Below are 55,659 nucleotides of genomic sequence, written 5' to 3' on the forward strand. Positions count from 1 at the left end.
GTAAAGCGTCAGCAGTCCACACAACCGGCCCCGGAGGCCCGTCACCGCACCCGAAACACCACCCGCCCGCCGCAGGCGCAACGGCGAGACGCCCCGTGGCGGGACGGCCAACTACGTGCGGGGCGCCGCAAAGCGCTACGGCGACCAAGCCCCGCGGCGGGCAAGACGGGTACGTGGGAGGCGCCGCAAAGCGCAACGGTGAGCAACCCCGACGGCGGGACAGCCAGGTACGTGGGAATCAAACAGCCCGCAGCGCCGCCGCGAGGGCTTCCGCTCCTTCCTCGGCCTCGGCCACCGTCAAAGACATCGGCGGGGCGATCCGGAGCGCCGCGCCGCCCTGGCCGCCCTTGCCGATGAGGAGGCCGCGCTCGCGGGCGGCCTCCAGGACCTGGGTGGCGGCTTCCGGGGACGGGATGTCCGTGCCGGGGCGGACCAGCTCGATGCCGATCATGAGGCCCCGGCCTCGTACCTCGCGTACCACGTCGAGGCCGGCCGCGACCGCCCGTAGGCGCTCGATGAGCAGGCCGCCGACCCGTCGGGCGTTGCCCTGGAGGTCGTGTTCGAGGAGGTAGGTGAGGTTGGCCAGGCCGGCGGCCATCGTGACGGGGCTGCCGCCGAAGGTGGAGATGGAGTTGGCGGGCAGCGCGTTCATCACCTCGGCGCGGGCCACCACTCCGCCGATGGACATGCCGTTGCCGATGCCCTTGGCGAACGTGAGCAGGTCCGGCGGGCCGTTGTCCGCGTGGGCCTGCCAGCCCCAGAAGTGGTCGCCGGTGCGGCCCCAGCCGGTCTGCACCTCGTCGCTGATCCAGAGGATGCCGTGCCGGTCCAGGACCTCGCGGAAGGCGGCGTAGAGGCCGTCCGGCGGCAGGGTGAAGCCGCCGACGCCCTGGACCGGTTCGGCGATCAGCGCGGCGACGCCGCCGGCCGTCTGCTGGAGCATGTCCTCCAGGTCGGCGACGCAGGCCGCGATGTACGCCCGGTCGTCCAGGCCGGCGTACGGGCCGCGGCTGCGCACCCCGCCGTGGACGTAGAGCGTCTGGAGGGGCGAGAGGCTGGTCGGTGACCAGCTGGTGTTCCCGGTGACGCCGACGGTCGAGAAGGACCGGCCGTGGTAGCTGTTGCGCATCGCCAGGACCTGGTTGGAGCGGCGGTGGTTGGTGGCCAGCAGGAGGGCGGCGTCGTTGGCCTCGGTTCCCGAGGTGGTGAAGAAGACCCGGGCGTCGGGGATGCCGGAGAGCGCCGCGATCCGCTCCGCCAGCTCGATCATGGGCCGGGAGAGGTAGAGCGTCGAGGTGTGGATGATGCGGCCGGCCTGCTCGCTGACGGCCTTGGTGACCTCGGGCAGCGCATGGGCCGTCATGGTGGTGAGGATGCCGCCGAAGAAGTCGAGGTAGCGGTTGCCCTCGGCGTCCCAGACGTACCGGCCCTCGCCGTGGGTGAGCTCAAGGGGCCGCTCGTAGTAGAGGCTGAGCCAGGAGGGCAGCACGGACCGGTGGCGGGCGTGCAGGTCAGCCGCGTCATGGGGGTGATGGGTCACGGCTGCACCAGCCCGTCGTACGCGTCGGGGCGGCGGTCGCGGTAGAACGCCCACTGCTGGCGGACCTCGTCGATCAGGGCGAAGTCCAGGTCGCGGACGACCAGTTCCTCCTTGGAGTCGCTGGCGACCTCGCCGACGAACCGGCCGCGGGGGTCGACGAAGTAGCTGGTGCCGTAGAAGTCGTTGTCGCCGTACTCCTCGACGCCGACCCGGTTGATCGCCGCGACGAAGTACTCGTTGGCGACGGCCGCGGCGGGCTGCTCCAGCTTCCACAGGTAGGCGGACAGGCCGCGGGAGGTGGCGGAGGGGTTGTAGACCAGCTGGGCGCCGTTGAGGCCCAACTGCCGCCAGCCTTCCGGGAAGTGGCGGTCGTAGCAGATGTAGACCCCGACCTTGCCGACGGCGGTGTCGAAGACCGGCCAGCCGGCGTTGCCCGGTTTGAAGTAGTACTTCTCCCAGAAGCCCTTGACCTGGGGGATGTGGTGCTTGCGGTAGCTGCCCAGGAACGTGCCGTCGGCGTCGATGACGGCCGCGGTGTTGTAGTAGAAGCCGGACTGTTCGACCTCGAAGACCGGGACGACGATGACCATGCCGGTTTCGCGGGCGAGTTCTTGCATGCGCCGTACGGTCGGGCCGTCGGGTACCGGCTCGGCCCAGCGGTAGTGCTCCGGTTCCTGGACCTGGCAGAAGTACGGCGCGTTGAAGACTTCCTGGAAGCCGATCACCTTCGCGCCCTGCGCGGCCGCCGCCCTGGCGTGTTCCTCGTGCTTCGCGATCATCGATTCGGTGTCGCCGGTCCAGGTCGCCTGGACCAGTGCGGCACGCACAACATCGGCCATGAGCTGCTCCCTTGTCCTAAGTCAGCCTGCAGCCCACGCGGGATCTACGCGTGTGGAGGTGACCGTAGGCCCCGCCATGGGCGCTGGCAAGACCATCTCCAGCGTGGCGCGTCCGCGGCGGATCGTCGATTTCAACAGGCAATCTTGCAAGTTTGCCTGTCGATCTCTTACGGTGGAGGCATGCCGGACAAGGAACAGGAACGGCTCGCGACGGATCTGCGGGCGACTCTCTCCCAGCTGATGCGACATCTGCGGATCGCGTCGTCGGACGGCGAGTTCACCCCGTCCCAGCGCGCGGTGCTCTCCCGGATCGAGACCGACGGTCCGGCCACGATCGCGGCGCTGGCCCGCGCCGAGCTGGTCCGGCCGCAGTCGATGCGGCTGACCGTCGGAGCGCTGGAGGAGCGGGGGATCCTCGCCCGCAGCCCGCATCCGACGGACGGCCGCCAGGTGGTCTTCTCGCTCACCGAGGAGGGCCGCCGGCTGATCGACGCGGTGCGCCGGGCCAAGCACAACTGGCTCGCCGTGGCCATCGCCGACCGGCTGACCCCCGAGGAACAGCAGACCCTGACCGAGGCGACCGGGCTGATACGCCGGCTGACGCAGGAATGAGCGACTCCACCGCCGGGGAAGGGGCCGGCGCCCGCTCGGCGGCCGCGCCGGACCGCTCCGCCGGGCCCGCGCGCCCCGACGACCGGGCCTTCGGCGCCCGGCTGATGACGCCGCTGCTGCTCGGCTCGCTGCTCAACCCCGTCAATTCGACGATGATCGCCACGTCGTTGGTGGCCATCGGCCAGGACTTCCACGTCGGTGCCGCGGACACCGCCTGGCTGGTCTCCGCGCTCTATCTCTCCAGCGCGGTCGGCCAGCCCTGTATGGGGCGGCTGGCCGACCGGATCGGCCCGCGCCGGGTCTTCCTCGGCGGGACGATGGCCGTCTGCGCGGCGGGGCTCATCGGGGCGCTGGCGACCGGCTTCACCCTGCTGGTCGTCTCCCGGGCCGTGCTCGGCATCGGTACCGCGGCGGCCTATCCCGCCGCGATGGCCCTGCTGCGCGCCGAGTCCCGCCGGCTGGGCCGGCCCACGCCCCGGTACGTCCTGGGCCGGCTGTCGCTGGCCGCGCTGGGCAGTGCGGCGGTCGGGCCCACGCTCGGCGGGCTGCTGGTCGCCACGGCGGGCTGGCGCGCGGTGTTCGCGGTCAACGTCCCGCTGGCGCTGCTGGCCGGGGCGGGCGCGCTGGCCTGGCTGCCGGCGGACGGCCGGCGGGGTGGTGCACGGGGCGGTGCACGGGACGACCACGGCAATCGGAGCGCCGCCGTGGGGAGCGCCGGGCCAGGCGCCGGTTCGCTCGACCCGCTGGGCATCGGACTGTTCGCCGCCGCGCTGACCTGCGCGATGTTCTTCCTGTTGCGGCTGCAGGACCCGCAGTGGCTGCTGCTGGCGCCGACCGCAGTGCTGGGCGCCGTCCTGGTGTGGTGGCAGCTGCGCCATCCGGAGCCGTTCATCGATCTGCGGATGCTGGCCCGCAACCGCGCGCTGGTGCTGACGTATCTGCGGCAGGGCCTGACGTACCTGGTCGTCTACTGCGTGCTCTACGGCTTCAGCCAGTGGCTGGAGGAGGCGCACGGCTACTCGTCCTTCCACGCCGGGCTGGTCCTGCTGCCGATGTCCGGCGCGGCCGCGGTCTGCGCGGTCGTGGGTGCCCGGACGAAGGGCATCCGCGCGCCGCTGACCGTCGCCGCGGGCTGTCTCACCGCCGGCAGTGCGGTCTTCCTGCTGCTCCACGGGAGAAGCCCGCTGCCGGTGCTGCTGTGCGCGGGGGCGCTGTTCGGCATCCCGCAGGGTCTGGCCTCGACCGGCAATCAGGCGGCGGTCTACGCCCAGGCCCCGGCCGACGGCGTGGGCGCGGCGGCCGGGTTGCAGCGCACCGCCCAGTACCTCGGCGCGCTCACCGCCGCCGGTCTGATCGGGTTGCTCTACGGGCAGCGGGCCGCGGATCCCGGGCTGCACCGGATCGCGCTGATCGGCGTGGTCCTGGGTCTGTTGCTGATCGTTCTGACCGTCGCCGACCGGACGCTGCGCCGCGACGCCTCCCCGGCCGGCGGCTGAATCCGGCCACCGGTCACGCGCCTCACCGGCGCCACATCAACCTCATCGATGTCCTCAACCCCTCCCCACACAAGGAGCGTCATGCCCGTCACCACTCTCGACCCGAAGACCGCCCTGGTGCTGATCGACCTGCAGAAGGGGATCACCGGGCTGCCCACCGTGCCGGTGCCGGCCGCCGATGTCGTCGGGCGGGCCGCCCGGCTGGCCGCCGCGTTCCGCGCCCGGGACCTGCCGGTCGTCCTGGTGAACGTCACCGGCGGCGCGCCCGGCCGTACGGAGTTCCCCTCAGGTGGCGGCACGCCGCCGGCCGACTGGGCGGAGCTGGTGCCCGAGCTCGACCGGCAGCCCGGCGACCTCACCGTCAGCAAGCAGCGGTGGGGCGCCTTCCACGGCACCGGGCTGGACCGGGAGCTGCGCGCGGGCGGGGTGACCCAGATCGTGCTGGCCGGCATCGCCACCAGCATCGGCGTGGAGTCCACCGCCCGCGCCGCGCACGAGCACGGCTACCACGTCACCCTCGTCACCGACGCCATGGCGGACCTGGACGAGGCGGCGCACCGCAACAGTCTGGAGAAGGTCTTCCCGCGGCTGGGCGAGACCGGCACCACCGAGGCGGTCCTCACGCTCCTCGGCTGATCACCGCGCCGTCGATCCGGCCCGTGCGGTCCGGCGGCCGGTGCTCGTACCAGCGCAGTTCGGCTTCGAGCTGGGCGGCCAGCGAGATCAGGCGCGGCTCGCCGTGGGCCGGGCCGAGGAGCTGGGCGCCCAGCGGCAGGCCGTCCGCGCTGAACCCGGCCGGGACGCTCACGCCCGGCCAGCCGAGGACGTTCCACGGCCAGGCGTACGGGCAGGCCGCGATCATGGCCTGATCCGTGCGCCAGCCGCTCATCTTGGCGAGGGTGCCGATGCGTGGCGGCGGGGTGGCCGTGGTGGGTGTCAGCAGCACGTCGTAGGGGCCGAACAGGGCGCCGATGCGCTGCTGTTGGCGTCGCTCGGCGGCCCGGGCGCGGCGCAGTACGGGGCCGCTCAGCAGCCGGCCCAGCCGCGCCGACCCGCGCGTGCGGCGGTCCAGCAGGGAGCGGTCGGGGACCCGGGCGGCCCACTCCCCCACCCCGACCGTGGCCCGCGGGACGAAGGCCAGGCCCACCAGCCCGTAGTCCGGGTCGGCCTCCTCGACGAAGTGGCCGAGCCGGGCCAGGGCGCGGGCCACGTCGGTGACCGCCGCCCGGACGTCGGGATGCAGCGGCTTGCGGGTGAAGGTGGTGGCCGCCTTCCAGGACAGCGCGATCCGCAGCCGGCCCGGGTCGCGGCGGACCGCTTCGTGGGCCGCGATGGCGGGCGGGCGGTGCAGGTCGCCGGCGTGGTTGCCGGCGGCCACGTCCAGCAGCAGCGCCGCGTCCTCGACCGTGCGGGCGAGCGGGCCGATGCCGGTGATCCCCTGGAACGCCTCGGGGTCCGGCCAGGTGGAGATGCGGCCGCGCTGGGGTTTGATGCCGACGAGGTGGGACCAGGCGGCGGGGATCCGTACCGAGCCGGCGCCGTCGGTGCCGAGGGCGGCCGCCACCAGGCCGGCGGCGACCGCGGCGGCCGAGCCGCCGGAGGAACCGCCCGGGGTGTGCGCGAGGTTCCAGGGGTTGCAGGTGTTGCCGAAGGCCGGCCCCTCGGTGAACGGCCACTGCCCCAGTTCGCAGGCGTTGGTCTTGCCGACGATGACCGCGCCGGCCGCGCGCAGCCGCCGGACCACCTCCGAGTCGCGTTCCTTGGGCGGGAATTCACCGGCGCAGCCGAAGGCGGTGGGCTCGCCCGCCACGTCGGTGTCGTCCTTGACGGCGACCGGCACGCCGAGCAGCGGCAGCCGCTCGCCGGCGGCGAGTCTGCGGTCGGCCTCGGCGGCCTCCGTGAGCGCCGCCTCGGCGCGTACCCGCCGGAAGGCGTTGACGGTGCCCTGGGTGGCCTCGATGCGCTCCAGCGAGCGCCGGACCAGCGCGGTGGAGGTCACGCTGCCGTCGGCCAGCGCCCGGGACTGCTCGGCGAGTCCCTCCAGTTCCCCGGCCGCGGCCCCGGTGTGCCGGGCCGTGGCTCCGGTCGCACTGTCCTGGCTCTCGTCAACGCTCACGCTGCGTGCCCTCCCTGGGACCGCTCATTCGAACGAACGGTCCCAGGAGGCTAATCGGCGTCGCCGCGCCCATCAACGACGCCGCGCGGGACGGTACATCGACGACACACGGACGGCACACAACGGCCGCGGGACCGCGGTGACGTGATGTTCCGGACATCCGGCGGACATCGCGGGCGGCGGCGCGCGACGGGCCGGCGGCGGGGCGGCGAGGCCGTTTCCGCGGCCGTCCGGCGCCCCGCCCTCGAACGCACAGCCGGGCAGCCGCTACGCTCCCCGGCCATGGATGACACCCTGCTGCTCCTGACCGTGGCGGCCGCGGCCCTCGTCGTGGGGCTGGTGGCGGGCTGGGCCGGCCAAACGGCCGCGGCCCGCCGGAAGCTGGCCCGCGAACAGAGCTTCTTCGGGCTGCCGGGCGGTTCGGAGTGCGTACTGGTCACGCACCGCGACAGCTCCTCGCCGCACTGGTCCATCCCGCGCCATGACGCGCTGGCGCTGCTGGGGCTGGCCGCGGTGATCGAGAACTGCGGTGCGCACCCGGAGGTGGCGCCGCACGACACCGGGCTCCAGGGGTTCGGGGCGCGCACCGAGTTCTGCGTCGGCGATCCCACCGCGCACCGCCGGCTGGCGGCCCATGTGGCCAGTCTGCTGCCGGGGGTCGCGGTGCATCCGGGCGACGAGTCCGGGGCCGGCCGGGGCACCTTCACCATCGGCGGTACGGCGTACCGGGTGGAGCCGGGGGTGGTGGAGTACGTGCTGCTGGCCCGGCTGACGGCGGGTGAGGGCGGCCGTCCGGTGTTCCTGGCGGCCGGGCAGCGTCCGGTCACGCACCGGGCCGCGGTGCGCCATCTCGTCCGCAACCGGGCCCGGCTGGCGCGCCGGCACGGTGCCGACGGTCAGTTCTGCCTGCTGCTGAAGGTGGTCAACTCGCAGGCGTACGGGCCGGACGTGGTCGAGCTGGTCGCGGACGTCACCAAGGCCGCGACCGCGCCGGCGGAGCCGAAGGGGCATCGGGCGGCGGTCTGAGCAGGGTGCGGCGGTCGGCCGGAGCGCGGTGCTTTGCCGGGAATCGTCCGGCCGGTCTGCGAAGCTCGTCGGCATGATCGCACTTCTCCGTTCGCCCTTCCTGCACTGGTCGACGGTGGTGCCGGTGCTGGCGGTGGTGCTGCTCGGCCTGACGTGGGGGCGGTCGCTGCCGTCCCCGCTGGTCGGTCTGGTGTCGTACTTCCTGGCCGCGGCGGTGCTCTCCGCGGTGCACCATGCGGAGGTGATCGCGCACCGGGTGGGCGAGCCGTTCGGGTCGCTGGTGCTGGCGGTCGCGGTGACCGTCATCGAGGTGGCGCTGATCGTCACGTTGATGGTGGACGGTGGGGAGAAGAGCGCCGCGCTGGCCCGGGACACGGTCTTCGCGGCGGTGATGATCACCTGCAACGGGATCGTCGGGCTGTGCCTGCTGGTCGGTTCGCTCCGGCGCAGGGTGGCGGTCTTCAACGCCGAGGGGACCGGGGCCGCGCTGGCGACGGTCGCGACGGTGGCCGGGCTGAGCCTGGTGCTGCCGACGTTCACCACGACCACGCCGGGCCCGCGGTTCTCCACCCCGCAGCTGGTCTTCGCGGCGCTGGCCGCGCTGGTCCTCTACGGGTTGTTCGTGGCCACCCAGACGGTCCGGCACCGGGACTACTTCCTGCCGGTGACCCCGTCCGGCGAGGTGATCGACACCGAGGACCACGCCGACCCGCCGACCGCGCGGGCCGCGCTGGTCAGTCTGGGCCTGCTGGCGCTGGCGCTGATCGCGGTGGTCGGGCTGGCCAAGGGCGTCTCGCCGGCCATCGAGTCCGGGGTGGCCGCGGCCGGTCTGCCCTCGTCGGTCGTGGGCATCGTCATCGCGCTGCTGGTGCTGCTGCCGGAGACCATCGCGGCGGTCCGCGCGGCCCACCGCGACCGGGTGCAGACGAGTCTGAACCTCGGTCTCGGCTCGGCGATGGCCAGCATCGGCCTGACCATCCCCGTGGTCGCACTGGCCACGGTCTGGCTGCCGGTGCCGCTGGTCCTGGGCCTGGGCGCCAGCCACATGGTGCTGCTAGCGCTGACCGTGATCGTGGGCACCCTGACGGTCATCCCGGGCCGGGCCACCCCGCTGCAGGGCGGCGTCCACCTCACCCTGCTGGCCGCGTACATCGTGCTGGCGGTCAGCCCGTAGAACGGTCCGGGCGCCCCTGCTTCCAGGTTCCCGCGGAGCCCCTGGGCAAGCAGCCCCGCGCCCGTGGGCCCGTGGGACGAACGCCCCGCCCCGGCCGGCCGATCGGGTACGGAACCCGCCGCCCCCGGTGTCGCTCCCGCCCGCGTGGAAACCCGCGTGAGAGCACCTGGAGGATGCCATCGGACGATCACACCAATACGAGGCGGAGGTTGCTGCAGGCCGCGCTCGCGGTGGGCGCGCTCTCCGCCGGCCGTTTCTTCTTCCCGCCCGCGGACGGCACGCCGGGGGCGGCCGGGGGCCGGCCGGACCGGCGCCGGCCGCCGCCCCACGACGCCGCCCGCCGCCCCGACCCGGCGAGCACCTCGGAGGCGTACCGGCTCCGCCCCATGGCCGGCGAGACGTCGCGCTCCGGGCCGGGGGCGTCCCCGCCGCACCCGGATGTCGCCTACACGCTGGGCACCGACCGCCGGGAGGTCTTCCTGACCTTCGACGACGGCCCGCACCCCCACTACACCCCGGAGATCCTGCGGATCCTGCGCCGCAACGGCGCCCGGGCGACCTTCTTCGTCATCGGGGAGAACGCCGGCGCCTTCCCGGAGCTGCTGCAGGACATCGCCGACGACGGCCACGCCGTCGGCAACCACACCTGGACCCATCCGCAGCTCACCCAGCTGCCGCCGGGCGCGGTGCGCAGCGAACTCGGCCGCACCAGCAGGCTGATCGACGACGTCCTGGGCACCGCCCCGAGCCTGGCCCGGGCCCCGTACGGCGCGTGGGACGATCCGTCGCTGAGCATCTGCAACGAGCTGGGCATGTCGCCGGTCGGCTGGGCGATCGACTCGCGGGACTGGACGACCCCGGGGGTGGGCAGCATCGTCGACGCGGTCATGGAGGAGATGCGCCCGGGCGCGATCGTGCTCTCGCACGACGGCGGCGGCGAGCGCGGCCAGACCGTCGATGCACTGGACCGGTATCTGCCGCGTCTGATGGACGACGGCTACCGGCCGGCCCGCATCGAACCGTGAGCCGCGCGGACGCAGGCGCGGACCGCAGCCGGTGGGGGCGGCGAGCAGCGGCCGGCATCGACCTCGTCACCGAACAATCACAAACGGGTACCAAGGGGTGAGAACGGTCACTCCCCAGCGCATTGCTCACCCCTATGGTTTATCGTTCAATTGGAAGCGGCGCCGAGCGCCCTCCCCCAAGCTGCCCCGGCCGAATTCCCCCGTTCGGCCGGGGCTTCCCCTTTCCCGGGCTTCCCGGGGTCTTGTGCCTCCCGGGGTCCTGAGCTTCCCGGGCTCACCTCAGGTGCGAGGCGCCGTTCACGTCCAGTACGGCCCCCGAGGACCAGACCGCCTCCGGTGAGGCGAGGTAGTGGACGGCCGACGCCACGTCCAGCGGCGCGGCCACCCGTCCGAACGGGCTCTGCTGCCGCACCTCCTCCGTCAGCCGGTCCGCGACCCGCTCGGTGGTCACGAACCCCGGCGCCACCGACGCCACCGCGATCCCGTACGGCGCGAGGTGCACCGCCAGCGACTGGCCCATCGCATGCAGCGCCGCCTTCGTCGCGCCGTACGCCGGATGGTCCGGCTCGCCGCGGTACGCGCCGCGCGAACCGATGTTGACGATCCGGCCCTCCACCTCGCGCTCGATCATGTTCCGCGCCGCGCAGTAGCTCAGATGCGCCGCGCCGAGCAGATTGACGTCCACGATCCGCCGCCAGGCCCGCTGCCAGTCCTCGAACGAGGTGCGGTCCAGCGGATGCGCCTCGTTCGCCGCGGCGTTGTTGACCAGGACGTCGACGCCGCCCAGCCCCTCCACGGCGGCCACGACCACCGCCTCGGCCCCCTCCGGCGTGCTCACGTCCCCGTGCACCAGCACATGCCCGCTCCCCGCGAGCCCGGCGAAGGCCTCCTCGGCCGCCTCCCGCCGGGACGCGTAATGCAGCGCGACCCGGTCCCCGCCCGCGGCGAACCGCTCGGCAACCGCCCGCCCGATCCCCCGCGAGGCCCCCGTGACCAGCACTCCCCGGCTCATCGACACCCCTCCGTCGCTTCCGTCGCCCGCTCGGCCCGCGCCTCTCGGCCTACCGCAAACGATCTTAGGGAACGACGCGGATGCCGGCAGTGGCCAGGGTCGTCCCCGCCTCGGGGCAGCACCCGCGCCCCGGGACACCCATACAGTCACCCCATGCCGTTCGATCACAACGACCACTACCACCGCCTGCTGCTCCGGCAGCTGCCCCCGCACTGCCGTACGGCCCTCGACGTGGGGTGCGGCACCGGGCGGTTCGCGCGGCGGCTGGCCGCGCGGGGCATCGACGTCCATGCGGTCGACCCGTCGGCCGAGACGCTCGCCCGGGCCCGCGCCGCGACCACGCGAACGCCCGGCGGACCGCCGGTGCGCTACCAGCAGGCGGACGCCGCCCGGCTCCAACTCCCGCCCGGCCACTACGACTTCATCTCCTGCCTCGCCAGCCTGCACCACATGCCCTTCGAGACGGTGAGCACCCTGCGGGCGGCGCTCGCGCCCGGCGGTGTGCTGGCCGTCCTCGGCTGCTATCCGGAGCGGTCGCCGGCCGACTACGCCTGGAGCCTGGCCGCCGCTCCGGTCAACGCCGCCGCCCGGCTCGCCGTGGGCGCGGCGGAGGCGCTCCGGCCGTCCGGTGCCGCGGATCCGGTACGGGCGCCGACCGCCCCACCGACCGTGCCGCTCCCCCGCATCCGTCAGCAGGCCGCGGAGCTGCTCCCCGGGGCCCGCATCCGACGGCTGCTCTTCTGGCGCTATCTGCTGGTCTTCCGCCGGCCCGACAGCTGATCCGACCGGCGGCCGCCGGGCCCCGCTCAGCCCGCCCGGCGTCGATCTGCGAACCCCCGCCCGGCGGCCGATGATCGAACCATGGCCCCCACCACCGGGCGCGGCCCGGCCCCGTACCCCGTGATCGAGCCGATGCTGGCCTCGGTCGGGCCGCTGCCCGCCCCGCACGAGGAGGCGGCCTGGGCGTTCGAGGCCAAATGGGACGGCGCGCGGTGCATCATCAACACCCCGGGCGACGGCACGATCCGACTGGTCACCCGGGCGGGCAACGACGCCACGACGACCTACCCGGAGCTGGCGCCGCTCGGGGAGCAGCTGCGGGGCCGGATTGCGGTGCTCGACGGTGAGGTCGTGGTCCTCGATGCGCGCGGCCGGCCGGACTTCGGGCTGCTGCAGCGCCGGATGGGCGTGATCAATCCGCGCCGCACCGCCCGGCTGGCCATGGAGCACCCGGTCCACCTGGTCCTCTTCGACCTCATGTATCTGGAGGGGTCGCTGCTGGGCGCGCCGTACTTCGAGCGCCGCACCGCACTGGCCGGGCTGGGACTGCGCGGCCCCAACTGGTCGGTGCCCGGCTTCGTGGAGGGCCACGGTCAGCAGGCCTGGGAGGCCTCGCTGCAGGGCGGCCTCGAAGGCGTGGTGGCCAAGCGACTCACCTCGGCATACCTGCCCGGGGTCCGGTCACCCGAGTGGCGCAAGACCAAGCATCTGGAGACCCTCGACGTGGTCATCGGCGGCTGGCTGGAGGGCCACGGCACGCTGGCCGGACTGCCCGGGTCGGTACTCGCGGGGGTGGCGGAACCGTCCGGACTGCGGTACGTCGGTTCGGTCGGCTCGGGGCTGTCCGACCGGGAGCGCCACGAACTGGCGCGGTACCTGGGGGTGATCCCGCTCGACCGCTCCCCGTTCGTTAACCCGGTGGACGCGTCGGGCGCCCACTGGGCCGAGCCCCGGCTCGTCGCCGAGATCGCCTTCAGCGGCTGGACCTCGGCCGGCCGGCTACGCCACCCGATCTGGCACCGACTGCGGCCGGACTTGACGCACTTGGGGTGAGGTGGGGCAGAGGGCGTGGAGCGATGGAGGGGGGAGGTGGGGGTGGGAAGAGTAAGGGGCAGGGACGGCTGCCCCATGGTGCCGTTACGGGCGGCAAACGGAGCCCGCGTGGCGGAAGGAACTTGTCAGGGGTGGAAGGAAATCGTCACGGTGGAAGGAGCTCGTCACGGGTGGCAGGAGCTCGTCGCGGGTGGCAGGAACTCGTCACGGGTGGCAGAAGGTCGCCTCGGTGATCGAGCCGCCGGCGTTCTCGTCGTCCGAGCCGAGGACGCCCATGTGGGACTTCGGCAGACAGGCCAGCGCCTCAATCTTGTGCCCGGAGAAGGTGGCGAGCCGCTTCGGTGCGTCGGACACCTTCAGCCGGACGGCGCCGTGCTTGCCTACGGAGAGGTGCCCGGCGGCGTAGAGCGCGGAGTCGAACGGCCCGTCATCACCCGGGTCCGAGGTGGACGACACGGTGAGCGCACCATCGGCGGAGAGCTTCACATCGGAGATCTGCCGGACGTCCTTCTTCGGATACGGTGCCTGGAATTTCGCGGAATCCCGGGAGCCGAATGCATTGGTGGCCGGGTTCCATTCCGCCGCGGTGAGCTTTCCGGGGCGATCACTACTTCCCCGGTCCGCCCAGACCGCGGCTATTTTCCCGTGTCCGACGGCGGCCAGCGCGAATCCTTCGTAGTTCCCGTCCGGCGAAACACCGGGCAGCCGGAACGTGCGCAGTACCCGGACGGTGGTGTTCTCGCGGCGGATGCGGTACGCCGTTCCGTCGCTCGCCAGGGCCACGTACTCATGGGCCCGGCCCGGTACGGCATCGATCGCCTCCAGGTCGACGGGCAGGGCGCCGCGCCAGGTCACGGGGGTCACCCGGGGTGCGGCGCCGGGGCGGTAGGCGACCGCTACCAGACGGTTCTCACCGGGCTTCTTGTTGTCGCGGACGGCGAGGGTGTCGACCGTGTCGCCGTGCCGGCCGTCGACCACGATGCCGCTGAGACCGGCCGTGATGCCGTCCCCGACGCGCTGCCAGCCCTGCGCCGCGCCGGCGGTCGCGGACGGTGCCAGGAATGCGGCACCCACCAGGGCGACGCTGAACGCTTTCTTGATCATCGGGCGATGGTAGGCAGTGCTCCGGCGTGCTGAACAGGTCCCGTAGGACACCTCTCTTACATTCCATCCCGCATTCCGGAGGAATTCCACCGCAAGACACCCGAGCTGCCATAAGACGCACGATCTGTCTGCCGTAGGGGGCGCGGCCTGCTATAAGGCACACGTCCTGCCGTTAGCCGCCCGCCCTGCTGTGAGGCGCATGTCCCGCCGTTAGCCGCCCGACCTGCCGTAAGTCACGCGGCTCTCCGTAAAGCGCATGGCATGCCATAAGGCCCACGGCCAGGGTCCTCGCCATGAGGTCCGGGGCCGGAGGGCACACGATGGAGAACACGAGGGGCACGCAATCGCCTGGGGGTCCGCGCCACCGCAGACGGAAGGAGCCGACGATGCCCGGCAACGGCAAGGGAAGTGACCACGCGAGCAGCAACGGCAACAGCAACGGAAGCGGGAACGGCAAGGGCAACAGCAACGGAAGTGGGAACGGTACTGGCACCGGCACCGGCACCGGCACCGGCACCGGCACCGGCAAGAGTGACGGCAATGCCGCGTACGGCAGCAAGCCCTTCAAGCGTTCCAAGAGCCACTTCGCCGACCGCGTCACGGCGGACGGCCGCGACGGGTGGCCGGTCGAGGCCGGTCGCTACCGCCTGGTGGTCAGCCGCGCCTGCCCGTGGGCGAGCCGCGCCGTGGTCTCCCGTCGGCTGCTCGGGCTGGAGGACGCGCTCTCGCTCGCCATCGCCGACCCCATCCAGGACGACCGCAGCTGGCGCTTCACCCTGGACCCGGACGGCCGCGACCCCGTGCTGGGCATCCGCTACCTCAGCGAGGCGTACGACGCCCGCGAGAAGGACTACCCCGGCGGGGTCAGCGTGCCCGCCGTCGTGGACATCCCGAGCGGCCGGCTGGTCACCAACGACTTCCAGCAGATCACCCTGGACTTCGCCACGGAATGGACGGCGCTCCACCGGCCCGGCGCGCCCGACCTGTATCCGGAACCGTTGCGCGAGGAGATCGACGTGGTCATGGCGGGCGTCTACCGCGACGTCAACAACGGGGTGTACCGGGCCGGATTCGCCACCGGGCAGAGCGAGTACGAGTCCGCCTTCCACGATCTCTTCCGGCGCCTGGACCTGCTGTCCGAGCGGCTTTCGGACCGCCGCTACCTCGTGGGCGACACGATCACCGAGGCCGACATCCGGCTGTTCACCACACTGGTCCGCTTCGATGCCGTCTACCACGGCCACTTCAAGTGCAACGGGTTCAAGCTGGCCGAGGACCCGGTGCTGTGGGCGTACGCCAAGGACCTCTTCCAGACCCCGGGCTTCGGCGACACCGTCGACTTCCACCACATCAAGCAGCACTACTACCGGGTCCACACGGGCATCAACCCGGCCGGCCTGGTCCCCGTCGGGCCCGACCTGTCCGGCTGGCTGACCCCGCACCACCGCGAGGAGTTGGGCGGCCGGCCGTTCGGCGACGGCACGCCGCCGGGCCCGGTGCCACCGGCCGAGGAAGTGCCGCCCACCGGCCGCCCCGAGCCACTGCACTGACCACGTGGTCTGCCGCCCGGCCCGACCGTCGCGCGCCCCCGCCCCGGCCGCCGCGCCGTGCCGCGCAGTGCCGTGAGACGCTGAAACAAACAGGACCCGAACCAAGATTCAGTGACAGGCGGGGCGGACGAGGCAGACAAGGCAGAAGAGGACGGACAGGTCCAAGCGGACCGCCAGGGTCAAACAGCGACATCGATCAGAGACATCAGGCAGAGAGCAGAGATACCCACCCAGGCAGAGATGCTCAGGCAGAGCTGCTCAAGCAGAGACACAGGGACAGACGGGACTCCACAGTCAGCCGAGGAGTGAGTCCGATGAGGATGGTCCTGAAGGCCCGGATACCGACCGACGCGGGCAACGCGGTACTCAGGAACGGCACCCTGTTGAAGATCATGGATGCGGCGCACGCCGCCCTGCAGCCGGAGGCGGCGTACTTCACCCTCGAAGACGGCGAGCGCACCTGCTTCTTCTATTTCGACATGCAGCAGTCCTCCCAGATGCCGCCGGTGCTCGAATCGTTCTTCATGGACCTGAACGCGAAGGTCTCGCTCCAGCCGGTGATGAACGCCGACGATCTCCGCACGGGCCTCGGGGACATGATGAGCGGTACGTGAGCAGAGGGGCGATGAACGACACCTGAGCGGAAGGGTCGGCGACACCTGAGCTGAGGGGGCAGGCGACACCTGAGGTAGCGGGGCGGGCGACACCTGAGCTGACGGTGCGGGGCGGCACTTGCGCCGAGGGGTCGGGGTGGCACCTGCCCCGAGAGGTCGGGCGTCACCCGGCGACCGTTCCGACCGCAGCAGCTACCCCACCCGCCCTGGCTGGCCCGGCTCGCCCTGCTGGCCCTGCTGGCCCTGCTGGCCCTGCTGGCCCTGCTGGCCCTGCTGGCCCTGCTGGCCCTGCTGGCATGTTCGCCCCGGCTGTCCCACCGCCGGGCCGTCCCACCGCCGGGCCGTCCCCCTCCCGCCTCTCCCACCCCTCCCGCCTCTCCCACCCCTCCTGACCGTCCCGGCCGCCCCGACCGCCCGCTCACTCCCACTCCGCCGGACCGCTGTCCTCCGGTACGCCCCGGGCCAACCCCGCCAAGACGTCGAGCGCCTCGGCCAGGGCGTCGAGCGACGGCGAGGCGAGCGCCAGGCGTACGGCGTTGGGGGCGTGCCCCGTGCCGACGGCGAACGCTCCGGCCGGGGTGACGGCGATCCCGCGACGCGCGGCAGCCGCGACGAAGGTGTCGGCCCGCCATGGCTCCGGCAGGTCCCACCAGCAGTGGTACGCCTGCGGATCCGCCCGGATGCGGAAGCCTTCCAGCCGCTCGGCGACGATCCCCTGACGCTCGGCCGCATCGGCGCGCTTTGCCTCCTCCAGAGCCGCCGCCGTGCCGTCAACCATCCAGCCGGTGGCTGCCTCCAGCGCAAAGCGGGACGCGGACCAGGCCCCCGAGCGGAGGGCGGCCGCGAGTTCGCGGGTGAGGCCCTCGGGCGCCGTGAGGAAACCGAGGGACAGGCCGGGCGCCAGCCGCTTGGACAGGCTGTCGATCACCACGATGCGCTCGGGCGCCAGGGCGGCCAGCGGCGGAAGGTCGGGGCGCAGAAACCCGTAGATCGCATCCTCAACGATCCGCAGATCCAACTCCCGGGCAACTTCGACCAGTTCGCGTCGCCGTAGGTCGGGCATCGTGATGCCGAGCGGGTTGTGCAGCGCCGGCTGGAGGTAGACGGCGCGCAGCGGGGCGGCGTCCCGGACCGCTTCGGGTGTCAGACCGTGCTCGTCCATGGCGAGCGGGACGAGGGTGACGCCCAGCCGGGCCGCGATGCCCTTGACCACGGGATACGTGAGCGCTTCGACGCCCAGCCGTTCGCCGGCCGGCACCAGCGCGGCGATCGCGGCGGCCACCGCCTGCCGCCCGTTGCCTGCGAAGAGCAACTGGCCGGGATCCGGGGCCCAGTCGGCCCGAACGAGATGAGCGGCGGCGGCCTGCCGCGCCGCGTCCGTACCGGCCGGGCCCACCGGGCGGAGCGCGGCGGCCAGGGCGTCGGGGCGCACCAGGCGTTCGAGGCTCTTGGCGAGCAGCGCGGGATGCTCGGGCAGGACGGGGAAGTTGAGCTCCAGGTCGATCCGGGCCTCCGCCGGCTCGGCCAGGGCGGCTTCGGCGCGCGGTGCGGCGCTACGGACGTAGGTGCCGCGGCCGACCTCCCCCACGGTCAGGCCGCGCCGGCCCAGTTCGCGGTACACCCGGGCCGCGGTGGAACTGGCGATCCGCCGATCCCGGGCGAACCGCCGCAACGGCGGCAACCGTTCCCCCGGCCGCAGCCGCCCCGCCGCAATGTCCGCCGCCAATCCATCGGCCAGCACTCGATAGTCGTCCATCCTCACCTTTCCCCGCTCCCGGTCTTCCCGTCTTCCGTTCCCCCTGGCCCCGGGGTTCGGTGCCACTTCCCGGCCCCCGGCGCGCCCCTCCCACCCTCGCCTCGCCACCAACCCCGCCCTGCCAGGACAACATCGCAACATCGACACATCGACACATCGCAGACCACACAGCACGGTCCGGCACGGCCCACACAGCACGGCACACCCAGCAGGCACACCCAGCAGGCACACCCAGCAGGCACACCCAGCAGGCACACCCAGCAGGCACACCCAGCAGGCACACCCAGCCTACATTGCACCGAGCACATTTTTCCTATTGCGCCGAGAAATTGCGCCTCATAGCATCGAGCGCGTCACATTGAACACGGAGGGGATGTTCCACCATGGGATCGGTCGTCATAGGCGAAATCACCGTCGGCTACGAGGATGCGGGCGGCTACGAGGATGCGGGCGCTCGGGACGAGGGCCACCGGAACGAGAGCGGCAGCGAGCCGCTGGTGCTCATCCACGGGCACCCCTTCGACCGCTCCATGTGGCGTCCGCAGATCGCCCACTTCAGCCGGGCCGGCCGACGGGTGATCGCCCCTGACCTGCGGGGCTACGGCGAGAGTTCGGTCGTTCCGGGCATTACCCCGCTGGACACCTTCGCCCGCGACATCGCCGGACTGCTCGACCACCTGGGCATCGAGCGCTGCGTACTGGGTGGGCTTTCCATGGGCGGCCAGATCGTCATGGAGTGCTACCGCCTCTTCCCCGAGCGGATTCGCGGTGTGGTGCTCGCCGACACCTTCGCGGCGCCCGAGACCGACGAGGGCAAGGCAGGCCGCCGGGCGATGGCCGAGCGCCTGCTGCGCGAGGGGATGGCCGGCTACGCGCAGGAGGTGCTCGACAAGATGATTGCACCGAGCACCATCGAATCCCGGCCGGAGGTCGCCGCACACGTCCTGGGCATGATGACCGGCACCCCGCCCGAGGGCGCGGCGGCCGCCCTGCGCGGCCGCGCCGAGCGCCCCGACTACCGGGAACTGCTCACGCGGATGTCCGTACCAGCATTGGTGGTCGTCGGCACGGAGGACGCCTACACACCCGTGAGCGACGCCCGCGACCTGCACCAGCGCATCCCGGACAGCACCTTGGCAATCATCCCCGAGGCAGCCCATATGCCGAACCTGGAACGGGAGGACGACTTCAACGCCGCCCTCTCCGCCTTCCTGACCACCCTTCCCACCCCCACCAGCAGCTAGGACGTCCACCCCTCCGCCCCTTCCGCATCTCCGCGCATCCCGCACTTGCGGCTTGCGGCAGTGTGCGTCGTAGATGCCGCGGTCGGGGGGAGCGGGCCCGTGCACCTTAGGACCGTCCCAGTCGTCGAATCGCCCCGGCACGAACCGTTCCGGGCCCACGACCGCAGAGGCGCCGCTCCCCAGCAGCTACTGGACCACCTACTGCGTCACCTGCCAGCCGACACCGTCGGCGTGCGTGGCCCAGCTGACCTCGCCGACCCACAGACCAGCCACCGCCCGGGCCGCTCGTATGGGCTGAGGGCGAACCCGCCACTGAGCCGCCGCCTCGCTCCAGCCTCCCGGAAGGCCAGGACGAGACGGCGAGCCTCAGCGCGAGCCGCTCCGAAGTCGCCTTTCCAGAACGGAGGTTCAACCCCATAGGCACGGTCACCCGGTCGCACCCAAGCCGCGTCAGGTGGTGCGCCCCACCGACGCCGGCCTTTATCTGCTCGCCTTGTCTACGTGCCGTTGCCTGCTCGCCTCTGAGCGCCACGCCGCACTCAGGGCCCCGTTACGAGCATGCCGGCCGTGCGCCGGATGGGAACCTCACGCCGCCTGGCGCACCCGCCCATACGCCAGCAACGCCCGGTGCGGCAGCACCAGGCCACCATCCCCGTCCGTGAACTCCTCGGCCAACAGGGCGAAGTGTCGCCGAACGCGCTCGACCCCCTCCACCCCCTGACTGGTAACGACCCGCCCAATCGTGGCCACCCCCGCCGCCGGTCCCTGCCACCACTCCTCCGCCGTCGTGTGGTGTTCCCAGGCCAGCGAACGGCACCCCGCCTCGGTCAGCCCAGCTTCGGTCAGCAGCGCCGCGAGCCCCTCCTCCGTACGCGGGAAGTCGTCTTCCGGCGCGAGCGCGGGCACATCGGCCGGCCGGGGCACTCCGGCCGCCGCCGCGGCTCGCCCGAGCAGCGCCTGCCCGGACGCCGGGGGCACGGCCCAGACCGTGAGCGCGATCCGGCCGCCCGGGCGGGTCACCCGACGCAGCTCCGCAAGCGCCACCCGCGGCCGCCCCACATGATTGAGCACGAAGTTACCCACCACCGCATCGAACTGATCGCGCATAAAGGGCAGTTGAGGCAGCGCGGCAATGTATACGGAAGCATCCGGAACACCCTGAGCGGCCCGCTTAGCCATCCCGGGTTCGGCATCCACCGCCACCACCTGCGCACCCCGCGCACCCGCCGCCGCAGCGACCAACCCCGGGCCCGTTCCCACGTCGAGCACCCACATGCCCTGCCGTACCCCAGCAGCATCGAGCAACGCGGGCACCGGATACGCGCACAGCCTGCCGAACCCTGCCTCGTAGGCGGCCACGCTCCCCGCCCAGGCCCGCCGCTCACTCACATCGAACGGCGTCCGCACCCGCGCCGCCCCACCCACCTCAGCCGCCTTCACAACCGCTCCTCCCCCAACTCGCCGCCAACCAACTGTCGCCCCTTCCTTGCCCCCCGCCCCCACCCCACCCACCCAGCCGTTCCTCCACCCACCACAACTCCCCCACTCACCCAACTCGGCCGCGCCAGGACAGGACAGGACGGCCAGAATCGGCCCCGGCCGCCCCCAGGCTCACCCCAACTCGCCTCCCCTCCGCCGGAGTCAGGCGTACCCCGCCCAGACCCACCCCAACTCAGCCCCGACTCAACCCCGCTTCGCCCCCGACTCACCCCCGACTCACCCCCGACCCAAGGCTGTTACCCACCCGTAACCTACCGATGGGTTACCTTCGGTAAGGGTCGGACTTTACTCTCCAGTCACCTCGGGCCGGGCGTATGCCCCTCCTGTCCCCAGACAGCGTGCGGCCGGCTCGCATCGAGATCTGGAGCAGAAGATGACCCCCTCCCGTACGACCCTGCGCGCCGCTATCGGCACCGTTTCGGCGGCAGTGCTGGCCACGACCGTGCTCACCGGCGCACCGGCCACCGCCCAGGCGGCGACGCCGGGCGCCGCCCCCGTGGCCACGGCGTCCGCCGGCTCCGCCTCCGTGCGGTTCGTCGACATCAAGGGCGAGGGCGGGATCACCCTCAAGGCCAACGTCTTCACCCCGGCCGGTGCGGACGGGACGCGGCGGTACCCGGTCATCGTGCTGCCCACCAGCTGGGCGATGCCGCAGGTCGAGTACATGGCACAGGCCAAGAAGCTGGCCGATGCGGGATATGTGGTCGTCGGATACAACTCGCGCGGCTTCTGGCAGTCCGGCGGGCAGATCGAGACCGCCGGGCCGGAGGACATCGCCGACGCCTCGAAGGTCATCGACTGGGCGCTGGCGAACACCCCCGCCGATCCGCAGAAGGTCGGTATGGGTGGGGTCTCCTACGGGGCCGGGATCAGTCTGCTGACCGCTGCGTTCGACAAGCGGATCAAGGTGGTGGCGGCGCTCAGCGGCTGGGCCAACCTGATCGACTCGATCTACAGCGGACGGACCCAGCATGTGCAGGCGGCGGCGATGCTCGGCGGCGCTGGTGAGCTGACCGGGCGGCCGAGCGCCGAACTCCGCACCGTCCTCAAGGACTTCATGTCCTCCAATCTCTCCAAGGAGAAGGATCTGATCGCCTGGGGGAAGAAGCGCTCCCCCGCCACCTATCTCGACCGGATCAATGCCAATGGCGCGGCGATCATGCTGGGCAATGCGTGGGGCGATTCGCTTTTCCCGCCCAACCAGTACGCCGACTTCTTCGACAAGCTCAAGGGGCCGAAGCGGCTGGAGTTCCGGCCCGGCGACCATGCGACCGCCGAGGCCCTCGGGTTGTTCGGGCTGCCCAACGACACCTGGACCGACACCAAGCGGTGGTTCGACCACTACCTCAAGGGCGCCGACAACGGGATCGACAAGGAATCTCCGGTGCTGCTCAAGTCCCGTTCCACCGGCGCCTACGAGGGCTACAAGAGCTGGAAGGACGTGCCGTCCGCGCACCGGAGGATCGCCCTGGACGGCAGCCCGAAGATCCACACCAACTGGGACTCCGGCGCCGACGGCGGGCTGATCTTCCTCTCCAGCATCATGGACCAGTTCTTCCGGTTGCCGCCGATGGCTTCGATCCCGCTGCTGCCGCGCTCGCTGGCCGCCGTCTGGCAGTCCGAGCGCTACGAGACCGGGCAGCGGGTCCGCGGCACCACCCGGCTGCACACCACCCTCACCAGCACCGCCGAGAGCGGTACCGCGATCGCGTACCTCTACGACGTCGGCCCGCTCGGCGTCGGCAAGTTGGTCACCCACGCGCCGTACACCTTCCACGGCAAGACGCCCGGGCAGCCCTTCGGCGTGGACCTGGAGCTCTTCTCCACCGCCTACGACGTCCCGGCCGGGCACAAGCTGGCGGTGGTCGTGGACACCGTCGATCCGCTGTACATCGAGCACAATCCATCCGGCGCCCGGCTGACGTTCTCCTCTCCCGCGGACGATCCGTCGTACGTCTCCGTCCCGGTGCGCGACTAGGCGCCGCGGCGGCGCCGGCCCCGGTTCGTCGGCACGTTGGTGAGAGCCGGGGAGGGTAAGGCGGCGGATGCCGAGGGAGCAGGGATCGAGGTAGCGGGGATCGAGACAGTGAGGAGGGAGGGAGTGGGGACTGGGGGAATGGGCTAGGGCGGGGTGGGTGAGGGCGGTGAGCGCGGACATGGTGGGGCCTCCCGAAGGGATGTCGTGTGACGGGCTGTTCGTGTCATCAACGGTTCCATGCACGCCGGCCCAGGTCATCGCCCCACGGGTTGACCGCCCACCTCAACCCCTGGTTCTGAATCCCTGGTTCTCAACCCCTGGTTCTCAATCCCCCGTTGTCAGACCGCGATTCTCAGACCTCGGTTCTCAGACCCCGGTTCTCGCCCATGGTTCTCAACCCTCGCGCCCCGCGGACCGGTCGTAGGCCCCGGGGCGTACAGCGCGGGCCCGAGGCGGCAGGGGATGGTGGTCGCTAGCCTCACCGTATGGCCACCACCCCACCGGCCCGCGATGCCGGGCAGCGGAAGCGCGATGCGCTCGCTCGACTGAGGACGGACGAGGACGCCTGGATCTCCTCGGCGTCCGCCGACGGCACGCCCTACCTCGTGCCGTTGTCGTTCGTCTGGCACGGCGAGCGGCTGGTGATGGCCACGAAGAAGAACAACCCGAGGCCCGCAACCTCCGGGCCAACGGTTCCTGCTGGGTGGCGCTGGGCCCCACCCGGGACGTGGTCCTCATGGAGAGCACGGCCGAGACGGTCGCCTCCGACGCGCTGCCCGACGACATGGGCAAGGCGTTCGCCGAGAAGCTCGGCTGGGATCCGCGCGGCCGGGAGGCCTGGGTGTTCCTCGTCTTCCGCCCGCGCCGGATCCTGGTCTGGCGCGAGGTGAACGAGCTCGCGGAGCGGGAGCTGATGCGGGACGGGGTGTGGCGGGTGTAGTCCCGCGCGGCCACGCGTACGGGCCCAGGAGCGGCCGGTGGCATGATCGCCGGTATGGGAAATTCCGCCTCGGGCCCGCAACAGCGGCCGCATCTGCCCACGACCGAGTCAGCCGTCACGGCCGTACGGGAGATCGCCGAGGAGTACCGGCTCGAAGTGACCGTCACGGACGACATCGGTGCGGACGTGATCTCCCGGCGCACCTCCGCCGGGGCGTTCACCGTGCTGGACCCGGACGGCTCGCTGCCGCACGAGGCATTCGTGGAGCTGGGCGGGGACCCGGCGGTCACCGTCCAGTTGTTCCCCGAGGACGATGCGAAGATCACGGTGGACGGGGTGGAGTTCGCGGATGTGCCGCGGGATGCGGTGCCGGCGTTCCTGCGGTCCGTGTACGGAGGTCTGGCCCACGTCAAGACGCGGTTCCTCCCGCCGGGACAGTGGCTGATCGTCCCGCTGCCCGGTGATGAGACGTACAAGGAGCTGATCATGAGCGGGACGCTCAGCCCCTGGCTCGCGCGCCGCGTCCGTTGACGGCGGCCCTACGAGCGCGTGGATGTGCCCGGACCTGGGAGCAACGGCCCTGCCCCCCGCCTGACTCACCGCGGGTGCCTCGGTTCGCCCGCCTCAAGCCGTCGGCCGGTGATGGTCGCCCGGCATGAGGTTCCCCGGTTCCGCGGCGGCCACCTCGGCGGACTCGACCTTGGGGTTGCGCATTTGGCGCCGGGAGACCCAGTTGGCGAACCAGGAGAGCAGCATGCACATCCCGATGTAGATCGGCGCGATGATCATGACGACGGGGATGAACGGCAGGTCGTAGTCGAGGTTGGAGGCGATGAGCTTGCCGGCGTGCAGGAACTCCTCGTAGGTGATGAGGAATCCCAGCGAGGTGTCCTTGAGCGCGACGACCAGCTGGCTGATGATCGCCGGCAGCATTGCCCGGACCGCCTGCGGCACCAGCACGTACGTCATGACCTGCGTCTTGTGCATGCCGAGGGCGTAGGCGGCCTCGCCCTGGCCGCGCTCGACGGCGTTGATGCCGCTGCGGAAGACCTCGGCGAGGACCGAGCCGTTGTAGAGCGTCAGGCCGGCGACCAGGGCGGGCAGCGGCGCCACCTGGAGCGCCACGTAGATGAAGAAGATCATGACGAGCAGCGGCATCGCGCGGAAGAACTCCACGACCAGCGTGCACAGCCAGCGGATCGGCCGGTGGACGGAGAGCCGCCCGGTGGCGAGCACCGCGCCGAAGGCCAACGACAGCACCGCGGCGAAGCCGAAGGCCCGCAGGGTGTTGGCCAGTCCGGTCAGCAGGAGTTCCTGGATGCCGACGTAGGTGAAGGGGCTCCACTTCGCCCTGGTGAACTGGCCGGTGACGAAGAGGAGGTAGAGGATCCAGCCGATCAGGGCGAGGATCACGACCGTCCCGGCGAGTCCGTAGGCCCGGTGGCGGGTCCTGGCCCGGGGGCCGGGGACGTCGTAGAGGGCGTTGGCGGTCATCGGGCGACTCCGTAGTGCTTCTCCAGCACGTTGAAGATCGCGCTGATGGAAAGGGTCACGATCAGGTAGCCGACGGCGATCCAGACGAAGGTCCAGATGATGCTGTAGCCCAGCTCGTTGAGCGGCTTGTAGACACCGAGGAGTTCGACGACGCTGAAGGCGCCGGCGATCGCGGAGTTCTTGGCGAGCGCGATCAGCGTGGACCCGATGGGCGGGATGACGGAGCGGAACGCCTGGGGCAGGACGACGATGCCGAGGGTCTGCGGGAAGGTCATGCCGAGGCTGCGCGCCGCCTCGCCCTGCCCGGTCGGCACCGTGTTGATGCCGGAGCGGACCGCCTCGCAGATGAAGGCGGAGGTGTAGCAGCCGAGCGCCAGGATGGCGAAGAGCTTGAAGGGCAGCACCAGGCCGAACCGCGGCAGGCCCAGCACCACGGCGAAGAACAGCAAGGTCAGCGGGGTGTTGCGGAGCACCGTCACCCACGCGGTGCCGAAGGCCCGCAGCGAGCGGACCGGGGCGACCCGGAAGGCCGCCATGAGGAAGCCGAGGGCGAGCGCCAACAGGGAGGCGTAGACGGTGAGTTCGACGGTGCCGAGCAGCCCCTCCGCGTAGAGGGAGAGGTTGTCGAGGAGAACGTTCATCGGTCGGTTCCTTGGCGGCTCAGGTCGCCGGGTAGCGGTCGATCGGGGGCGGCTCGGGGGCGGGCACCCCGGACAGGCCGAGGGTCGCGTCGTAGGCCTTCTTCCAGTTGCCGTTCTTCTCGTTCGCGGCGAGCGCGTCGTCCAGGGCGAAGCGCAGCGCGTTGTCGGCGCGCGGGACGCCGATGCCGTACGGCTCCTCGGAAAAGGGTTTGCCGACCACCTTGAGCTCGCGGGGGACCTTGGCGGCGTAGCCGAGCAGGATCGCGTCGTCGGTGGTGACCGCGTCGACCTGGTAGGTGAGCAGGTTGTCCACGCACACCGAGTAGGTGTCGTAGGCGACGAGGACGGCCTTGGGGTACTCGGACTGGATGCGCTGGTACGGGGTCGAGCCGGCCGCCGAGCAGACGCGTTTGCCGGCCAGGTCCTGCGGTCCGTGGATGTCGTGTTCGTCGGTGCGCACCAGCAGGGACTGGCCGGCCATGTAGTACGGGCCGGCGAAGCCGACCAGCTTCTTGCGCTTGTCGTTGATCGTGTAGGTGCCGACGTAGAGGTCGATCTGGCCGTTCTGCAGGGCGGTCTCGCGGTTGGCGGAGGCGATGGTCCGGAACTGGATGGTGCGGGGCGGGAAGCCGAGGGCGGCGGACATCATCTTGGCGATCTCGATGTCGAAGCCCGTGTAGACGCCGGTGGCGGGGTCCTTCTCGCCGAGGTACGGCTGGTCCTCCTTGACGCCGATGATGAGGTGGCCGCGACGCTTGGCCGCCGCCCAGGTCGGGGAGGAGGGCAGCCGGAAGTTCTTGGCGACCGGGTACCGGGGCAGTTCGCTGCCCTTGGGGCCCTTGACCGGTGGGCTGCCGGCCCGGCCGCAGCCCGCGAGGAGCAGTGCGAGGACGCCTACTACGGCGAGCACCAGGGCGGTGCGGGTGCGGGGCAGGCGCGCGGAGTGTCGGTGTGCAGACTGTCGGTACGACATGGCGGCACCCCCGTTCAGTGCTTGAGGATCTTGGAGAGGAAGTCCTTCGCCCGCTCGCTGCGCGGGGCGGTGAAGAATTCCTCGGGGGTGCGGTCCTCTACGATCCGGCCGTCGGCCATGAACACCACGCGGTTGGCGGCGGACCGGGCGAAGCCCATCTCGTGGGTGACCACGACCATGGTCATGCCCTCCCGGGCGAGCTGCCGCATGACCTCCAGCACCTCGTTGATCATCTCCGGGTCGAGTGCGGAGGTCGGCTCGTCGAAGAGCAGCGCCTTGGGGTCCATGGCGAGCGCGCGGGCGATGGCGACGCGTTGTTGTTGGCCGCCGGAGAGCTGCGCGGGGTATTTGTCGGCCTGGGAGACGAGCCCGACCCGGTCCAGGAGCTCACGGGCGCGCCGCGCTGCCTCGTCCTTGCGCTTCTTCCGGACCTTGACGGGGGCCAGCATGATGTTGTCGAGCACGGTCTTGTGGGCGAAGAGGTTGAACGACTGGAAGACCATGCCGACCTCGGCGCGTAGCTGGGCGAGCGCCCGGCCCTCTTCGGGCAGCGGTCTGCCGTCGAGTTCGATCGTGCCCGATTCGATGGTTTCCAGGCGGTTGATGGCCCGGCACAGGGTGGATTTTCCGGACCCGGAGGGCCCGATGACCACGACCACCTCCCCACGGTCGACGGTGAGGTCGATGTCCTGGAGGACGTGCAGTTTTCCGTAGTGCTTGTTGACCCCGCGCAGTTCAATCAGCGCCTCACCGGCCATGTCCGACCTGCCCACTCTCATCCGTACAGCGGAGAGCCCGCAAACTACCGGGGAGATTGAGGCGGTACGCCCTGACACGCACGTCCAGGCGGGTTCGAGGGGATAAATCGGGTAAGTCGGTCTGATGGTGTGCGGGGCCGCTGATGCGTTCTCCGGGGGTGCGCGCTCCGGTGGCGCCCTCGCCGGCGGGGAGGGGAGAGTACGCGCGGGGTCGGTACGCAGGGGGCCGGTACGCACGGGGTCGGTACGCAGGGCACCGGTACGTAGGGAACCGATACGCACGGGGCCGGTGCGACGGGTCCCGGGCTTCCGGTCTCAGCTCTCCGCGGCCTCGGCGTACACCTGGGAGAGTTCCGGCGCGCCGTCGTCGGCCCACTGGTGGCCGGCCGCCACGACGTCGATCTCGCGCCCGGACGCCAGCCGGACCACCGGCTGCCCGTCCGGCCAGACGTGCCAGACCGCGCCGCGGACGGTACGCACCAGTACGGTGCCCAGGTACAGGCCCGCGTCGTTGCCGAGCCAGGGCGCGACCTCGGGGTCGTCCCGCCAGACCGGCTGGAGCTGGTCCAGCCGCTCCAACGACCGTACCGAGTCGTCGAGTTCGACGCCCGCGGTGGCGGCGTGGGACCGCAGCAGCTCGCACTCGGACAGCAGCTCGACGACGCTCTCCGGGTCGGCGCGCACCGACTCCGCGAGCGGCACGGACCGGCGGGTCGGCGGTCGCTTGCGCCACTTGTCCAGGAAAGACATGTTCATGGTGTGCAGGGTCCCACCCCACCTGTGGTCGGGGCCACAGGCGCGCGGCGTGAGCCGGCGCCGTACGCCACCTTGACGCGCCCCCGTCGGCTCCCTACCTTCAGTGCACCCGGAGCGGATCTGCGGCCGGAGGGGGACACGGACCGATGCGCCTACGCCGATGGGGCACCGCCCTGACACTGCTGCTCCTGATAACCGCGCTGCCGGGCACCGCGCTCGTGCCGACGGCCGCGGCCACCACGGCGCCGCCGGCGCCCCGCCCGCTGCCCCGGCTCTTCGACAACACGGCGGTGAGCGACAACTCCCGCCCCGGTGCGGCCGATTTCGACGGCGCGGGCCGCTCGTTGTCCGCGCAGGACCTGGCAGCGGCCGGCTGGTCACCGGGGAGCGTGCTCACCCTCGACGGCGCACGACTCCGCCTGCCGCCCAGCGCGGCCGGGACGCCGGACAACGTACGGGCCGACGGCCAGGCGGTCGCGGTGCGCGGCCGGGGTGATGCACTGACCTTCCTGGTGGCCGGTACGGGTGGCCAGGTGGCCGGCCGCGGAACCGTCCGCTACCGGGACGGCTCGCACAGCGCCTACGAACTGACCGCTCCCGATTGGCGCTCCGGACCGCTGAGCACCAAGGCGGTGGCGCTGCCGCACCTCAACGGCCCGGACGGGCAGTCGGCCGGTCCGGCGCGGCTGTACGCGGTGACCGTACCGCTGCGGCCGGGGCGGGAGGTGGCGTCGGTGGTGCTGCCGCCCGGGCCCCCGGCCACGGCCGCCCTGCACGTCTTCGCGCTGTCGGTACGGGACACCGGGCGTGGCCGCACCGGGAGTTGGGCGGCGAGCACGGCCGGCTACCGCGCCGTCGGCCCCTGGCGGGACCGTACGGTGCGGCTGGTCGTCCACAGCGGCGCGGGCGGGCCACGGGCTCGGATCCGGATCGCCAACACCTTCGCGGCGGCACCGGTCGCCATCGGGGCGGCGAGCATCGCGGTGCGCGGTACGGGAGCGGCGGCCCACGGCCGGCCCGTGGCGCTGACCTTCCGGGGGCGGGCCGGGGCCCGGATACCCGCCGGCGCGGAACTGTTCAGCGATCCCGCGGCCTTCACCGTCCCCGCGGACGCCGATCTGCTGGTGAGCCTGCATCTGCCCGGGACGGTGACCGCGGCGCCGGCGCACCAGGAGGCGGCCCAGCTCTCGTACGTGAGCGCCGACGGCAGCGGCGACCGTACCCGGGACGCGGACGGCGGCGGCTACCCGCAGACCATGGCCTTCTGGCCGTTCCTGACCGGTCTGGAGATCGACGGCGGCCCCGGCTCGATCGTCGCGCTGGGCGATTCGATCACCGACGGGGTGAAGTCGACGAGCGGCGCCAACCGCCGCTGGCCGGACGTCCTCGCCCGCCGCTTCCGGGCCCAGCACGCGCTGCCCCGCTACGGCGTGCTCAACCACGGCATCTCGGCGAACCGCATCGTCACCGACCGCTATCAGGGCGACGGGGTGAGCACGGACACCGGCGGGGTCAGCGCCCAACACCGGCTGGAACGCGACGCGTTGGCCCAGGCGGGGACGCGGACCGTGGTCGTCTTCGAGGGCATCAACGACGTGCGCTGGGGCACCCCGGCCGAGGACGTCATCGCAGGTCTGCGGGCGCTGGCCCGGCGGGCGCACGAGCGGGGGCTGCGGGCGGTCGCGGCAACCCTCACGCCGTGCGGGGGCTACCCCGACTGCACCCCGGCCGCGGAAGCCCGCCGTCAGGCCGTCAACGCCTTCCTGCGCGACGGCGCCGGGCAGGGCGCCTTCGACGCGACCCTGGACTTCGACGCCGTACTGCGCGACCCGGCCGCTCCGGCCCGCATGCTCCCCGCCTACGACAGCGGCGACCACCTCCACCCGGGCGACGCGGGGCTGCGCGCGCTGGGCGAGTCGATCGAGCTGAGGACGCTCGTGCCCTGAGGGACGCTCGTGTCCGAGGACGCTTGTGTCCTGAGGACGGTCATGCCCTGAGGGGCCTCGATCGGTGGCCTGTCACACCCCCGCGGACTGGACGTCCAGGTCCACCACGACCGGGGCGTGGTCCGAGGCGCCCTTGCCCTTGCGCTCCTCGCGGTCGACGTAGGCGTCGGAGACGGCTTTGGCGAAGGGGGCGTTGCCGTAGACGAGGTCGATGCGCATACCGCGGTTCTTGGGGAACGCGAGCTGGCGGTAGTCCCAGTAGGTGTACGGGCGGTCGTACTTGAGGGGGCGCGGGACGACGTCCGACAGGCCCGCCTCGCGGAGGGCCTGGAGGGCGGCGCGCTCGGCGGGGGTGACATGGGTGGAGCCGACGAAGACGGCGGGGTCCCAGACGTCCTCGTCCGTGGGGGCGACGTTGTAGTCCCCGAGGACCGCGAACGGGCGGTCGCCCGCCGCGTCCTCGGCGACCGCGGTCTTCAGGGCCTCGAACCAGCCGAGCTTGTAGGTGTAGTGCGCATGCTCGACCTCGCGGCCGTTGGGGACGTAGACAGACCAGACCCGGGCCGCGCCGCAGGTCGCCGAGATGGCCCGGGGCTCCTCCACGCCGTCGTACTGCGGCCCGCCGGGCAGGCCGATGACGACGTCCTCCAGCCCGACCTTGGAGAGCACGGCCACGCCGTTCCACCTGCCGTTGGCGTTGACCGCGGCCTCATAGCCGAGCTCGCGGAGCTGCTCGTAGGGGAACTGCTCGGCGGTGCACTTGGTCTCCTGGAGGCACAGCACGTCCGTGCCGGAGCTCTCCAGCCAGGCCAGCAGCCGCGGCAGGCGGGCGGTGATCGAATTGACGTTCCAGGTCGCGATGCGCATGTCTGCAAACCTACCGCCCGCCACTGACAGCCCGGGTCCGGTCCTGGTCCGGGCCCGGTCCGGGACCGGTCCGGGACCGGAGCTGGGCCCGTTTGGCGGGGCCCGGACGCGCTCGGCGGGGCCCGGACGTGAGGGAAACGGGCTTGGGGGCCCCGGGCCTGGGGGCCCCGGGCCTGGGAGGGCCGGGCCGGCGAGGGCCGGGGCGAGGGCCAAGCCTGGGGGACATCGGCCGCCCGGGGTCCAGCCCACCGCGGTTCAGCCCACCAAGGATCAGCCCACTGCCGTTCCAACCACCAGGGATCAGCCCACTCCGGTTCCACCCACCAGAGATCAGCCCACCACGGTTCAGCCCACCGCGGTGTGGCTGCCGGGGGTGAGCCGGCCGTGGTCCGTACCGCCGAGCTTGTCGATCATGGAGTCGTAGATCGGGCGCGCGTGGTCCTGGAGCAGGCTGTCGTGGATGTCGATGGCCCGCCGGGGCGCGACCTCGCGGACGTAGTCGATCACTTCGGCGACCTTGTTCCAGGGCGCGTGGACGGGCAGGAGCAGGGTGTCGACCGTACGCCCCTCGGGGACGGTGAGCGCGTCACCGGGGTGGAACACCGCGCCGCCGTCGAGGAGGTAGCCGACGTTGGTGACCCGCGGGATGTCGGGGTGGATCACCGCGTGCAGCTGGCCGTGCACCTCGACCTCGAAGCCGGCCGCGGTGAAGGTGTCGCCCTCACCGACGGTGTGGACGCGGCCCGGGAAGGCGGCCGAGAGCTGCTCGGCGACGCTCGCGAGGGTCCAGATCTCGGCACCCGGGTTGGCCTCCATACCCGCCCGCAGCCGGTCCTCGTGGAAGTGGTCCATGTGCTCGTGGGTGACCAGGATCGCGTCCGCGCCGACGGCCGCGTCCTCCTCGCTGAAGACACCCGGGTCGATGACGAGCGTCTGCCCGTCCTTCTCCAGCCGGACGCAGGCATGGGTCTTCTTGGTGAGTTCCATGCCTGCCATCTTGCCGGGCCGGAGAGCGGGCGGTGCCCCGACGTGCTCCCCCAGCTCACGTCTCCCCGGCTCGCGTGTCCCTGGCTCGCATCTCCCCGGCTCACGTGTCCCTGGCTCGCATCTCCCCGGCTCACGTCTCTGACACGTGCGCCTTCGCGTCACCTGACCCGCCCACCCCCCGAAGGGGGGTGGGCGGCGGGGAAACGTAGGGAGCTGGTGGCCGGCAGGGAGGAGGGTGCTCAGGCAGTGCACCCGGCAAGAGGAAGCTCAGGCAGTACAACCGGCAAGAGGGTGCTCAGGCAGTGCAGCCGGCAAGGGGGTGCGGAGGCGGCGCGCCCCACGCAACAAGAGGGCCCCTGGCACCCGCCCCCTCCCCCGTACAAGGAGACGACAAGGGCCCACAGCCCCCGATCCCTTCAACCCTCACCCCTCACCCCTCGCCCCTGACCCTCACCCCGCTCCCCTCACCCCTCCGGTGTCGTTTCCTCGCGGATTACTTGCTGGGCGACCGCGAAGGCGGAGTTGGCGGCCGGGACGCCGCAGTAGATGGCGGTGTGGAGGAGGACTTCCTTGATCTCCGACGGGGTGAGGCCGTTGCGGAGGGCTGCACGGGTGTGCAGGGCCAGCTCTTCCTTGTGGCCACGGGCGGTCAGCGCGGTGAGCGTGATGATGCTGCGGGTGCGGCGGTCGAGGCCCGGGCGGGTCCAGGTCTCGCCCCAGGCGTAGCGGGTGATGAAGTCCTGGAAGTCGCCGGTGAAGTCGTCGGCGGCGGCCTGGGCGCGGTCGACGTGGGCGTCGCCGAGGACCTCCCGGCGGACTTTGAGTCCCGCCTCGTACGTGCCGTCGCGGTCCTGCTCGGGCTGGGCGAGGCCGGACTCTATGGCGGCGGGAGGCGCCTGCGGGGGCGGCGGCGGTGCGATCTGCGGCTTGGGGGCGGCGGCGCCGATGGCTGCCTGGCCGCCGGGGCCGGGCTTGTCGTGCCAGGCGTTGGTGAAGTGCCGGATGAGCAGCTCGGTGACGGCCGCGGGCTGCTCGACGGGCGCCAGGTGGGAGGTGCCGGGCACCAGGGCCAGGCTCGCGTCGGGTATGCCGGCGACCAGGGTGCGGGCGTCGGTGGTCGGGGTGACCTGGTCCTCGGAGCCGACGACGACGAGCGTGGGCACGCCGACCCGGCCGAGCGAGGAGCGCACGTCGTACGAGGCCAGCGCCTCGCAGGCGGCGATGTAGCAGCCGGGGTCGGTGGTCCGCACCATCTGGACGGCCCATTCGACGATGGCGGGCTGGGCGCCGGCGAAGCCCGGGGTGAACCAGTGCTCGGGGGCGGTGCGGGCGATCGGGTCGAGTCCGTTGGTGCGGATGACGACGCCGCGCTGCCGCCAGGCGTCGGCGGTCCCGTAGCGCGGTGAGGAGGACACCAGTGCCAGGGAGGTGACGCGGTGCGGGCGGGTGAGGGCCAGCTGGGTGCCGATGGCGCCGCCGATGTTGCAGCCGGCGTAGCCGAAACGGTCCACGCCGAGGCCGTCGAGCGTGGCGATCAGCCGGTCGGCCAGCTCGGCGACGGAGGGCGCCGCGTGGGCGGGGGAACCGCCGTGTCCGGGCAGGTCGAAACGGATGACCCGCCACTGGCGGGTCAGCTCGGGGATCTGCCGGTCCCACATGTGCCATGTGGTACCCAGCGCGGCACCGAGGACGAGTACGGGGGCGTCGTCTGGACCATCAATCCGGTGCTGCAGGGTCTTCTCACTCACCCGACCACGCTACCCACTCCGTGACGCGATCCTGACACCCGGGTCAGGAAGAGCCGACAAAACGTGGCCGTCCAGCGCGCCTGGAGGCGGGATCTGCGCAGGTCAGAGCCTCACCGTGGAGACTTCGTGGACGACCAGGAGACCCGACTCGTCGCAGCTCACCATGATCCGCTCGTACGGATCCGGCGCCACCTTGCTCATGATCAAGACGGGGGGCTTCTGCCCCACAGAAGCAGCGTTGCCGGGTGCGCGTCGACGTCTCGCTCACGCTCTGCGCGCTCTCAGATCTCACGGACGCCCCTACGACAGAAGGCCGGTGGATACCGGTCTGACCAGGTTGAAGACCTCGCGGGCGGCATATCGCTTGAGGCATCGGAGGATCTCACGACGGGTCTTGCCCTCCCGGGTGCGGCGTTCGTAGTACCCCTGGGTGCGGGGATCGAAGCGCAGCCGGGTGAACACGATGCGGTGCAGAGCGGCACGACCATGTCGTCGCCGACCTGCGGTCCCGGCGGCGTCATGACGTCGCCGGCTGCCCTGTCGGAGCAGTGCGCCTGGGGCAGGTCTGAAGCAGAGTCGACGTAAGCCTCCGTGCGGTGGTGGTCCAGCGAGCCGAGCGTGGCCGTCCGGGCGGGACCTACGCGGCCGTGTCCCGGGGAGTCTGTCGCTGAGACATGGGTCTCGCGGTCCGGGACGACCCTGCGGAGCGTCGAGCCTGGGCGGAGCGGCTGCGGCGGCCGCTCGTGGCGGAGCCGCTGCGCTTGGCTCGTTCGACGACCGGGGCGGTGAGGGTGACGGGAACTCCGGAGGGGGCCTGGGCGCCGGTGATGCGGCTCAGTGCGGCTTCCCCGGAGCGGACGTGGGTGGACTGTGGAGTGATGCCCGCGTCGGACATCAGGCGGTCCATCTCACGGCGCTGGTTGGGCAGGACGAGGGTGACGACGCTGCCGGACTCGCCTGCCCGGGCGGTGCGGCCACCGCGGTGCAGGTAGTCCTTGTGGTCACTGGGCGGGTCGACGTTGACGACGAGGTCCAGGTTGTCGACGTGGATGCCGCGGGCGGCGACGTTGGTGGCCACCAGGACGGTGACATGGCCGCTCTTGAACTGGGCCAGGGTGCGGGTGCGCTGGGGCTGGGACTTGCCGCCGTGCAGGGCGGCGGCGCGGACACCGCTCTGCAGCAGGTGCTCGGTGAGCTTGTCGACGGCGTGCTTGGTGTCCAGGAACATGATCGACCGGCCCTCGCGGGCGGCGATCTCAGTGGTCGTGGCGTGCTTGTCTGCGCCGTGGACGTGCAGCAGGTGGTGTTCCATCGTGGTGACCGCGCCGGCTGAGGGGTCGACGGAGTGGACCACCGGGTCGGCGAGGTAGCGCCGGACCAGGAGGTCGACGTTGCGGTCCAGGGTGGCCGAGAAGAGCATGCGCTGCCCCTCGGGCCGGACCTGGTCGAGCAGTGCGGTGACCTGGGGCATGAAGCCCATGTCGGCCATCTGGTCGGCCTCGTCCAGCACGGTGATGCCGACCTGGTTCAAGCGGCAGTCACCGCGCTCGATGAGGTCCTTGAGCCGCCCCGGCGTGGCGACCACGACTTCGGCGCCGCCGCGCAGCGCGCTGGCCTGCCGGCCGATCGACATCCCGCCGACGACGGTTGCCAGCCGCAGCTTCAGTGACCGGGAATAGGGGGTGAGCGCGTCGGTGACCTGCTGAGCCAGCTCCCGGGTGGGAACCAGAATCAGGGCCAGGGGCCGCCCCGGCTCGGCGCGCCGGCCGGCGGTGCGGGCCAGCAGGGCCAGGCCGAAGGCGAGTGTCTTGCCCGAGCCGGTGCGCCCGCGGCCCAGAACGTCGCGCCCGGCCAGCGAATTCGGCAGCGTGGCGGCCTGGATCGGGAACGGGACCGACACCCCTTCCGCGGTCAGCGACGCCAGCAGCGCGGGCGGCATGTCCAGTTCCGCGAAGGTCTCGGCCGGGGGCAGGGCGGGAGTGCGCGTGACGGGCAGGGCGAACTCGCCCTGCCGTGCGACGGGACGACGCCGATTGCCGCCGGAGCGGTTCGACGGTTGCGAGCGGTATCCGCCGCGGCCGGAGCCGGAGGAGCGGGTACGAGCGTTGCGGTCATTGGTACGAGCTGTGCGGTTCATGGAGAACCTTCCTCGATGCGGTACGTCGAGGAATTCCCGGCGACTCAATAAGTCGCACACAAAGAATCACAAGGACGAACCGATGAAAAGAGATGAAACGAAGCGGGGCGGAAATATGCTGGCCCAGCGCGTCGGATGGAGAAATTCGGCAAATGCCACAAAGAACAGCGATAAAATTGCCGGATCATGAAGCTACTGGGCGGATCATCGTCCCGCCCGCGCCATAGGGGGCAGGGATTTTCACAACCGCCCCACGCCGCTCGTGCGGTCGTTGCGGCTCACAGGGAAGCACGCAAAAGCAACGAGCTGGGGCCCGCACCCAAGGTGCGGGCCCCAGCTTCGTATGTACGCGTCAGCGTCGACAGCGTCAGGCGGGAACGATGTTCTCGGCCTGCGGGCCCTTCTGGCCCTGCGTGACGTCGAAGTTCACCTTCTGGCCCTCCTGCAGCTCACGGAAGCCCTGGGCGGCGATGTTCGAGTAGTGGGCGAAGACGTCAGCGCCGCCACCGTCCTGCTCGATGAAGCCGAAACCCTTTTCCGAGTTGAACCACTTCACGGTGCCAGTAGCCATGTCATATCTCCTTCGGGGCAGTGCCCGGAGCCCACACCGTGCGGGCCCCGTGTCGCCGCGATGATTACCCCGCCGGGAAATACGCCGGAAAGCACAAAAGCGCTCTCGCCGAGTACGACGGCGAGCGCACTTGAAGTCATCGGGAACCACAACTGCAACTGACGTCAACGCTAGCACGGTACTGGTGACCATGCACAGCACACCTGCTCCCGACGCTTTCGAGGGCATAAAAAACCCCTCTGCGTCGGTAGTCATTTCTGCAGTTGCGACACGAGATATTCGGCGTCGGCGCTCAGCCTCTATCCGGCCGGAAAAGCATCGGTCCCGTCATCCAACGCTCAGGCTCCGCAGGCAACGGACCGGGCACCAGGCGTCTCACCGTGCGGGCGATCCTGGCGGCGCGCAAGCACCTTCCGCACTGCCCCGAACGGCTTGCTGCTCACAGCGCGCCCTACGGCCAAGCCCTCCCCGGGCCGACGACCGCCCCGAGCCCTGCCGCACCCGGGGCCTACGACCCACCGCGCCGGGCGGCGGGAACAGCCTGATTCTGTTCCTGCAGCCGAGTGAAATCTACGATGGTCGCAGTAGACATTCCCGCTTCATGTGGCTAACGTTTCTCTCGTAGCCAACGACGTCAGTGAGGCGCGGCAGACACGAACTGCCGCGAGCAGGACACGGCATGGCAGTGGAGTCGCGGGGCCGGGACTGTGCACGAGGGCCCCACCGCTGACTGCCGTGCCGGGCGGCTTTCAGGGCCGCCGAGCATGACCGCACGACGGCAGCACCGAAGAGAAGTAAGAGAAAGAGAGGAGCAGGCACCATCAGGATCGCCCGAGCGAGGACCCAGCCCGCTCGGGTACCGCAGGCCCCGGATTGGAAGGTGGTCCCCGGTCACGCAGCTGCGATCCCCGCATCCCCGCCCCCTCGGGCGCGCATGCGGAAACAGAAGGCCGGTGCCCGGCACCGGTAGATGGTGTTGAAACCCTCGGGGCCCTGGTGCCGTATGGCACCAGGGCCCCTCGACGCGTCCTATGAAGAGGTTCAATGACCCGAGAGACCCCCTCGCGCGCCACCGACAAATTCGATGACGACGACTACCCCGCCTACACCATGGGCCGCGCCGCGGAGATGATCGGCACCACGCCGGCCTTCCTACGGGCCGTTGGCGAAGCCCGTCTCATCGTCCCCTTGCGTTCCGAAGGCGGCCACCGCCGCTATTCCCGCTACCAGCTGCGCATCGCGGCCCGCGCCCGGGAGCTCGTCGACCAGGGCACCCCGATCGATGCCGCCTGCCGCATCGTCATCCTCGAAGACCAGCTCGAAGAGGCCCAGCGACTCAACGAGGAACTGCGCCGGCGCGCTGCCGAACCGAGCCAGCCCACCGGCCCCTGACACTCACCGACGGCTGACCGCCTCGCCACCCTCGGCCCTCGCCAACTGGGGGTGGACAGCACGCCGCACCCCCGCGCGCCGGTCGGTCACGGACAGGTGGCGATCACCCTCATCTGTTCGCTTTTTACCAGCCGTGGCTATGACCAGAACGCCCTGGCGACCGTCTGCGGGCGCTGGGGATCGCCCCCGCCATCCGCCCAGCGACACCCGCCACGGAACCGGGCAGGGCACCTACAGATGGGTTGTTGAGTGCACCTTCGCTTGGCTCCCAAAGGTGGTGACAGGTGGCGACCCATGCACATGCGTCAATCCGCCCTGCACCACCTCTGAGCTGCATAGATGCCGACCACCCCCCTGCACCCGCCACGTGCCCCCGAACCCGGTGCCACTGGAAGCCGAAGAGGCAGTGGCCCGCGAGGCCCGGGCCGCAGGACACCGGGGCGGAGCCGGCCCGGCTGCGGACCGAGCACACCCAGCTGCTCACAGCAGAGAAGGAGTGGTCGCTCGCGCGCGAGAACCTACGCCGGACAGCGGCCTGTTCCGCGAAGGAGATGAAGCGAAGACCTGCCGCTGGGACTATCGAGGGGCTGAAAGCGGAGCCCCAGACACCCACCGCAAGGCGCCATGATCACCGATGCAAGAAGCCCCGCCGGAGAAAACAGGCGGGGCTTCGTCGTGTCACCAGATCTCACACGATTCGCACAGACCCCATAGACGCCTCCGCATCACTAGGCTCCGAGCTGAACTTACGCACCCCGCCCTGGACTTGCTGTACGCCGCAGGACACGGGTGACGACCTGTGCCATGTGGTACCCAGCCCGGCACCGAGGACGAGTACGGGGGCGTCGCCTGGACCGTCGATCCGGTGCTGCAGGGTCTGCTCACTCACCCGACCACGCTCCCACTCCATGATGCGATCCTGACACCCGGGTCAGGAAGAGCTGTCGAAACGTGGCCGCCGAGCGCGCCTGGAGGCGGGATCTGCGCAGGTCAGAGCCTCACCGTGGAGACTTCGTGGACGACCGGGAGACCCGACTCGTCGCAGCGCCCCATGATTCGCTGGTACGGATCTGGTACGGATGCGGCGCCTTGCTCGTGATCAGTTCGATACCGGGGTCTCCCGGCCCGGAGAAGCGGGACGTGTGCTCCGCGATCCGCGATCCGCGATGGGCGAGGGGTAGAGCTCAACTGCGGTGCGACGGCGGTCCGGAGGGGGCTGGGGACCCCTTCGCTCCGTGCCAGGCCAGCAGCGACTCGACGAAGGTGGTGAGCCGTTCGGCGATGTGGTCCACGCTGCCGTTCTGCGCGCTCACCTGCGCTCCCTCCAGGGCGAAGGTGAGCTCCGCTGCGGCCCCTTCGGGATCGGTGAGTTCGGCGGCGGTGCACATGGCGGTGAGACGGCGGAGTTGCCGCGCCTTGTGCGCTTCGATCACCTGGCGCGCGGGATGGTGGCGATCGGGCAGCTCGGCAAGGGAGTTGACGAAGGGGCAGCCGCGGTGTGTAAGCGTCGACAGGGTGTCGGCGACGAATGCGGCCACGCCCTTGATCTGCGCCCGGGGGTCGTCCGGCCACCGTTCCTCGATCGTGTCGAACGCCGAGACGTAGTCGGCCGCGACGATACGCAGCCACTGCGCCACCAGTTCGTCCTTGGTGCCGAAGTGCCGATACAGCGCGGCTTTGGTGGTTCCTGCCCTCTCCGCGACGGCCTGGACGCCGACCCCCCTGATGCCCTCGGAGTGGAACAGCTCCTCAGCCGCATCCAGGATGCGCTCGCGCGGCGGCAAGGTGGCCACCCGCTCCGCACGGCCCGGCCGCACCGTCTTCGCCATGCCCGATCCTCCCGACTCGCTCCGTACGTCTTGCGCTGATCGCTCTGAACGTCTTGCCCTGAGCGCCTTTTCGGCTGCGTCCCTCTCACGCTACGGTACCGGACGGTCCTGCACGATACCGATCGGTATCACATGGGACCGTCCGGTATCGCATGCCGCATGGCAGAGGAGTTCTCATGAAACTGTCGGAGTACGTGACCTATGACGCCGTCGGGCTGGCCGAGTTGGTCGCTCGCGGTGAGGTGACCGGCGCCGAGCTGGAGGCGGCCGCGCTGGAGGCGGTCGCCGCCGTCAATCCGCTGATCAACGCGGTCGTGGAGACCTGGCCGGCGGAGCCTGCGGAGGGGGCGGGGGCCGCCGACGGGGCACCGTTGGCCGGGGTGCCCTTTCTGCTCAAGGACCTGGGTGTGTCGATGGCGGGCAAGCGGGTGGAGCTGGGCAGTCGGCTCGCCAAGGGCAATGTCGCGTCGGCGGACTCGTACCTGATGCGGCGCTTCCGGGAGAGCGGGCTGGTGACCATCGGCCGCACCACGACCCCGGAGTTCGCCTACGGCATCACCACCGAGGCCGTGCTGTACGGGCCGACCCGCAACCCCTGGGACCTCGGCCGCTCGCCGGGCGGCTCCAGCGGCGGTTCAGCGGCCGCGGTCGCGGCCGGTATCGTGCCGATCGCGCACGGCACGGACGCGGCGGGCTCGATCCGCATCCCGGCCGCCAGTACCGGCCTGTTCGGGCTGAAGCCCACCCGGGGCCGGGTGTCCATGGGGCCCGATGTCGACGAGATCTTCAACGGCCTGGCCGTGCAGGGCGGCATCAGCCGCACGGTGCGCGACAGCGCGGCGCTGCTCGACCGGATACAGGGCCCGGAGAGCGGCGACCCGTACTTCGCCGCACCGCCGGAGCGCCCCTACTCCGAGGAGATCACCCGCTCCCCGGGCCGCCTGCGCGTCGGCGTCATCGCCCAGGGCGGCGGCCGTCGCCGCAGCGAGGGCCCGGTGCTCGACGCGCTGTCCCGCACCGCGGAACTCCTCGCCTCGCTCGGCCACCACGTACAGGAGGCCACGCTTGATCCAGGGGTCGGCTGGGAGCAGTTCGTAGGGGCCAACGCCCAGCTCTGGACGGCCAATCTGGTCCCCTGGCTCGATGCCCTGGCCGCCGCCTCCGGCCGGCCCATCGATCCGTCCACCGTCCAGACCGAGATGCTCGCCAGCTACGCCTGGGGCCGCCAGGTCACCGGCGCCGACTTCGTCAGTGCACTCGGCGTACGCAATACCGTCGCCCGCAGCATCGGCCGCCACTTCGACCGCTACGACGTGCTGCTCACCCCCACCCTTCCCGAACTGCCGCCGCGCCTGGGCGTCTACGGCGAGGCCGTCGAGGATCTCGACGGCCTCGGCTGGATCGACCGGCTCTTCGACCGCTCCCCCTTCACCGCCTGCTTCAACGTCGCCGGAACTCCGGCGATGTCCGTACCGCTGACGTCCGACCCCGCCACCGGACTGCCCATAGGCATGCAATTCGCTGCCGCCTACGGACGCGAGGACACCCTCTTCCGCCTCGCCGCCCAGCTCGAAGAGGCTGCCCCGTGGTCCCACCGCACGCCGGCTGTCTGGGCCGGCTCCCACTGATCATGCGCTGACCTCGCCATAGATGTCTGCCGGTGTACCGGTCCTGGGTCAGTACGGCGCGCGCCGCGTCCGGGTTCGGCTTCGGTCCCGCGTCCGAGTTCGGGTTCGGCTTCGGGCCCGCGCCCGGGTCCGGGTCCGGGCCAGCGCCGCCGTGCCCAATCAGGCGGCACCATGTCCGACAGCAGCGGCCCCGTGCGCACCTTCCCGGACATCGGGAGAAATACCCCCTTGTTCCGAATTAGGGGGTTGTGTGTATCGTCCTCAGAGGCAGTTCCCGCACGCGATGGGACTGGGAGACATGATGAAGAAGATCATTGCCATAGCGTTCATCACCGCACTGCTCAGCGCCGGAGGCGCCGGCATCGCCTCCGCGGCCACGGCGTCGCCCGGGTCCACGCCGCATCAGGGCACCGTCACCACGACGTTCCACTGTCCAGCCCCGCGTGGCACCTTCACGATCACGGCCGACCCATGGGTGATGGGCCAGTACGAGTGGTACTACGGCGGGCAAGGCTGCACGTACGCGTCGTAGTCGCTGGGCGCTCCGTGGTCGCACTGCTCCCGAGGGAATCGGCAGGATGTGACTGGCCTTGAGCTGGTTGATCGCCTGGGTTGGGGCGTTGACCCGGTTTCGTGGCTCCGGCCGATGGCGCGCGGAGCGAGTTGGGGTGATGACGGCTTCATCACCCTGAGTCTTCCTCGCCACGAGACGTTGCCGTTGGCGCCCTCCCGGTAGGCGGCGTAGCCGTTGGCGCGCCAGTCGGAGGCCGGGCCAAGCAGTGTGATCAGCCCGTTGGCGATGGCGTCGGCCACGAGGCGCATCGGGCCGTCATGGCTCGGGTCGACGAGCTCGCGGTCCGCGTACTCGGCCCACTCGGCCAGCCACATGCCGAGGTCCGCAGCCGCCGAACCGCGGCCACAGTGAGGGGTGAGCCGCCGGCCGTGGCGCAACCCACCTGCACCGAGAACACTGCCGAACACATGGGAAGTTCCCGAAGACCAGCCGGGTAGAGCGCTCGGCCGGGGCGTCCCAGCCGAGCGTCCTCCGGCGGGCTGCGTCGTGTCACCCGCGCGCCCGCCCGCTTCCGGCGTACGTACCGCCTTCGCGCCTCGCCAGCGCCGGCGCCGCGATCGCCACCGCCACCGAGATCGCCCTGCTCGTCCTGGTCGGCTCGGTGCCGCGTCCGGGCTGCCCTGGTAGCCGTCTGCGGCAGCCCCCGGCGGGGGCCGGCGCACTCCGCGGCCGCCCCCGGCGTGTGGGGGCCGGCCACTCCGGGACGCCAACAGCCTGCTGCGGGCCGTCAGTTCCGTGCGCCGGCCAGCAGCGTGCGGTACCAGCCGAGTGTGTCGTCGAGCGTCGCTTCCAGGGGTGCCGGGCGGTGGCCGAAGGACCGCTCGAACGCCGAGGAGTCCACGATCTGCGGCTCGGTGTGCTGGTAGAACATCTCCGCGTACTCGTCCATGAAGGTCGCGTCGAACGGGCCGAAGGGGCGGGGCTCGGTGAGTACCACCCGCCGCAGCGGTCGGCCCACCCGCTCCTCGATCATCGAGTGGATCTCGCGGGTCGTACGGGCGGGCGCGGTCGGCAGATGCCACACCCGGCCGTCGCCTTCCGGGTCTTCGCCGAGGACGGCCAGTCCCTTCGCCACATCCTGGATGGCCGTGTAGCTGTGCGGGAGGTCGATGTCGCCCAGCCCGAGGACCTCACCGCCGGTCAGCGCGGGCGGGAAAACCGCGCCGCCGAGCGTCGAGTTGAGCACGCCGGGGCCGACGAAGTCGGCCGACCGGCCGAGGACGACACGGGCCCGCCCCGCACGGTGAGCGGCGAGATATGCCTCGTCCAGCTGTGCCCGCATCGCTCCCTTGCGGCTCGTCGCCCGCCAGGGGGTGTCCTCCGTCATCACCTCGCCCTGCGTCGGGCCGTACGGATACAGCGTGTCCAGGACGACCAGCCGTGCCCCCGTGGTCCCGACGGCAGCCAGCACCGCCTGCTGGACCCGGGGCATGACCTCGGTCTGCTGGTGATAGGCGACGTTCACGCAGTGGTACACGACAGCGGCGCCCTCGACGGCGGTCAGCGCCCCGTCGTGCGTACTCACATCGGCGGCCCGGCACTGCACGCCGTCGGGGGCACCTTGCGGCGCCGAGCGGCTGACCAGCCGTACGGCGTGCCCCCGGCGGGCGAGCTCGGCGGCGAGCGTGATGCCGGCCGGACCGGCACCCAGAACGGCATGGAGGCGACGAGGTGCAACAGACATGGCGGTTCCTTCACTGCGGGACGGCGGATGGCTGGGATCGATCGGATCAGAGGCGGGTGAGGACGGTGGGGCAGGTTGTCGCTTCACCGCATCACTTCTGTTAGAGACCATAACTCTTGCGAGTCATCATCGCAATCGAAGTGGTGGTTACGATGAGCGAGGACCGCTCACACCTGCCGTCCGCCACCCCGCAACACAGGAGGAGCACATGGCCGCCGAGGTGCGAAGCCCCCGAGCGCGCTACCGCGAGCAGAACCGTGCGGAGATCAAGGCGGCCGCGCTGCAGCAGCTCGCCGAGGGCGGCATCCAGGCCGTGGCACTCACCCGGATCGCCAAGGACATGGGGCTGTCCGGGCCGGCCCTCTACCGCTACTTCGCGGGCCGGGACGACCTGCTGGGCGAGCTGATCCGAGACGCCTACGACGACGTGGCGCAAGCCATCGCGCGGGCCGACGACGCCTCCGCCGGGGACGCGCGGGCCACCCTGCACGCCCTTGCCGGCGCCTACCGGAGCTGGGCCGTCGAACAGCCGCACCGCTATCTCCTGATCCAGGGAACGCCGCTCCCCGGTTACGCGGCTCCGCCCGACACGCTCCAGCGCGCGCGGGCCGTCCTGGGGCCGTTCCTGAAGGCGTTCGCCGCCGGCCGGCCCACCGAAGCGCTACGGCCGGTCGCCGCCGAGATGGACGCCTGGCTGCGCGAGGACGACGGTGTCGCCGACTGGGTGGCGCAGCACACCGGGCTGCCGCCGCACGGCAAGGCTGCGGGCGCCGCCCTCGCCGGTACGGTGCTGGCCTGGTCGCAGCTGCACGGCACGGTCGGCCTGGAGGTGTCCGGCCAGTACGCCGGGATGGGGCACCACGCCTCGACCTTGCTCACCGCGCAGATCGACACCCTGGCCGACTCCTTCCGGCTCTAGACGGACGACCGCCGCCTTCAGATGTGCCCTCAACGGCGTGAGCCGCCCGGCACGGTAGGGGGCACGAGACGCCGCAGAGTTCGCCGGGAGCAGCGCCCTTCACCGCCGTGGAACGGCTCCCGGGGACTGTGGTCGCGCCGCGCACGTATCCGGGGGCCTGCCCGGGGAGTTGTCGGTCGGGAGGCGCCGGCCGGGGCGTCATTCAGCCGGCCGGGGGCGTCGTTCAGAGGCGTTCGGTCGGGACGCCGGTGGATTCGTGTCAGGGGGAGGGTTCGATTCCCCACGTGGCGGCCCGGGCGGCGGCGGCCGCGCGGTTGGGGACGTCGAGCTTGGTGAGGATGTGCTCGATGTGGGTGGCGACGGTGCGCGGTGTGATGTAGAGGCGTTCGGCGATTTCGCGGTTGGTGCGGCCGGTGGTCAGTTCGGCCAGTACCTGGAGTTCCCGTGGTGAGAGGCCGCCCGGCCGCCGCGGGTCCAGGCGCCGCGGATCCGCGGCGGTGTGGTCCGCGGCGGCCTCCTGGGGTTGCGGGGTGGTGCGGGGGGCGACGGCGGCGGCGAGGGACTCGGTGAGGAGGGTGACCACGGCGCGTGCCGGGTCGGGTGTGCGCCGCGGCCGGCGGCTGCTGACGTTCAGCATGCCGACGTACCGGCCGTCGGCGTCGAACAGGCACTGGGCCACCCCGTCCTGGATGCCGAGCGGAGACAGCACCTCCAGAAAGCCCGGTGAGGCTGCCAGGAGGTGCCGGGGAACGTCCCTCAGCCAGAGACCGCCGCGGGCCGGACTGTGGAGGACCGGGAAGACCGGGTCGTGGTGGAGTCGGGTCTCGATATAGCTCGTGGCGTCGTCCGGGTAGCTGCCGGCCAGGGTGGTGTGGCGCCGGCGCAGCGGGTCCCAACGGGTCAGGGAGGCATGGTCGTATTCCATGACCTCCGACAGCGCCGCCAGGACCGCGTCGAGGCCGGCCGCGCCGCTCGTGGCGCTCCTGGCGGCCTGGCGGACGTGCACGGCCGCGTCCAGGATGTCTGCCGTGCTCCGGTTGGCTGCCATCCTGCAAGGATGATCATGTGGAGGGGGTAGGTCAATCGCGGAGGGTGTCGTGCACGACCTGCCCGTCCATGACGGTCAGGACGACGGGCAGGTCCGGGATGTCGTGGGGGTCGGCGGCGAGCAGATCCCCGTCGAGCACGCAGAGGTCGGCGACCTTGCCGGGCTCCAGGGAGCCCTTCCAGTCGTCGGCGAAGTCCTGCCAGGCCGCGTCGATGGTGTACGTGCGGACCGCTTCGGCGAGGCCGATGCGCTGTTCGGGGCCGCTGACCCGGCCGGTGGCCTTCGACTCGCGGAGCATCATGGTGGCGATGCCCTGACGCCAGTCCGGGTGGGTGACGGGGGCGTCGGATCCGCTGGCGACCCGCACGCCGGCGTCGATGGCGTCCCGGTAGGGCCAGGCGTACGCGGCACGTCCGGAGCCGACGAAGTCCTCCTCCATGTCGGCGACGGTCCACTTGATGGTGGGGTTCATGTTGACGCCGAAGCCGTGTGCGGCCAGCACCTTCATGCTGTGCGGGGTGAGGAAGTCGCCGTGGATGAGGTAGTGGCGGGCGTCGGGGCGCGGGTGTTCGGCCATGGCCGCGGCGAAGGCGTCCGCCACGGTGTCGATGGCCCGGTCGCCGGTGACGTGGACGCCCATTTGGTGCCCGGCGATGTGGGCATGCCGGATCATGGCGTCGATCTCGGTGATCCGCTCGGCGTCGGTCCCGCCGCCGACGCACAGGGAACCGCTGCCGCCGCCGACGTACGGCTCGTGCATCCAGGACGTCTTGTTGGGGACGATGCCGTCGGCGAATATTTTGACTCCGTGGATCGCCAGGCGGCGCGGATCGGCGGCGGTCCCGCCGAGGGCGGTGAGCGTGCGGGCGAACTCCTCAGCGGTGCTCGTCATGCCGGTGGGCAGGAGCAGGACGCCGACGCGGGCGGTCAGTTCGCCGTCGGCCAGGAGCCGGTGGTAGACGTCGAGGGTCTGCCGGCCGAGTGCGCCCCGCATGATGCCGTCGCCGCCGGGGCCGAGCCCGGGCTCGGTGTAGCTGGTCACGCCGAGCCGGGCGAGGGTGGCGAGGGTCGACCGGATCGCGTCGGTCCGCTCCTGCCGGCTGAGTGGCGGCAGGGCATCCTGGACGAGGGCCTGGGCCCCCTCGTGCAGCAGCCCGGTCGGCTCCCCGGCGTCGTCCGTGACGATGGCCCCGCCGGGTGGGGCGACGGTGTTCCGGTCGATGCCGATGAGCTCCAGCGCCTTGGAGTTGACCCAAGTGGCGTGGCCGGAGAAGGAGTACAGGACGACCGGGTGGTCCCGGCTCACGGTGTCGAGGTCGTGCCGGGAGGGCTGCCGCGAGGGATCGGTGACGCATTCGTCGAGGTAACCGGTGTCCCAGCCGTGGCCTGTGATCCACTGCCCGTCCGGGGCCCGCCCGACGGCCTGCCGTACCGCCGCGGCCACGTCCGCGAGGGAGGAGACGGCGGGGTGACCGAGGTCGAGGGAGAGCGGCGGGCCGGCCATGCCGAAGGCGCATCCGTGGAGATGGGAATCGTTGATACCGGGAAGCAGCGTCGCCCCGCGCAGGTCGATGACGCGGGTGTCCGGGCCGACGAGCGGCGCGACGTCCTCCCGCCTGCCCACGGCACTGATGATCCCCCCGGTCACCGCCAGGGCCGAGGCGACGGTGAACCGCGCATCGACCGTGACCACCCGCCCGCCGAGAAATACCAGGTCCGCGTACGTGTCCACAGAAAGAGTCCTTTCGAAAGGCGGCGGGTGCACGACAGCCACCCGCAAACGATCTTTCGAGGACTATGACCGGGCCCCCGCCCACCGCACATCGGTCATCTCACCGATAGCGGTACGAGCCCTTGCAGTAGCAGGCAGGGCCGGAGAACGGCGTCCTGGTCGGGCGTTCTGAGAGGATCACCGCATGACCGGCCCACGCCACGCCGCCGCCGAATCCCCCTGGCCTTTTGCCGAACCGGTCGGCCTCGACCTGTCCGATCCCGGCACCCTGCGTCGTCTGTGGGACCTTCAGCGGGCGGCCTACGCGGTCGAAGCCCGGCTCATCGGCTTCGACGGCATCCCGCCCCTGCACGAGTCCATTGAGCAGCTGCGCGCATCCGACGAGTCCTTCCTCGGGGTTCGCGATGCGTCGGGACTTGTCGGAGCGGTCGCGTGGACCCGCTTGCCGAACGGTGCTCTGGAGATCTGCCGCCTCGTGGTCCATCCCGTCGCGCATCGCCGCGGCGTGGCAACGGCCCTGCTCGACGCTCTGGACTCGGTCGAGCCGGCGGAACTGACCGTCGTCTCCACCGGAACCGCCAACCTGCCCGCGGTCGCGCTCTATCTTCGGCGCGGATTCGTCCCGGTCGGCGAGCGCGAGATCGCGCTCGGCGTCACGGTCACGCTGCTGGAACGCGAGAACGCGTCAGCGTCTCAGCCCCTCCGCAAGTCTTGAGAGTGAGGCGGGCCGGCGAACCGGTCGTCGATCCGGTGCTGCCGGGGCTGCGGCGGTCAGAACTTGACCGTCGAGACCGTGTACACCACGGGGTGGCCCGGCTCGTCGTAGCTGACCATGATGCGCTGCGACGGATGCGGTCCGCGGCTGGTGGTCGTGGTGCCCGCCCAGGGCCAGTCGACGCTGAAGTCCCAGCCGACCTTCGCCGCCTGGCCCGGCGGGATGGTCCTCCGGTCCTTCTTGAGGGCGGCGGTGCTGGTGCCGACGGCTGCGAGGTAGTGCTCCAGGCCCCACTCGTTGGTCCGGAACTGGACGAACAGCGAGCTGGTTTCCCAGGAGTTGGTCTCGTAGTAGTAGACCGGGGTCGAGCCGATGGGTACCGGGACGTTGTAGATCCGCTGCTGGACCTTGGAGGGGAAGGCGTTGGTCAGGCCGGTGGCGGCGGCCTCGGCCTCCTTGCCCTCGCCGCTGTCGCGGCTCTGCTCGGCGGAGATGACGATGTAGCCGGCCGGGATCGCGATCAGCAGGAAGACGATCAGCGCCGTCAGCAGGGGGCGGCGGCGCTTGGCCCGGGGCGGCAGGGCGGTGTGGTGGTCGTCGCGCATGGTGGGGGATTCGGTTTCGGTCATCGGCGGCCGGCCCGTTCATAGCGCTCGTAGCGCTCGACCCGGCGGCGGTTGGCACGGCGGAAGCGGCGGGCGATCAGGCGGGCGAGGTCCGCGGCGCCCACCATGCCCGCCTCGGGGCCCAACTGGGCCTTGGCGATGGTGGCTTCGGGGCGGTAGCCGCGGCCGGTGAGGTGGCGCCGGAAGGCGTCCCGGGCCGGGCCGATCAGCAGGTCGTCGGCGGCGCTGACACCGCCGCCGATGACGAAGCAGGACGGGTCGAGGGCGGCGGCGAGGTTGGCGATGCCGACGCCGAGCCACTGGCCGATGTCCTGGAGGAGCTCGACGCACATCGCATCGCCCTCACGGGCGAGCTCGGTGATCAGCGGCCCGGTGATGTCGCCGACGCGGCCGCCGACCCGCTCGATGATGTTGTACGCGACCGGGGAGTCGGCCGCGGCCAGCTCGCGGGCCTCACGGACCAGGGCGTTGCCGGAGCTGTACTGCTCCCAGCAGCCGCGGTTGCCGCACGGGCAGCGGTGGCCGCCGGGCACGACCTGCATATGGCCGAATTCGCCCGCGACCCCGTATTTGCCGCGCTTGACGGCGCCGTCCTCCAGGATCGCGCCGCCGATGCCGGTGCCGAGCGTGATCATGACGAGGTGGTCCTCGCCGCGGCCGGCGCCGAACCGCCATTCCGCCCAGGCGGCGGTGTTGGCGTCGTTGTCGACCATGACGGGGACCGCGAGGCGGCCCGCGAGGCGGTCGCGCAGCGGCTCGTTGCGCCAGTTCAGGTGCGGGGCGAAGAGGACCTTGGAGCGGTCCGCGTCGACCCAGCCGGCCGCCCCGATGCCGACCGCGTGCACGTCGTGCCGGTCGGAGAGGTCGAGCACCAGCTCGGTGATGGTGTCCTCGACGACCTTGGGGCTCTTGGACTTGTCCGGGGTCTCGGTGCGGACCTTCTCCAGGATGGTGCCGTCCGCATCGACCACGCCCGCCATGACCTTGGTGCCGCCGATGTCGATGCCCACCGTCGGCACGCGCGGGGCGGTCAGGTGCGAGCGCCGCTCGCGGGTGCCGACCGTGCGCAGCACGGTGGCCCTGGCCGATCCCCGGTGCACCCGGTCCCGGTACATGCTCATCGACCCACCTCTTCGCCGTTGCTCCCCCGGTGCCGGACGGGCGTGGGTGGTTCCCCCATGCGGTGGCTGCGTGCTCGCAAGAGTCGTCTCGTCCCTAGGGGGTCTCGGGAGGCCGGGGCCTCGGCGTGCGGGTCCGGTGCGATTGTGCATCACCGGCGGCGTCCGGCGCACCGCGACCGGCAGTGCCGCGCCCCGCGCGGCCGGGCGGCCGGTGCGGGGCGCGGCACCCTGCTGACCTGCTCAGTCGGGCCGGTGGCCGCCGGGGAATTCCGGGGTGGCGGTGCGGGCCAGCTCGTGACTGAGTTGTTCCAGTTCGCTGCCGCCCGCCATTTGACGGGTCAGCTCCTCCAGGGCGATCTCCTTCTTGGTGTGGCTGCCGGCCATCGTGCCGCGCTTGAGGAGGACGAAGCGGTCGCCGACGAGGTAGGCGTGGTGCGGGTTGTGCGTGATCAACACCACGCCGAGGCCGGCGTCCCGGGCGGCCGCGACGTACTTGAGGACGACGCCGGACTGCTTGACGCCGAGTGCCGCGGTCGGCTCGTCCAGGACCAGGACCTTGGCGCCGAAGTAGACGGCGCGGGCGATGGCCACGCACTGCCGTTCGCCGCCCGAGAGGGTGCCGATGGGCTGGTCGACGTCGCGCAGGTCGATGCCCATCCGCAGCAGCTCGCTGCGGGTGGTCTCGCGCATCGTCGCCACGTCGAGGCGCTTGAAGGGGCCCACGCCGGTGGTCTGCTCGGAGCCGAGGAAGAAGTTCCGCCAGACCGGCATGAGGGAGACGACGGCGAGGTCCTGATAGACGGTGGCGATCCCGCGGTCGAGGGCCTCGCGCGGGGAGGCCAGGGTGGTCTCCTCGCCCTCGATCGTGAAGGTGCCGCGGTCGTGCCGGTGCAGCCCGGCGATGATCTTGATGAGGGTGGACTTGCCGGCGCCGTTGTCGCCGAGCACGCAGGTGATCTCCCCCGCGTGCACCTCCAGGGACACGCCCTCCAGTGCCCGGACGTTGCCGTAGTACTTGCTGACGTCGGTCAGCTCGACCAGCGCTGTCATGCCTTGTCCTCCGCCCGCTTGCGGACCCATGCGTTCAGGAGTGTGGCGAGCAGCAGCATCGCGCCGAGGAAGAACTTGTACCAGTCCGGATTCCACTGCGCGTAGACGATGCCCTTGCTGGCCATGCCGAAGATGAAGGCGCCGACGGCGGCGCCGATCGCCGAGCCGAAGCCGCCGGTCATCAGGCAGCCGCCGACCGCCGCGGCGATGATGTAGAGGAATTCGTTGCCGACGCCGTCGCCGGACTGGATCGCGTCGTAGGAGAACAGCAGGTGCTGGCCGGAGATCCAGGCGGCGAAGGCAACGCCCATGTAGAGGCCGATCTTGGTCCTGGTGACCGGGACGCCGACCGCCCGCGCGGCGTCGGCGTTGCCGCCCACCGCGAAGATCCAGTTGCCGACGCGGGTGCGCAGCAGGACCCAGGTGGCCACGGCGACCAGCGCGATCCACCACACGATGGTGACCTGGATGTCGACGCTGCCGACGGTCAGGTGCGAGGCGAAGAGGGCCCGGGCCGATGCGAAGCCCTCCATGTCGGCGATGGACTTCGTCGAGACGGTGCCGCTGATCAGTTTGGTGAAGCCGAGGTTGAGGCCGGTCAGCATGAAGAAGGTGCCGAGCGTGATGATGAAGCTGGGCAGCTTCGTGCGGGTCAGCAGGAATCCGTTGAACGCCCCGATGGCGAGGGTGACCAGCAGGGACACCCCGACACCGACCCAGGTGTTGGCGGTCATCTGGTAGCTGAACATCGACGAGATCAGCGCCGAGCTGACGACCATCACGCCGGCCGAGAGGTCGAATTCCCCGCCGATCATCAGCAGTGCCACCGGTACGGCCATGATCCCGATGGTCGAGGAGGCGTAGAGCACGGTGGACAGGCTGGACGCCCGCAGGAAGGGCTCGGCGACGATCGAGAAGAAGACGAAGACCGCGGCGGCGCCGACGACCGAGCCCAGTTCGGGGCGGCCCATCAGCCGGCGGGCCAGGGAGCGGTGCAGCAGCCGTTCGTCCTGGACGGGTGCCTTGAGGGTGGCGGTCATCGGGTACCCCGCTTCGTGTAGTCCTGCAGGGCGCCGGCGTCCTTCTTGGTGATCACCTGGGGCCCGGTGAGCACCGGCTTCCCGCCGCCGAGGGTGTCGGAGTTGTACTTGTACAGCCAGAGCAGGTCGACCGCCTCGTAGCCCTGGAGGTAGGGCTGCTGGTCGACGGCGAAGCCGAGGGTGTCGTCCTTGAGGCCGGCCGCGACCTGGGCGTTGAGGTCGAAGGTGTCGATCTCGGCCTTGCTGCCGGCCTGTTCCCTGGCCTTGACGGCGGTGGGCGCGAAGGGTGCGCCGAGGGTGACCACGGCGTCGATGGACGGGTCGGCCTGGAGCTTGGACTCGATGGAGGACTGCACGTCGGGCATGTTGGTGCCCTCGACGTAGAGCTTCTCCAGCTTGCCCTTGAAGGTCTTGGCGGCGCCCTCGCAGCGCTGTTCGTGGCCGACGTTGCCCTGTTCGTGCAGGACGCACAGGGCCTTCTTGCGGCCGCGCCGGTTCAGCTCGTCGCCGACCGCCTCGCCGGCCACCGTCTCGTCCTGCCCGATGTGGGTGAGCGCGCCGAACGCCTTGGACTCCTCGGCGCCGGAGTTGACGGTGATCACCGGTATGCCGGCCTTCTCGGCCTTTTCGACGACGTCCTTCATGGCGTTGGGCTTGGCGAGGGAGACGATCAGCCCGTCGACCTTCTGGTCGATGTAGGACTGCACCAGCTGGCTCTGCCGCTGGGCCTCCTCGTCGTGCCCGTAGACGAACTTGATGTTGTCCTTGAGGGCGGCCTGCTGGGCGCCGTTCTGCACGATGTCCCAGAAGGTGTCGCCGTCTCCCGAGTGGGTGACCATCGCGAACGTCCACCTGGGGGTGTTCACCGCGGCCTTGCCGCCGGCGGCCTTCGCGGCGCGCTCTTCCTCGGCGCGCTTGCCGCCGGTGCTGCTGCACCCCGCCAGGGAGGCGCCGAGCACCGCCGCCAGCACGGCGCTCACGACGCGTCCCCTTCTTCGAACCCTTGCCACGAGGACTCGCCCTTCCCGCTGATCTCGCCGTGTCGGCTGCGTCGGTCGTATTCGCTGTGTGGGCCGCCCGGTCCGGGCGGGTGCGGTGCCGCACTCCGGCGCCGGCCGGCCGGGGCCAACCGGCCAAGTATCCGTTACCGGTGATCTGTCCCGGTTCATGGGGTCGTCCCGTCTTCCCTCTGCTCTCACCTGGTGCCTCGCCCGGTGTACTCGGTCAGCTGGGGCACGTCCTTCTGGGTCACCAGCGCGGGCCCGGTGAGCACCGGCTTCCCGCCGCCGAGGACGTCGGCGTTGGTCTTGTGCAGCCAGAGCAGGTCGACCGCCTCGTAGCCCTGGAGGTAGGGCTGCTGGTCGACGGCGAAGGTGACGTCCTTGGCCTTGAGCAGCTTGACCACGGCGCCGTTCAGGTCGAAGGTCGCGATCTGCGCGCGGCTGCCGGCGTCCTGCTTGGCCTTGACCGAGAGCGCCGCGATCGGGGCGCCGAGCGTCACGATCGCGTCCAGCGACTTGTCGGACTGCAGCTTGGCCTCGATCGAGGACTGGGCGGCGGGGGCGTTGGTGCCGTCGACGTTGAGGTTCTCGACGGTCCCGTGGAAGCCCTTGCGGACGCCCGCGCAGCGGTCCTCCAGCGACACGTTGCCCTGCTCGTGGAGGACGCAGAGGACCTTCTTCGCCCCCCGGTGGTTCAGCTCCTCGCCGACCGCGCGGCCGGCCACCGACTCGTCCTGCCCGATGTGGGTGAGCGCCCCGTACGCCCGGGAGAACTCACCGCCCGAGTTGATGGTGATCACCGGGATGCCGGCGGCCTCGGCCTTGCGGACGGCCGCCTTGACGGCCTGCGGCTTGGCGAGGGTGACGATCAGCCCGTCGACCTTCTGGTCGATGTAGGACTGGATCAGCTCGGCCTGCTGGCCGCCCTCCTTGTCGTGCGCGTAGAGGAACTTCACGTGGTCCTTGGCGGCGGCCTGCTGGGCGCCGTTCTGGACGATGTCCCAGAAGGTGTCGCCGTCGCCGGCGTGGCTGACCATCCCGATGGTCATGCGGGTGCCGCCGGCTCCCTCGTCCTTGGCGTCCTGGCCGCCGGTGGCGCTGCACCCGGCGGCCAGTGCGACGGTGGTCAGTAAAGCGGCGGCGCTGCGGAGGCTGAGCCGCCGGACGCCGGTCGTACGCACGCTGATCATCGTGGAACCGCCTTTTCTCCACGGCCGCCGGAATGCGGCTGGAGGAGTTGTAACGGCCCGCGCGGAGCCACGTCAATGCTTTGTCAGAACATTCTGACGAAAGCACATGGGCGGGCGAACGTGGACCGCGGGCGGCTCCGGCGGGGGCCCCGCGAACCGCCCGCCCCGCTCACGGCCGTACGAGCAGCTGGAACTCGAAGGCGTAGCGCGACGCCCGGTAGACGTGCGAGCCGAACTCCACGGCGCGTCCGGTGTCGTCGAAGGTCGTCCGCTGCATGGTGAGCAGCGGGGCGCCCTCGGGCTCGTCGAGCCGCTGCCCCTCCTCCGCGGTGGCGGCCCGGGCGCCGACGGACTGGCGGGCGCTGTGCAGGGTGATCCCGGCCGACCGCATCAGGCGGTACAGCCCGGTCTCCTCCAGTTCGGCGGTGTCCAGCCTCAGCAGGCCGGCGGGGAGGTGGTTGCGCAGGTGGGCGACCGGTTCGCCGTGGGTCAGCCGCAGCCGCTCGACCAGTGCGACCTCCGCGCCCTCGGCGAGGCCCAGCGCCGCGGCGACCTCGGCATCGGCCTCGGTGGTGGTGTTGAGCAGCACCCGGGTGGCCGGTTTCTGCCCGGCCGCCTCCAGGTCGTCGTAGAGGCTGCTCAGCTCCAGCGGGCGCTTGACCTGGCTGTGCACGACCTGGGTGCCGATGCCGCGGCGGCGCACCAGCAGCCCCTTGTCGACCAGCGACTGGATGGCCTGGCGGACCGTGGGCCGGGACAGCCCGAGCCGGCCGGCCAGCTCGATCTCGTTGCCGAGCAGACTGCCGGGCGCCAGTTTGCCGGTCTCGATCGCCGCCTCCAGCTGCTGCGACAGCTGGAAATACAGCGGGACCGGACTGCTCCGGTCCACGCTGAACTGAACGGGGCTCTCGGCGCCCAGGGCTTGTTCCGTATCGCGTTTCCCCACGTTCGCGAGCGTATCCGCCCGCACAGTTGACGGGAAGTCCGGAGGTCACATTGTCCGGACATGACGGGCCACCTGGGGCCGCGGCGGGCTACCAGGGCAGCGGGCGGCCGTCCCGGAAGAAGCCGCCCGTGGGGCCGTCGTCCGGCAGGATCGCCGCGTGCACGACACCGGCCGCGCCCTCGGCCACCGGCCGGCCGCCCGGCCCGCCCATGTCGGTGGCCACCCAGCCCGGACAGACCGCGTTGACCAGCACGCCGTCGGCCCGCAGCTCGGCGGCCAGCATCCGGGTCAGCGCGTTGAGCGCCGCCTTGGACGCGGTGTACGCGGGGGTGCCGCCGCCCATGTTGGTCAGCGAGCCGGCCTCGCTGGAGACGTTGACCAGCCGCGGATGGTCCGAGGCGCGCAGCAGCGGGGCGAAGGCGATCGCGGTGCGCCACGGCCCGTAGAGGTTGGTCTCGGCCACCTCGCGCACCCGCGCGAGATCGGCGGTGACGGCCCGCTGCCCGGTGTCGTAGCCGATGGCGGCATTGTTGACCAGCACGTCCAGCCGGCCGAAGCGCTCGGCGACCTCGGCCGCGGCCGCCGCCACACCGGCGTCGTCGGTCACGTCCATGGGCAACGGCCGGACGTCCCGGCCCGCCCCGGGAGCGCCGCACAGGTCCCCGGCCGCCCGCCGCACGGCGCCCGGCGAGCGTCCGGTCAGCAGCACCGTGTACCCGCGCGCCGCCAGCTGCCGGCACACCTCGCGGCCGATGCCGCGGGTGGCGCCGGTGACGAGGGCGACGGGTCCGGTGGGAGGGTCGGCGTCCATGGAGCCATCTTCCGTCCCCGACTTCCTGCGCGTCCAAGGCCGCTTCTGATAACCCATGGCTATGGACGCTCATCTGCGGGACCTGCGCTACTTCGTCGCCACGGCCGAGGAGTTGA

At 71.4% G+C, this 55,659-nt stretch carries 50 protein-coding genes (1 of these 50 only partly in view); 21 read left to right on the forward strand and 29 right to left on the reverse strand.

From position 1 onward, the window contains the following. Window positions 1–238 precede the first annotated feature (238 nt). Together AB0E02_RS30530 and AB0E02_RS30535 are read right to left on the reverse strand one after the other, a co-directional pair. The gene (locus AB0E02_RS30530; RefSeq protein ID WP_362145102.1) at window positions 239–1,540 is read right to left on the reverse strand and encodes an aspartate aminotransferase family protein; all 1,302 of its coding nucleotides are present in this window, start codon (window positions 1,538–1,540) and stop codon (window positions 239–241) included. Continuing rightward, on the reverse strand, window positions 1,537–2,379 hold the full coding sequence (locus AB0E02_RS30535; RefSeq protein ID WP_362145105.1) for a nitrilase-related carbon-nitrogen hydrolase: 843 nt from the start codon (window positions 2,377–2,379) through the stop codon (window positions 1,537–1,539). Before AB0E02_RS30535 ends, AB0E02_RS30530 begins: the two co-directional genes overlap by 4 nt. 180 nt (window positions 2,380–2,559) lie before the next feature. Here AB0E02_RS30535 and AB0E02_RS30540 point away from each other — a divergent pair, with 180 nt between their 5' ends. The 3 genes from AB0E02_RS30540 to AB0E02_RS30550 all read left to right on the forward strand — a co-directional run bounded on the left by AB0E02_RS30540 (window position 2,560) and on the right by AB0E02_RS30550 (window position 5,123). After that, window positions 2,560–2,991, forward strand: a complete 432-nt coding sequence (locus tag AB0E02_RS30540; protein ID WP_362145108.1) for a MarR family transcriptional regulator — start codon at window positions 2,560–2,562, stop codon at window positions 2,989–2,991. Continuing rightward, window positions 2,988–4,487: an MFS transporter gene (locus AB0E02_RS30545; RefSeq protein WP_362145110.1), complete on the forward strand. Its 1,500-nt coding sequence runs from the start codon at window positions 2,988–2,990 to the stop codon at window positions 4,485–4,487. Before AB0E02_RS30540 ends, AB0E02_RS30545 begins: the two co-directional genes overlap by 4 nt. An 81-nt stretch (window positions 4,488–4,568) precedes the next feature. Then, window positions 4,569–5,123 carry an isochorismatase family protein gene (locus AB0E02_RS30550; protein WP_362145113.1) on the forward strand — a complete coding sequence of 185 codons (555 nt, stop codon included), beginning with the start codon at window positions 4,569–4,571 and terminating at the stop codon, window positions 5,121–5,123. Here the strand turns inward: AB0E02_RS30550 and AB0E02_RS30555 are convergent. Beyond that, window positions 5,107–6,603 carry an amidase gene (locus tag AB0E02_RS30555; RefSeq protein ID WP_362145116.1) on the reverse strand — a complete coding sequence of 499 codons (1,497 nt, stop codon included), beginning with the start codon at window positions 6,601–6,603 and terminating at the stop codon, window positions 5,107–5,109. The genes AB0E02_RS30550 and AB0E02_RS30555 overlap by 17 nt on opposite strands. Before the next feature lie 282 nt (window positions 6,604–6,885). Between AB0E02_RS30555 and AB0E02_RS30560 the strand changes: the two genes are divergently transcribed. From AB0E02_RS30560 to AB0E02_RS30570, 3 genes are all read left to right on the forward strand, one after another. Then, window positions 6,886–7,629, forward strand: coding sequence for a hypothetical protein (locus AB0E02_RS30560; RefSeq protein ID WP_201805055.1), 744 nt, complete (start codon window positions 6,886–6,888; stop codon window positions 7,627–7,629). A gap of 73 nt (window positions 7,630–7,702) precedes the next feature. Next, entirely contained in the window at window positions 7,703–8,803 is a 1,101-nt protein-coding gene (locus tag AB0E02_RS30565; RefSeq protein WP_362145119.1) for an ionic transporter y4hA, read from the forward strand. 209 nt (window positions 8,804–9,012) lie between these two features. Next, window positions 9,013–9,828, forward strand: a complete 816-nt coding sequence (locus tag AB0E02_RS30570; protein WP_362145122.1) for a polysaccharide deacetylase family protein — start codon at window positions 9,013–9,015, stop codon at window positions 9,826–9,828. 274 nt (window positions 9,829–10,102) lie between these two features. Here the strand turns inward: AB0E02_RS30570 and AB0E02_RS30575 are convergent, their stop codons facing one another. After that, on the reverse strand, window positions 10,103–10,840 hold the full coding sequence (locus AB0E02_RS30575; protein WP_362145125.1) for an SDR family oxidoreductase: 738 nt from the start codon (window positions 10,838–10,840) through the stop codon (window positions 10,103–10,105). Window positions 10,841–10,993: 153 nt separating this feature from the next. Here AB0E02_RS30575 and AB0E02_RS30580 point away from each other — a divergent pair, with 153 nt between their 5' ends. Further along, window positions 10,994–11,620: a class I SAM-dependent methyltransferase gene (locus tag AB0E02_RS30580; protein WP_362145128.1), complete on the forward strand. Its 627-nt coding sequence runs from the start codon at window positions 10,994–10,996 to the stop codon at window positions 11,618–11,620. 81 nt (window positions 11,621–11,701) lie between these two features. Continuing rightward, entirely contained in the window at window positions 11,702–12,673 is a 972-nt protein-coding gene (ligD, locus tag AB0E02_RS30585; RefSeq protein WP_362145132.1) for a non-homologous end-joining DNA ligase, read from the forward strand. A gap of 204 nt (window positions 12,674–12,877) precedes the next feature. Here ligD and AB0E02_RS30590 read toward each other — a convergent pair whose 3' ends face one another. Beyond that, entirely contained in the window at window positions 12,878–13,777 is a 900-nt protein-coding gene (locus AB0E02_RS30590; RefSeq protein WP_362145135.1) for a hypothetical protein, read from the reverse strand. 386 nt (window positions 13,778–14,163) lie between these two features. On the opposite strand from AB0E02_RS30590, the gene AB0E02_RS30595 reads away from it, so the two are divergent. Then, on the forward strand, window positions 14,164–15,327 hold the full coding sequence (locus tag AB0E02_RS30595) for a glutathione S-transferase C-terminal domain-containing protein (protein WP_362145138.1): 1,164 nt from the start codon (window positions 14,164–14,166) through the stop codon (window positions 15,325–15,327). A gap of 314 nt (window positions 15,328–15,641) precedes the next feature. Beyond that, the gene (locus AB0E02_RS30600) at window positions 15,642–15,941 is read left to right on the forward strand and encodes a hypothetical protein (protein ID WP_362145141.1); all 300 of its coding nucleotides are present in this window, start codon (window positions 15,642–15,644) and stop codon (window positions 15,939–15,941) included. A 418-nt stretch (window positions 15,942–16,359) separates the two neighbouring features. Here the strand turns inward: AB0E02_RS30600 and AB0E02_RS30605 are convergent, their stop codons facing one another. Continuing rightward, window positions 16,360–17,697, reverse strand: coding sequence for a PLP-dependent aminotransferase family protein (locus AB0E02_RS30605; RefSeq protein ID WP_362145144.1), 1,338 nt, complete (start codon window positions 17,695–17,697; stop codon window positions 16,360–16,362). A gap of 383 nt (window positions 17,698–18,080) precedes the next feature. On the opposite strand from AB0E02_RS30605, the gene AB0E02_RS30610 reads away from it, so the two are divergent. Next, complete coding sequence (locus AB0E02_RS30610; RefSeq protein WP_362145147.1) at window positions 18,081–18,941, forward strand: alpha/beta fold hydrolase; 861 nt, start codon at window positions 18,081–18,083, stop codon at window positions 18,939–18,941. Between the two features lie 585 nt (window positions 18,942–19,526). On the opposite strand, the gene AB0E02_RS30615 is transcribed toward AB0E02_RS30610, so the two are convergent. After that, window positions 19,527–20,381 (reverse strand): class I SAM-dependent methyltransferase, encoded by an 855-nt coding sequence (locus AB0E02_RS30615; RefSeq protein ID WP_362145150.1) that lies wholly within the window; start codon window positions 20,379–20,381, stop codon window positions 19,527–19,529. 433 nt (window positions 20,382–20,814) lie between these two features. Between AB0E02_RS30615 and AB0E02_RS30620 the strand changes: the two genes are divergently transcribed. From AB0E02_RS30620 to AB0E02_RS30630, 3 genes are all read left to right on the forward strand, one after another. Continuing rightward, window positions 20,815–22,419, forward strand: a complete 1,605-nt coding sequence (locus AB0E02_RS30620; protein WP_362145153.1) for an alpha/beta fold hydrolase — start codon at window positions 20,815–20,817, stop codon at window positions 22,417–22,419. A gap of 703 nt (window positions 22,420–23,122) precedes the next feature. Further along, a complete protein-coding gene (locus tag AB0E02_RS30625; RefSeq protein WP_362145156.1) occupies window positions 23,123–23,359 on the forward strand; it encodes a hypothetical protein in 237 nt (78 codons plus the stop codon). Window positions 23,360–23,413: 54 nt separating this feature from the next. After that, window positions 23,414–23,890 (forward strand): hypothetical protein, encoded by a 477-nt coding sequence (locus AB0E02_RS30630; RefSeq protein WP_362145158.1) that lies wholly within the window; start codon window positions 23,414–23,416, stop codon window positions 23,888–23,890. A gap of 93 nt (window positions 23,891–23,983) precedes the next feature. Here the strand turns inward: AB0E02_RS30630 and AB0E02_RS30635 are convergent, their stop codons facing one another. From AB0E02_RS30635 to AB0E02_RS30655, 5 genes are all read right to left on the reverse strand, one after another. Then, a complete protein-coding gene (locus AB0E02_RS30635; RefSeq protein WP_362145161.1) occupies window positions 23,984–24,853 on the reverse strand; it encodes an amino acid ABC transporter permease in 870 nt (289 codons plus the stop codon). Further along, window positions 24,850–25,494, reverse strand: a complete 645-nt coding sequence (locus AB0E02_RS30640) for an amino acid ABC transporter permease (RefSeq protein WP_351532973.1) — start codon at window positions 25,492–25,494, stop codon at window positions 24,850–24,852. The genes AB0E02_RS30635 and AB0E02_RS30640 overlap by 4 nt, the downstream gene beginning before the upstream one ends. A gap of 19 nt (window positions 25,495–25,513) precedes the next feature. Further along, the gene (locus AB0E02_RS30645; protein ID WP_362145165.1) at window positions 25,514–26,467 is read right to left on the reverse strand and encodes a glutamate ABC transporter substrate-binding protein; all 954 of its coding nucleotides are present in this window, start codon (window positions 26,465–26,467) and stop codon (window positions 25,514–25,516) included. A 14-nt stretch (window positions 26,468–26,481) separates the two neighbouring features. After that, window positions 26,482–27,225 carry an amino acid ABC transporter ATP-binding protein gene (locus tag AB0E02_RS30650; protein WP_362145262.1) on the reverse strand — a complete coding sequence of 248 codons (744 nt, stop codon included), beginning with the start codon at window positions 27,223–27,225 and terminating at the stop codon, window positions 26,482–26,484. A gap of 315 nt (window positions 27,226–27,540) precedes the next feature. Then, window positions 27,541–27,981: a DUF6278 family protein gene (locus AB0E02_RS30655; RefSeq protein WP_362145168.1), complete on the reverse strand. Its 441-nt coding sequence runs from the start codon at window positions 27,979–27,981 to the stop codon at window positions 27,541–27,543. 146 nt (window positions 27,982–28,127) lie between these two features. On the opposite strand from AB0E02_RS30655, the gene AB0E02_RS30660 reads away from it, so the two are divergent. Next, the gene (locus AB0E02_RS30660) at window positions 28,128–29,927 is read left to right on the forward strand and encodes an SGNH/GDSL hydrolase family protein (RefSeq protein ID WP_362145171.1); all 1,800 of its coding nucleotides are present in this window, start codon (window positions 28,128–28,130) and stop codon (window positions 29,925–29,927) included. A 72-nt stretch (window positions 29,928–29,999) separates the two neighbouring features. Here the strand turns inward: AB0E02_RS30660 and AB0E02_RS30665 are convergent, their stop codons facing one another. The 5 genes from AB0E02_RS30665 to AB0E02_RS30685 all read right to left on the reverse strand — a co-directional run bounded on the left by AB0E02_RS30665 (window position 30,000) and on the right by AB0E02_RS30685 (window position 36,237). Continuing rightward, entirely contained in the window at window positions 30,000–30,794 is a 795-nt protein-coding gene (locus tag AB0E02_RS30665) for an exodeoxyribonuclease III (RefSeq protein ID WP_362145174.1), read from the reverse strand. Window positions 30,795–31,139: 345 nt separating this feature from the next. Continuing rightward, complete coding sequence (locus AB0E02_RS30670; RefSeq protein WP_030810108.1) at window positions 31,140–31,781, reverse strand: MBL fold metallo-hydrolase; 642 nt, start codon at window positions 31,779–31,781, stop codon at window positions 31,140–31,142. Between the two features lie 464 nt (window positions 31,782–32,245). Then, window positions 32,246–33,529, reverse strand: a complete 1,284-nt coding sequence (gene pcaC, locus AB0E02_RS30675; protein ID WP_362145179.1) for a 4-carboxymuconolactone decarboxylase — start codon at window positions 33,527–33,529, stop codon at window positions 32,246–32,248. Window positions 33,530–34,166: 637 nt separating this feature from the next. Further along, complete coding sequence (locus tag AB0E02_RS30680) at window positions 34,167–35,666, reverse strand: DEAD/DEAH box helicase (protein ID WP_362145182.1); 1,500 nt, start codon at window positions 35,664–35,666, stop codon at window positions 34,167–34,169. A gap of 367 nt (window positions 35,667–36,033) precedes the next feature. Then, window positions 36,034–36,237, reverse strand: a complete 204-nt coding sequence (locus AB0E02_RS30685) for a cold-shock protein (RefSeq protein ID WP_362145186.1) — start codon at window positions 36,235–36,237, stop codon at window positions 36,034–36,036. Between the two features lie 1,044 nt (window positions 36,238–37,281). Between AB0E02_RS30685 and AB0E02_RS30690 the strand changes: the two genes are divergently transcribed. After that, the gene (locus AB0E02_RS30690) at window positions 37,282–37,629 is read left to right on the forward strand and encodes a MerR family transcriptional regulator (protein WP_362145189.1); all 348 of its coding nucleotides are present in this window, start codon (window positions 37,282–37,284) and stop codon (window positions 37,627–37,629) included. A 1,184-nt stretch (window positions 37,630–38,813) separates the two neighbouring features. Here AB0E02_RS30690 and AB0E02_RS30695 read toward each other — a convergent pair. Further along, window positions 38,814–39,458 carry a helix-turn-helix domain-containing protein gene (locus AB0E02_RS30695; RefSeq protein WP_362145191.1) on the reverse strand — a complete coding sequence of 215 codons (645 nt, stop codon included), beginning with the start codon at window positions 39,456–39,458 and terminating at the stop codon, window positions 38,814–38,816. 176 nt (window positions 39,459–39,634) lie between these two features. On the opposite strand from AB0E02_RS30695, the gene AB0E02_RS30700 reads away from it, so the two are divergent. Both AB0E02_RS30700 and AB0E02_RS30705 read left to right on the forward strand, forming a co-directional pair. Then, complete coding sequence (locus AB0E02_RS30700; RefSeq protein ID WP_362145195.1) at window positions 39,635–41,086, forward strand: amidase; 1,452 nt, start codon at window positions 39,635–39,637, stop codon at window positions 41,084–41,086. A gap of 298 nt (window positions 41,087–41,384) precedes the next feature. Further along, the gene (locus AB0E02_RS30705) at window positions 41,385–41,618 is read left to right on the forward strand and encodes a hypothetical protein (RefSeq protein ID WP_362145197.1); all 234 of its coding nucleotides are present in this window, start codon (window positions 41,385–41,387) and stop codon (window positions 41,616–41,618) included. 769 nt (window positions 41,619–42,387) lie between these two features. Here the strand turns inward: AB0E02_RS30705 and AB0E02_RS30710 are convergent. After that, window positions 42,388–43,344, reverse strand: coding sequence for an NAD-dependent epimerase/dehydratase family protein (locus AB0E02_RS30710; protein WP_362145200.1), 957 nt, complete (start codon window positions 43,342–43,344; stop codon window positions 42,388–42,390). 208 nt (window positions 43,345–43,552) lie between these two features. Here AB0E02_RS30710 and AB0E02_RS30715 point away from each other — a divergent pair, with 208 nt between their 5' ends. Continuing rightward, window positions 43,553–44,263: a TetR/AcrR family transcriptional regulator gene (locus AB0E02_RS30715; protein WP_362145203.1), complete on the forward strand. Its 711-nt coding sequence runs from the start codon at window positions 43,553–43,555 to the stop codon at window positions 44,261–44,263. A gap of 259 nt (window positions 44,264–44,522) precedes the next feature. Here the strand turns inward: AB0E02_RS30715 and AB0E02_RS30720 are convergent, their stop codons facing one another. Both AB0E02_RS30720 and AB0E02_RS30725 read right to left on the reverse strand, forming a co-directional pair. Next, on the reverse strand, window positions 44,523–45,311 hold the full coding sequence (locus AB0E02_RS30720) for a LuxR C-terminal-related transcriptional regulator (protein ID WP_362145206.1): 789 nt from the start codon (window positions 45,309–45,311) through the stop codon (window positions 44,523–44,525). A 31-nt stretch (window positions 45,312–45,342) separates the two neighbouring features. Next, a complete protein-coding gene (locus AB0E02_RS30725; protein ID WP_362145209.1) occupies window positions 45,343–47,043 on the reverse strand; it encodes an amidohydrolase in 1,701 nt (566 codons plus the stop codon). Window positions 47,044–47,227: 184 nt separating this feature from the next. Between AB0E02_RS30725 and AB0E02_RS30730 the strand changes: the two genes are divergently transcribed. Next, the gene (locus AB0E02_RS30730; RefSeq protein ID WP_362145212.1) at window positions 47,228–47,758 is read left to right on the forward strand and encodes a GNAT family N-acetyltransferase; all 531 of its coding nucleotides are present in this window, start codon (window positions 47,228–47,230) and stop codon (window positions 47,756–47,758) included. Window positions 47,759–47,814: 56 nt separating this feature from the next. Here the strand turns inward: AB0E02_RS30730 and AB0E02_RS30735 are convergent, their stop codons facing one another. From AB0E02_RS30735 to AB0E02_RS30770, 8 genes are all read right to left on the reverse strand, one after another. After that, window positions 47,815–48,387 (reverse strand): hypothetical protein, encoded by a 573-nt coding sequence (locus tag AB0E02_RS30735; RefSeq protein WP_362145215.1) that lies wholly within the window; start codon window positions 48,385–48,387, stop codon window positions 47,815–47,817. After that, window positions 48,384–49,505 carry an ROK family glucokinase gene (locus tag AB0E02_RS30740; RefSeq protein ID WP_362145218.1) on the reverse strand — a complete coding sequence of 374 codons (1,122 nt, stop codon included), beginning with the start codon at window positions 49,503–49,505 and terminating at the stop codon, window positions 48,384–48,386. Before AB0E02_RS30740 ends, AB0E02_RS30735 begins: the two co-directional genes overlap by 4 nt. Window positions 49,506–49,745: 240 nt before the next feature. After that, window positions 49,746–50,555, reverse strand: a complete 810-nt coding sequence (locus AB0E02_RS30745; protein WP_362145221.1) for an ATP-binding cassette domain-containing protein — start codon at window positions 50,553–50,555, stop codon at window positions 49,746–49,748. Continuing rightward, entirely contained in the window at window positions 50,552–51,595 is a 1,044-nt protein-coding gene (locus tag AB0E02_RS30750; RefSeq protein WP_362145224.1) for an ABC transporter permease, read from the reverse strand. The genes AB0E02_RS30745 and AB0E02_RS30750 overlap by 4 nt, the downstream gene beginning before the upstream one ends. Next, the gene (locus AB0E02_RS30755; protein WP_362145265.1) at window positions 51,592–52,566 is read right to left on the reverse strand and encodes a sugar ABC transporter substrate-binding protein; all 975 of its coding nucleotides are present in this window, start codon (window positions 52,564–52,566) and stop codon (window positions 51,592–51,594) included. Before AB0E02_RS30755 ends, AB0E02_RS30750 begins: the two co-directional genes overlap by 4 nt. Window positions 52,567–52,790: 224 nt before the next feature. Next, on the reverse strand, window positions 52,791–53,786 hold the full coding sequence (locus tag AB0E02_RS30760) for a sugar ABC transporter substrate-binding protein (protein WP_362145227.1): 996 nt from the start codon (window positions 53,784–53,786) through the stop codon (window positions 52,791–52,793). Between the two features lie 169 nt (window positions 53,787–53,955). Beyond that, window positions 53,956–54,675, reverse strand: a complete 720-nt coding sequence (locus AB0E02_RS30765; RefSeq protein ID WP_362145268.1) for a GntR family transcriptional regulator — start codon at window positions 54,673–54,675, stop codon at window positions 53,956–53,958. Between the two features lie 145 nt (window positions 54,676–54,820). Beyond that, window positions 54,821–55,543, reverse strand: a complete 723-nt coding sequence (locus AB0E02_RS30770) for an SDR family NAD(P)-dependent oxidoreductase (protein WP_362145230.1) — start codon at window positions 55,541–55,543, stop codon at window positions 54,821–54,823. Window positions 55,544–55,604: 61 nt separating this feature from the next. On the opposite strand from AB0E02_RS30770, the gene AB0E02_RS30775 reads away from it, so the two are divergent. Next, window positions 55,605–55,659, forward strand: the 5' end (the start) of a protein-coding gene (locus AB0E02_RS30775) for a LysR family transcriptional regulator (protein WP_362145233.1). It continues 848 nt past the right edge of the window; the window shows 55 of its 903 coding nt (coding positions 1–55); it begins with the start codon at window positions 55,605–55,607; its stop codon lies off the right edge, out of view.

The sequence above is a fragment of the Streptomyces sp. NPDC048196 genome (genome assembly GCF_040652715.1).
Taxonomy (GTDB): Bacteria; Actinomycetota; Actinomycetes; order Streptomycetales; family Streptomycetaceae; genus Streptomyces; species Streptomyces siderophoricus.

Excerpts from the sequence above, each read along its gene's own strand:
- AB0E02_RS30700 (WP_362145195.1), top strand. The coding sequence starts at position 39,635 with ATGAAACTGTCGGAGTACGTGACCTATGACGCCGTCGGGCTGGCCGAG.
- AB0E02_RS30685 (WP_362145186.1), bottom strand. The coding sequence starts at position 36,237 with ATGGCTACTGGCACCGTGAAGTGGTTCAACTCGGAAAAGGGTTTCGGC.
- AB0E02_RS30705 (WP_362145197.1), top strand. The coding sequence starts at position 41,385 with ATGATGAAGAAGATCATTGCCATAGCGTTCATCACCGCACTGCTCAGC.
- AB0E02_RS30600 (WP_362145141.1), top strand. The coding sequence starts at position 15,642 with ATGAGGATGGTCCTGAAGGCCCGGATACCGACCGACGCGGGCAACGCG.
- AB0E02_RS30580 (WP_362145128.1), top strand. The coding sequence starts at position 10,994 with ATGCCGTTCGATCACAACGACCACTACCACCGCCTGCTGCTCCGGCAG.
- AB0E02_RS30630 (WP_362145158.1), top strand. The coding sequence starts at position 23,414 with ATGGGAAATTCCGCCTCGGGCCCGCAACAGCGGCCGCATCTGCCCACG.
- AB0E02_RS30690 (WP_362145189.1), top strand. The coding sequence starts at position 37,282 with ATGACCCGAGAGACCCCCTCGCGCGCCACCGACAAATTCGATGACGAC.
- AB0E02_RS30565 (WP_362145119.1), top strand. The coding sequence starts at position 7,703 with ATGATCGCACTTCTCCGTTCGCCCTTCCTGCACTGGTCGACGGTGGTG.
- AB0E02_RS30715 (WP_362145203.1), top strand. The coding sequence starts at position 43,553 with ATGGCCGCCGAGGTGCGAAGCCCCCGAGCGCGCTACCGCGAGCAGAAC.
- AB0E02_RS30680 (WP_362145182.1), bottom strand. The coding sequence starts at position 35,666 with ATGAACCGCACAGCTCGTACCAATGACCGCAACGCTCGTACCCGCTCC.
- AB0E02_RS30605 (WP_362145144.1), bottom strand. The coding sequence starts at position 17,697 with ATGGACGACTATCGAGTGCTGGCCGATGGATTGGCGGCGGACATTGCG.
- AB0E02_RS30610 (WP_362145147.1), top strand. The coding sequence starts at position 18,081 with ATGGGATCGGTCGTCATAGGCGAAATCACCGTCGGCTACGAGGATGCG.
- AB0E02_RS30745 (WP_362145221.1), bottom strand. The coding sequence starts at position 50,555 with ATGACAGCGCTGGTCGAGCTGACCGACGTCAGCAAGTACTACGGCAAC.
- AB0E02_RS30595 (WP_362145138.1), top strand. The coding sequence starts at position 14,164 with ATGCCCGGCAACGGCAAGGGAAGTGACCACGCGAGCAGCAACGGCAAC.
- AB0E02_RS30770 (WP_362145230.1), bottom strand. The coding sequence starts at position 55,543 with ATGGACGCCGACCCTCCCACCGGACCCGTCGCCCTCGTCACCGGCGCC.
- AB0E02_RS30695 (WP_362145191.1), bottom strand. The coding sequence starts at position 39,458 with ATGGCGAAGACGGTGCGGCCGGGCCGTGCGGAGCGGGTGGCCACCTTG.
- AB0E02_RS30575 (WP_362145125.1), bottom strand. The coding sequence starts at position 10,840 with ATGAGCCGGGGAGTGCTGGTCACGGGGGCCTCGCGGGGGATCGGGCGG.
- AB0E02_RS30665 (WP_362145174.1), bottom strand. The coding sequence starts at position 30,794 with ATGCGCATCGCGACCTGGAACGTCAATTCGATCACCGCCCGCCTGCCG.
- AB0E02_RS30645 (WP_362145165.1), bottom strand. The coding sequence starts at position 26,467 with ATGTCGTACCGACAGTCTGCACACCGACACTCCGCGCGCCTGCCCCGC.
- AB0E02_RS30590 (WP_362145135.1), bottom strand. The coding sequence starts at position 13,777 with ATGATCAAGAAAGCGTTCAGCGTCGCCCTGGTGGGTGCCGCATTCCTG.
- AB0E02_RS30620 (WP_362145153.1), top strand. The coding sequence starts at position 20,815 with ATGACCCCCTCCCGTACGACCCTGCGCGCCGCTATCGGCACCGTTTCG.
- AB0E02_RS30730 (WP_362145212.1), top strand. The coding sequence starts at position 47,228 with ATGACCGGCCCACGCCACGCCGCCGCCGAATCCCCCTGGCCTTTTGCC.
- AB0E02_RS30545 (WP_362145110.1), top strand. The coding sequence starts at position 2,988 with ATGAGCGACTCCACCGCCGGGGAAGGGGCCGGCGCCCGCTCGGCGGCC.
- AB0E02_RS30670 (WP_030810108.1), bottom strand. The coding sequence starts at position 31,781 with ATGGAACTCACCAAGAAGACCCATGCCTGCGTCCGGCTGGAGAAGGAC.
- AB0E02_RS30710 (WP_362145200.1), bottom strand. The coding sequence starts at position 43,344 with ATGTCTGTTGCACCTCGTCGCCTCCATGCCGTTCTGGGTGCCGGTCCG.
- ligD (WP_362145132.1), top strand. The coding sequence starts at position 11,702 with ATGGCCCCCACCACCGGGCGCGGCCCGGCCCCGTACCCCGTGATCGAG.
- AB0E02_RS30640 (WP_351532973.1), bottom strand. The coding sequence starts at position 25,494 with ATGAACGTTCTCCTCGACAACCTCTCCCTCTACGCGGAGGGGCTGCTC.
- AB0E02_RS30560 (WP_201805055.1), top strand. The coding sequence starts at position 6,886 with ATGGATGACACCCTGCTGCTCCTGACCGTGGCGGCCGCGGCCCTCGTC.
- AB0E02_RS30550 (WP_362145113.1), top strand. The coding sequence starts at position 4,569 with ATGCCCGTCACCACTCTCGACCCGAAGACCGCCCTGGTGCTGATCGAC.
- AB0E02_RS30635 (WP_362145161.1), bottom strand. The coding sequence starts at position 24,853 with ATGACCGCCAACGCCCTCTACGACGTCCCCGGCCCCCGGGCCAGGACC.
- AB0E02_RS30720 (WP_362145206.1), bottom strand. The coding sequence starts at position 45,311 with ATGGCAGCCAACCGGAGCACGGCAGACATCCTGGACGCGGCCGTGCAC.
- AB0E02_RS30760 (WP_362145227.1), bottom strand. The coding sequence starts at position 53,786 with ATGATCAGCGTGCGTACGACCGGCGTCCGGCGGCTCAGCCTCCGCAGC.
- AB0E02_RS30660 (WP_362145171.1), top strand. The coding sequence starts at position 28,128 with ATGCGCCTACGCCGATGGGGCACCGCCCTGACACTGCTGCTCCTGATA.
- AB0E02_RS30655 (WP_362145168.1), bottom strand. The coding sequence starts at position 27,981 with ATGAACATGTCTTTCCTGGACAAGTGGCGCAAGCGACCGCCGACCCGC.
- AB0E02_RS30735 (WP_362145215.1), bottom strand. The coding sequence starts at position 48,387 with ATGACCGAAACCGAATCCCCCACCATGCGCGACGACCACCACACCGCC.
- AB0E02_RS30740 (WP_362145218.1), bottom strand. The coding sequence starts at position 49,505 with ATGAGCATGTACCGGGACCGGGTGCACCGGGGATCGGCCAGGGCCACC.
- AB0E02_RS30535 (WP_362145105.1), bottom strand. The coding sequence starts at position 2,379 with ATGGCCGATGTTGTGCGTGCCGCACTGGTCCAGGCGACCTGGACCGGC.
- AB0E02_RS30540 (WP_362145108.1), top strand. The coding sequence starts at position 2,560 with ATGCCGGACAAGGAACAGGAACGGCTCGCGACGGATCTGCGGGCGACT.
- AB0E02_RS30650 (WP_362145262.1), bottom strand. The coding sequence starts at position 27,225 with ATGGCCGGTGAGGCGCTGATTGAACTGCGCGGGGTCAACAAGCACTAC.
- AB0E02_RS30750 (WP_362145224.1), bottom strand. The coding sequence starts at position 51,595 with ATGACCGCCACCCTCAAGGCACCCGTCCAGGACGAACGGCTGCTGCAC.